Here is a 57,671-nt window from a genome sequence, read left to right as displayed (position 1 = left end):
TTTGTAGAAATTCCCCTCACCGATCGCGACTACGTAGCTGAAATTGGCTATATCGCTTATGGCGAACATTGGTTATTTATCGCCCGTTCCGCAATTGTTCGTGTCTTCAGTCCTGTGAATCCAGATCCCATAGTTGATCATGTGGTGGAAAAGGATGAAACACATACTAACTTGGTAGATGCCCAAGAAGAGATTAGTGCAGAAGAGAGCAGTATTGTGCTCACACCCCGCACTGAGCAATGGGCTGATGTCTCTTGGGAGATTTCCGAAACCAAGAAAGCAGAACTCAAACAACAGGGCGGCTCTCAATTGGTAGTGCGGCTCTATGATGTAACTGGCATAGACCTAAGTTATCAAAATCCTCAGTTTGTCCAGCAGTATGAATGTGAAGAGACAGCACACGATCGCTTTGTAGAAATTCCCATCAGCGATCGCGACTACATAGCTGAAATTGGCTATGTCGCTGATGGCGATTGCTGGTTATTCATCGCCCGTTCCGCGATCGTTCGTGTCTTCAGTCCTGTACATACAGATCCCACAACAGATCCCCCAGTTGAAAATGTAGCGTTAATCAGCGAAACACATACTAACTTGGTAGATACCCAAGAAGAGATTGTCCAAGAAGAGAGCAGTATTATGCTCACACCCCGCACTCCCAAATGGGCTTATGTCTCTTGGCACATTTCCAAGGCTCAGGCAGAAGCGCTGCGCCAACAGGGCGGCTCCCAATTAGTAGTGCGGCTTTATGATGTTACTGGCATTGACTTGAGTTATCAAAGTCCCCAGCTTGTACAGCAGTATGAATCGGAAGAGGTAGCACGCGATCGCTTTGTAGCGATTCCCGTGAGCGATCGCGACTATATGGTTGAAATTGGCTATATTGCTGATGGCGATCGCTGGTTACTCATCGCCCGTTCCGCGAATGTTCGAGTTTTCAGTCATCCCCACGGAGATTTTTGGTTTGTGGCAGATGCTGAGTTGATTATTCACGGAGCCACCCAACCAAATACAACCGTAAACATTGGTGGTCATAACATCAAAATCAAACCCGATGGTACTTTCCACTTACGTCTTCCCTTTTCCGATGGTTTAATGGACTATCTGATCACGGTAGCTGCTGATGGAGAATCCACAAGAACTATCCATAAGAAGTTCTTCCAGGAAACTTCCGAAAGCTAATAAGTAGAAGGACTAAATTAAACCTAACTCGATCTGGCCGGGTTTCGACTGCGCGGAAGTTGAGCGTAGTCGAAACTCAACCCTCAAGGAATAACCTTACCGAGCATTGAGCGACTTGCCCCTCGTATGACTAGATTTGCCTTTTCTTAGACATCTGATGAAATTGAATTGAGAAATATTAAGATATATAACTTTTGACAATAATTTCAGGTAATGCATCATTAATTTCTGGAGATGTCTATTGATCGTTCATCTAAACCAAAAAAAGATAGTTATGATGAAAAATGATAAATCCTCTCCAATTCGCCTGTTAATCGTTGACGATCAGAGCCTCATTCGTCAGGGACTCAAAGCGATGCTAGAACAGGAACCTGATTTGCAGGTGGTCGGTGATGCTGAGAATGGTAAAGTTGCTCTAGAACTTGTTGCAGAACTCCAGCCCGATGTGGTGCTAATGGATATTCGGATGCCGGAAATGGATGGACGAACTGCAACAAAACTGATAGTGGAAAACTTTCCCAATATTAAAGTTCTCGTCTTGAGTACATTTGATGATGATTCTTATCTAACAGGAGCAATGCGTGCAGGCGCAAAAGGATATTTGCTCAAAGATATGCCCTCAAGTGAGCTAGCAGATGCGATTCGGTTTGGTCATTATGGCTATACTCAATTTGGGCCGGGGTTATTTGATAAATTATTAGTAATGGAAGCGGCTTCGGCTTCAACTAGCCAAAACTTCGCCTCATCAAAGCCATCAGAAATTACCGCACGAGAACAAGAAGTTTTATGTTTAATAGGTGTTGGTGCAACTAACCGCGAAATTGCCCAAAAACTTTTTATTACAGAAGGAACAGTAAAAACTCATGTGACAAGTCTTTTAAACCGTCTCAATCTCAAAAATAGATCGCAACTTGCAATCTATGCAAATTCTGTTCTTAATCAAGAAAATAAACCATCCGAGAAGCTACGAGAACAAATTGGAAAATCATAGAATAATTTTTTTACAAAACACATTAAAAGCACAAAGTTTTTTCTTTCTTTGTATGAAACCACCCTGCAACCCTTGTAGCGTTGGGGGACAAAAATCAAAGCCTCTCTCCTTTTAGGAGCTACGGTGTACACACAAGTTATCGAATTACTATCAGTCCTTGAATTACCCCACCCTAGCCCTCTCTGTATGTATTGGCTACCGTGTACACACAAGTCGAATTTCTTCTTAAATCCCAAAGATTACCTACTTAATCGCAGTGATGGTTAGGGTGGGGTAAAACTAAAGCTAAAACCTTAGTAAATCAGGTTTGGGGTGAGGTTTTGAGAATTTAGGCAATAAATACATCGATTTCGGGCGGTCGTTTATTGAATTCGGGCGGTCGTTTCTTGAATTCGGGCGATCGTTTCTTGAATTCGGGCGAGCGTTTCTTGAATTCGGGCAAATCTCAGTAAATTAACGCAATACAACAATATTTGCTGTATTAAATTATTAAAACATACTGAATATTGCGGGTGTTAATCACCCCGATTTTGTTTATCCTAATGGTGTAAAGACAAGGATATAAGTCAGTTTTTATCCTAGTGCATAATTAAAAAAAGGAAGGTTATTTATGTCACGTCCAAAACGTGGGTCTAAAGTACTTGATAGGGCACAGCGTCGGATTGCGGGTTTGAAATCGATTAGTCCCACCTTAGATTTAGGTAATGGAGTCACTATTGACGCCTTTGCCGCCGCCATCAAAAAAACACAGGACAAGTTGGAAGCTCATAACTCCACCCTCTCGACGGTGGATCTAACTCAGGGGGCCTTTGAATTAGCCGAAAAATCGCTGATGGAATTAACAGAACATGTGTTAGTCAGCGTAGCTGCAAAGTATGGCAAGAATAGCGATGAATACAAAATGGCAGGGGGCGTTCGTCGCAGCGAACGCAAGCGTCCAGTACGGAAGCCTAAGCAAGAGGTTGTTATTTAATAAAGACAATACATTTAGGTTTTTTGACACTCTCCCGAATTCAAATCGGGAGATTCTTGGTTATGTGGTGAACCAATAGAAAAAAGATAACAGAGAGAAGCGTCACTTTTATTGTTTACGAAACTCAAAGAATCTATATTAAATATGTCCTGACTCACGCTGAATATGATAAGGATAAATGGAAAAATGACCCGTACTTTTAATCCAGAATCTTATGGGAAATTGCTAGCCGAGTATCAGCCAAAAATAATTACTACGGATGCAGAAAACAAACAAGCGATGTCAAAGACAAGCCGCTTTGCGTCTACGCACTTGCGTTAACCTTAGAACATCGTCCCAATCGTACACCAGAAGAAGAAATGCTGTTGCAACTGTTGGTGACATTAATTGAGCAGTTTGAAGAAACCCATTACCCAATTCCCCAAGGTACGCCCAATTCGATGTTAGTGCATCTGATGGACGCACGCGATACTACAACAGAAGCATTAGCTGAGGTAATTGGTTCATTGGAAATTGCCTTGCAAATTGTTAATGGCGATCGCACCATTAGTAAAACTCAAGCAGAAGCGTTGGCGAACTATTTTAATGTAGATATCAGTTTATTTACCTAGCTTATTTTCTATAACAACACTCTTAAAACCAGCGCTTGGTGTTGAGCCGGAAATTTAATATTTTGGTATGAGGTTAAAGGTGCGTAGATGCGTAGCGGCTTGTTGTTAGACATCGCTTTTCTACTCGATACAACAGCTACAAAATCTTTTGTCATTTAGCTTAAGATTATAAAGCTGTGAGCTAAAATCTTATGTCCTAACCATCCCAGACCCAAGCCAAAATCCCAGACCCAAGCCAAAAATGCAAGTACTAACTAATATTAAAAAAGTATGAAACTTGCTAAAAGATTTTCTTAATTCATATCCACATTTATAAACCATAAATACTCCACTATACATACTAACAACCATAGCTATAATCACAGGCAAACCCAATATCACAACTACAGCGACAACTAGGACTACAGGCACAGACCAAAAAACCACACTCATAATCGCAAGCAAAATTACACTCATAAGCTGTTGTACAGCCTTATTTATAGCATTAGCTATAGCTTTACCTTGATACACAGTTATAGCTACTGCCACTGCCACAATCACAGCCACAGCAATAATCAAAACCCAGGATGAAGCATAACGCACAGATAAGTAGAAGCTTATCAATAGATAACTCAGTAATACACCCACCAACCAGCCCCAGGGAATAATTTTAGGTGATTTAGTAGCTCGTTTTGGTTGAATTGGAATTGCCTTTGAGTTTAGCTTGGCTTTGGAAAGAACAACTTCTGTTCTATAGACTGGTTCAACGAGTGATGAAGGCATTGCTTTTGGTGTTTCTAACATTGCCAACCATAGCTGCATGGACTGAGGACGATCTTTTGCCTCCAGTGCCATACCCTTAAGGATTGCTTGATTTAATCCATTGCTGATGCTTGGAATAATTTGTTTAGGTGAAATTATGGGAGCATTATCGAGTTTTCGAGCCAAAGAAGTTGTTGGGCGTTGACCTGTTACTGCATAATAGAGTGTGGCAGCTAGACAGTAGACATCGACGGTTGGCTCTCGACTGCCTCTACTCATCTGCTCATAGGGTGCAAAACCTTCATTACCTGCAATACCTTTTGAACTCAAGGTTTTAGGCAAAATTTCTTTAGCAATTCCAAAGTCAATTAAAACCGCTTTGCCATTTCTTTGCATCATAATGTTTCCAGGATGGGCATCTCTATGTACTAACCCTGCCTGATGCACTACGCTCAAAGCTTCCCCAATCTGGCGGATGCAAGGTACAATCTCTGCTTCCGGTAAAGCCCCCTTACACTTCACTGCCTCAAATAAATTTTCTCCCTCAACAAAGTCCATCACTAAACAGTGAGTAGCATTTTCCCGAAACAAATCAATCACTCCCACAATGTGAGGATGAGGGTCTTCTGATAAGCGTGCGAGTATCCGCCCTTCTTGAATAAATCTCTCTATGTACTTTTCATATTCCGGATCGTGGCTGAGATATTCATTAGGTGTCTTAATTACAACTGTCTGGTTTAGATCAACATGCAAAGCTTTATAAGTAATCCCAAATCCCCCCTGTCCCAGGACTGTCTTAATTTCATATTTGTCACTTTGCAATTTCTGTCCTACTATCCAAGGCATGAATACCTCTAAGTAAAAAATTACTTTAATGCCAGCGTTTTCATGAGAGTTTAGCTAATTCTACTGTGTTTTGCTAGATGACGGACTAGGAGATACTGATGGTGGACTATTATGTGCAGGGGGTTTTGATTTATCCATCACAGCACCCACCCCTGCAAGTAAGCCTCCTAAAGCTGCGATCGCAGCTATCACCACTCCCCAAAACTGGATGTTTCGTTCCCAATTTGACTTAGTTTTAGATGGTTCAATTACTGAAGCCTGCAAGTTTTCTCTAGTCAAACCCAAAGAATCGAGCCATTCCCGCATCGATTGCGATCGCTGTTTCGGGTCTAGCTTCATACCTGCTAAAATTGCTCGGTTTGTGCGATCGCTAATTTGAGGATTATGTTTTTTCGGTTCCACTAAAGGAGCGTTATCCACCTTACGTTTGAGCGCACTGACTGGTGTTTTTCCAGTCAAAAGCACATAAAGAGTTGCCGCCAGAGAATAAATATCGCTATATGCTCCAGTTGGTTTAGTATGTTGAGCATAAAGTTCAGGCGGTGTAAATCCCTCAGAAGTTTCCTTAGTTCTACTTGTAGTTAAAATATGATCGAAATCGAGAGCTAAACCAAAATCAATTAGCACCGCTTCCGGCTGTCCTTCTCGCACTCGCAAAAAGATATTTCCTGGATGTACATCTCGATGAATCAACCGATTTTCATGTACTTTAATCAGTGCTTCCCCAATTTGTTGAATATAGCGTAAAGCCTCTGATTCAGAAAGTATTTGTTGGCGACGGTCAGCTAAACTCACACCATCCACATATTCCATTACTAAACACCAGTGTTCTCCTTCTTTAAACGGTTCTGCAACCTGCACAATATGTTTGTGTTTACATTGAGTAAGTTTTACCGCCTCTTGCCAAAACATTGTTTCCAGTCGTCCGCGTTCTAACTGGTTCAGGGAATTTAGCAAGTCATCATTTAAGGTTTTAATGACTTGGCGATCGCCATTCTGATTTTTAACCAAATAAGTAATGCCAAAGCGTCCTCTTCCTAACTCTTTCTCAACGGTGTATTTTCCACCTTGCAAGCGATCGCCAGCTACCCAAGCCATCTTTGCAACTCCCAAAATGCTTTGATTAATTCTCACACAAGAGAGCCTTAATAACTTGAGCCTAGCTTTGACAGAACAGGTGCGATGTCTACGATGGTCACTGACTTGTACTGAGCGTAGCCGAAGTAGCTTGTCGAAGTGCGGGCTACGCCTACGCTTTTTTCTCTCTCTATTGCTAAACTAAAAACAACCTTTAGCTAGTGCAAAGGTAATCTTATGACCTCTGCAACCAATCCAACCACCGACGAACTCACTCCTTTCCCTGACCATACGCAGCTACCAGACTCTGACGGCACCTTTGTAAAAAATTGGCAAGAGCATCCCCAAAGTATCTTACTTACGGATTCAATTACACCCATTCTCCAGCAATTACATCCAGAAGGTCAATATTGTATAGGTCAGGACTTAGGTATTTACTGGCGGTTGACAGATCCTCCAGAGAAAGGAGCAGCAGCACCGGATTGGTTTTATGTAGGAAATGTCCCGCCCTTACTAGATGGATTGACGCGCCGTTCTTATGTATTTTGGCGAGAACACATCGCTCCATTAATTGTCTTAGAATTCGTCTCTGGTGATGGGAGTGAAGAACGAGATACAACCCCTTGGAAGGGCAAATTTTGGATTTATGAGCAAGTAATTCGTCCTCCGTTTTATGGCATTTATGAAGTGAATAAAGCCAGTATAGAAGTGTATGAATTGATTGGTGGACAATACCAGTTATTAGCAGCAAATGAACGAGGACATTATCCTATACCTCCTTTAGGAGTGGAGTTAGGCATAAGGCTTGGAGTTTATCAAAACGTGGAATTGCCCTGGTTACGTTGGTGGGATTTGCAAGGTAATTTATTGTTGACTGGCGATGAAAGAGCAGAACTTGAACGCCAACGCGCTGAACAAGAAAGCCAACGCGCAGAACTTGAACGCCAACGTGCTGAACAGGAAAGCCAACGCGCAGAACTTGAACGCCAACGAAATGAGATTCTGATTGCTCAATTGCGATCGCTTGGCATTGAACCAGAAGCATAATATCGATCAAAAATCAACTACTTATTTACATCCATTCTCTTATGGATGCAAGAAACAAGTCAAATCCTCTTCCCTTCTGCCTTCTGCCTTGTTTCTTAGAAGAGGGATTATTTGTAATTAATTACTTTCTTTATGAAATTAAGAATATACGAAATAGCTGATACTGAAGAAATTATGAAATTGTTCTACGACACTATTCATGAAGTGAATATTCACGATTACACACAAGAACAAGTAGATGCTTGGGCACCAGCAAACATGGATATTGAAGTTTGGATTAAAAGTTTAGGAAGTAAGTTTACCTATGTAGCAGAAGAAGACAAAATTATTGGCTTTGGAGAATTAGAAGCTAATGGTCATATTGACCGTTTCTATTGTCATAAAGATTTTCAAAGAAAAGGTGTTGGCAAGAAAATCTTAGAACAGATTGAATTAAAAGCAAAGTCTTTAGGGGTGGAAAAGTTATTTACAGAAGCCAGTATTACAGCTAAACCTTTTTTTGAGAGTCAAGGATTTATTGTTATCAAAAAGCAAGAAGTAGAGCGTAGAGGGCAAAAGCTGATAAATTTTGTCATGGAAAAACACTTCAAAAATTACTAAATTCATTGAATTCAAGCAATTTCAAAAAAGTTGTTCTAGCTTATGCCTTATAACCTACAGCCAGCATCACAGAAGCGGGAATTTCCACACCATTTTCTGTGATATATTTTGAGGCTCCCTCAATAATTGCGTTTTCAATATTACGCCGTTGCTCATCGCTTTGCATTGCCAATATCGACCCCAGACGCGCCGAACTTACAACAATCTTTGGCATCACATCTTCAGGTGTAGAGAAAGTCCACTTGATTGGTAGTTCCCTGACAGACACCTGAGTGAATCCCTCGGCGCTTAAAACCATTTCGCATTCAGTGCGATCGCCAAAGCGAAACAAGGGTGGCCCAGAAGGTAGATCCACATCCATGCTCCCATAAGTTTGCACCGAACCCAGTATCAGAGCCATAAATGGATTGCGCGTTGGTGGTGTCCAGCAGGTGAAAGCGTAGCGTCCTCCCGATTTGAGTACGCGAAAGGACTCAGCGATCGCTTTTTCTGGGTTTGGAAAATGGAGAATACCCAAGTTACAAACCACCGCTTCAAACTGGCCCGACTCGAAAGTTAGGTTTTCAGCGTCCCCTTGATAGAATGACCCTTGAGGACATCGCACTCTGGCAATGGCCACCATCTTCTCTGCAAAGTCTAATCCTGTGACTATAGCCTGCCGCTTTAGTGCTGCGGCACTAAGCCACCCAGTTCCGCAAGCCACATCCAGCAATCGAGTACCAGATTTAGCCCCAACGGCATCCAATATGGCTTCATCTACTTGAGAAGTCACAACAGCGATCGCGCGATCGTATTCTTGAGCTACAAGAGAAAATTTGTCACGCTCAAATTGCTTGAATGCCTCGTGAGTAATGATCGGATCGTCTGTCATTTATTGCCAAGGTGAGGTATGGCTAGAATAATATTTACAGAGAAGCTAGATTTTAGTTCTCTAAGGCTAAATGAATTTGTCAAAGCGGACATTAATCTGCTAACAGTGACAAATAATTAGTTAATGTACAAAAATACTTTAAAAGTGGGTGACGAGGGATTTGAACCCGCAACCAATAGATTAAGAGTCTACTGCTCTACCGTTGAGCTAGTCACCCACACGAATAACAATCATAGCACAATTTCTGAAAATTTAGCTAGTGCCTTGTCCAAAAAACGAATTAAAAGGGGAATTTGACGGTGAAGGTGGTTTGACCTGCTGCACTCTCTACATAAATTGAGCCGCCTAAATGTCTGACCATTTTCTGCACTAATGCCAATTCCAGCCCCGTATCTCTCAAATATCTCTCAATCAGATTAGTATACATCTTAAGCAGCAGCCTCAGCATAGGGATAAGTTAAGTCAAGACAACTATATTAAAAAATGTAAAGTCATGCTTGTCTAAGACTGGTAAATATTGACACTAAAGTTTTCACTGAGTAGACTTGATACGGCTTATAAGTAATAAATAGCTGTTAGTCCGATTGTGAGTAAGCTCAAGCCCCTGCCAATAGAAGAGGGGTGTTGTGGTATCTCAGGAAACCTCAGCAATAGGTTTGCTTGGGCAGATTACTAAATTAAGCATCAATAGATTCTTATCTCCTAAGAGTCTAGTTAAATGTTCTTCACCCACAACTTATATATGGAAAGTAACAACAATAGTTAGTCAGTTTTGGGGGCATTGGTTTTATTTGTACTAGTGGTTGGATTACTTAAGGGTTGCGGTGAGGATGCTAGGTTTCAGTACAGATATGATGCTTGCATGGAAGGCTCCATTAAACCCACTAAAGTATTTAAAGCTATATTTGTCTGTTTATGGGTTTAATAATTTAGCATTACCTCACATAACTAAAATATGAATGAACTAAATGACAATGACAAAAAAAAGGTAGGCAAGGCAATTGGAAGTATAGCTTTATTAATTGTTATTATCTTTGTATCGAAGAATTATCAAGACTACCAAAACAGAGAGGAAATACGTAAGGGCTGTGATCAAATGAAAGTAGCTAGCCAAGAGTGGGAAAGAATAAGACGACATAATGTGGGTTCGCTAGAAGCAATGAAATCTGGTAAGCCAAGATTAATATATAATGGCTTGGACTGCGACCAGATAAAATAGATTAGTAAATTTTAGTAAAAAAATAATTGAATCTATTTATAACATTAAGTATTTCAAGCTTCTGTTTTATTAAACTAACTTTTAAAATAAAAGAGGTTATAAAAGTGAATTCCGATGATAAAACTGTGAATTTAGTTTCATTTTCTTTATATTATTTGATTGCTTTATCCCTTATTACCTCATTCAAGTATTCTTTTTATGTATGTGGGTTTTCATTGCTGATATGTTATGTGTTAATTTCAATTTTCTATAACTCTATTATGGGATTTTTAGCAGGTACTACACCTATAATAAAAAATGATATAAATCTTATTGTTAGGGCTTGCTTTTTGTGGATAGTCTTAAATATTTTATATGTATTAGGGTTACAATTACATTTTAGTATTATGTTTTATTTTGGGAATGTTTTGGGATCATTTTTGATTCTTATTATATTTTTATCACCTATATATTTACTTCCAAGGTACGGCAAATATATAAAGTAAAAAGCTTATTAACTAGCCCTCAACATTGAAGATTCAGGTACTCTCTGTTCACCCCATAAGTCATCACCATAAATATTACTGTTGTCTCCTATCTTCCAAGCAGAAGTAGCCTTCAACTACAAATATAAATTATTGCTTGTCAACTTTATATAAGATTTCTTTAGTGATTTCTCTTACTTCTCTGACTTCCTCAATAATTTTAGTGTGGTCAGCTATATAAGTACTGTGGTTTGCCTTAGTGTCACCAGACATATTTTGCACAGAGTTAGCTAATACTCTAAAGCTTTCACTATCGCTTTCTAACTTCTCTACCCATTTACTAATCAGGTTATTTACGCCCATCCATCTGGCTAAGAGTAATAGACCTAAGATAGTCAATATCATCCCTAACCCAACGCCACTTGCGTTGGTCAATACTTGGTCAACTATTTTAGATTGAGTATCAGGATTCAGATTAATATAATTAATTTCTTTAGAAACTTGAGATTTTTCTACTCGTTGTGTCATTTTAATATAATTAATTTCTTTAATAATTTGAGGTTTGTCTGTTTGCTGAGTCATTTTGTTGGGGTAATTTTACAAATTTACAAAAAAAATAAAGCCTCCAACTAAGGAGGCTAGCTATGTTAAATTCCTAATTCTATAAACCTGATAAAGTCTACAAAAGCTTGAATATCAGTAGGTTGATTATCTAGTACATATTGAGCTTGTTCAACAGCGCTTTCTTGAGAACCAGGGTCTTTTTCTGGATACAATGAATAATATTCATTGTCATTTATGTTCAAAGCTTCCCAGGCTGCTTGATTAGCATTAAGTCTAAGAAATATCCAATACTCACTTAAAGCATAATCAATCCATTCTTGAGGAGGTAAAGTAGCAACTCTAAGGGGAGGATAAACTACTAGAGCGCAATCTATGGGGTAAACTGCATAATTATCAAATTCATCAATTTCATAGCAGTAAGTATTGTCTTGACCTTGTAGAATACTCATAATATAGTCCTTATTATTTAAGCAGCTTTAAAGAATAAAAATGGTAAACCAGCAGTAATTTCAGTTAAAGTATCAAGTGGTGCAGTAGTAGGTAAACTACCAGAAGAATAACTCAAAGGATTTCTATAACCATACACCAAGTTAGAAACACCAAAGGTGACTCTACCTATGTAATACATAATTGAAGCCAACGCACTCTCTCCACTAATAGATAGAGACACATTAGAAGTAATAGCAAACCAATACCAACCAGGGTTAAAAGTATAAGATACATTATCACCTCTTTCTATTGTACCTGCCGCGTTTAATTCTATTGTTTTAAGTAATAATGTCTCAGGTAAAAAGGTTGTAGAATTATTAGAATAGACTCCAAATCTAAACAAACCAGTAGTACTAGTAGCTTGGTTTATTGACATCTTGCTAATAGTTATTGGCTTAGTAATACTAAAAGGATGATAACTAATAGTATTTGCTGTAGAAGCTGTGGTAATAGCGGTTAACCCATCAGTTTGTGACATTGCGCTATACCATAATCCACTCCTGTAACCTGGGTGGTCTCCAATACGATTACTTGGTTCATAGCTACTAGTAGTGGAGTTATAAACCAAAGTTTGAGTATTGGTTGGAGCAGTAGAAGATATTGCTATACCTTGCAGTTTATTAGCATTCCACTGAGCAGTTGCAGAACCAACTTGAGCAGCAGTAGTTCCATGAGGATTACTGGTATCACTGGTATGGGTAGTTAATGATGTGCTGGTAGCGCCACCAAGGGCAGTGAGGGCAGCAGAAGCAGTAGTAGACCCAGTTCCACCTTTTGCGATCGCAAGTGTACCTGCTAGGTTTCCTAGAGTTAAATTAGCTTCATTTACATCTATATCTATTTCAGAATTAGCAGTATCATTTGTAATAGATATTTTAGATGAACCAGCATTTATATTCTTGAATTCTAAGTTAGCTCCAGTCTTTTGCTTAAATACGCCAACTCCACTCACACCCACATTTGATGCGGTATTAGTCTCACCAGTACCACCAGCAGAAAGAGTTTGGTTAGTCCACTTAGAAGTTGTGGAGTTGTAAGCTAAAACTTGAGTATTTGAAGGTGAAGAAATAACTACATCAGTTAACTCAACTAAAGTGTCTTTAGTGGCAACTAAGTTATCAACTTCAGTTTTAGTATAAGTAGTAGATTGATTAGCTTTAGGGCTTACTAATCCATCAACTTCAGTTTTTGTGTAGGTAGTAGACTGATTAGCTTTAGTAGCTAAGGATGTATTGACATCACTAGTGTTAGCCTTCAGAGATAAAGCCGTTGCAACATCGCTAGAATTAGCTTTAGGAGCTACTAAACCATCAGTTTGAGGCTTAGTATAATAACCACTAAGATCAACCGTAACGCCTCCCACAAGGGCATCTGTCTGTGCTTTAGTGTAAGTGGTAGATTTATCAGCTTTAGTATTTAAGAGGGTGTCACTTTGAGGTTTAGTGTAGTAGTTAGTTAAATCAAAACCAGCGACATTATTTAATAGTGTATCTACTTCAGATTTGAGGTAAACAACTGGATTCGTTGAAGTAGAGTTAGTTTTAACAATACCAGCTACAGTACTTGTAGCAGGGGTTAATGTACCACCAATTTCATTTAATATATAAGTTATTAAAGACTGATGTTGAGGAGCAGAGGAATCTCCTCCACCTTCACGCAGTACAGATAATTCTAAGTCAGAGGTTCCTACAGGTACAATAGCATCAAAAGTTTCTCCACCTGGTAATACAAACCTATAGAAAGATGAGCGTTCACCTTCTTCATTACACCAGAGAATAAAGTTTATTTTACCTTCTCTATTGGTGATAAAGTTTTTAGTAACTTGAGGGTATTCTATATTGTCAATAGTATTACCCTGCATGTGAATTACTTGAACAACAGCATTTCTTAGGGGTTCATTATTTAGCCCAATAAATGTAGATTTAATAATTCTTTGAGTTGGCATATTTATTTTATGAATAAAAAAGTTCACTTCTTTTTTAATAAAGTGAACCTTAAATTTTTAATATTTAATAATCTTATTTTTTGCTAACCAAGGTTGCATATTCTCATGTGAACCGCCACCACCTTGAGCATTAATACTAATACCAGTACCGGAAGCATTTAGACTAATATTAGTCTTATTAGAATTAATACTAACTCCAGTACCTGAACCATAAAGGGCTATACCAGTACCAGACGTACCCATTAAAGGAGTACCAACACTATTAATTGTCCTGTAGGTTTTAGTTCCTTCCTTATTACCTGCGATCGCTGAGGGTTCATACTGGAAAGCATCACTATTAGTTTCACCCCCATCACTAGCCCACACATACAAAGGATGGCTATGTCCTGGATCATAAACACCATGATTATGTCCAGTGTCATTTACTACATGAGAGTGAGCAGATTCATTAACTGAGTGATTATGCCCAGAGTCATTAACCCCATGAATGTGGCTAGGGGTTTGAGCTAGATTTAAAGTAACACTCTCTAATCCTCCTATTTGTCCCAAGGCACGATTAGTTAAACCTGAACCTGCGCCAGCTCCTACAGATACCCTACCTCTGCAATCTGGTACAGCAAAGTTAACTCCAGACTGACCATAAGTGTAGCCAATAGAAGCAAATAGGGCTGGGTAAGCAGAAGGAGCATAGAAACTACCATCTTCCCATAACCAACCTGAAGGTAATACTGAACCAGAGAACTCCATTGATGCCCCAGGAGGGATTAATTGAGTAACAGGAATATCAGATGGCCCTACTCTGTCAACCGATTTGTCTCTTAAATCAATAATGCTTCCAGAGATAGTTCCAGAGGCAGTAGTTACTCTAGCCAGAGGAAGGCTAATATTAGGCAAAGTGGATGAAGTTTGAACAGTTCCATCTGACCCAACATATATGTATCTGGTAACATTATTTGGTAAGTTAATTGAACCAGGACTAATACTAACTAAAGTACCATCAGGTAATAATACTGCCCCACCTAAATAGGCAAAAGTCAAACCAGTTTGATGGGTAACTTTTAGTCTATTATAGAAACTATAAAAATTTGATTTAATTTGACCTGGGGTATCATCTAAATAAGCATCTAGAACTTTAGGGCCATGACCAAGGAAATCATCACCATCTACTATGGGGTTGGCAATAGCATTGGCAATTTCAGCCGTGAAAATATCTCCATTTTGCAGGATAATCCGCGTCATATATTTTAATTAATAGTAATTTGTAATATTTAGAGAGAAGCTACTTTTTGACCCCACCAATTTGTTACTGATGGATCACCAACTATTTTATAAAGGTTTGTTCCACCAAAATTAGTAGTTCTAATACGTATCTGCTGCCCTGCTAATAGTCTCATTTGTATGGGATTCATTGGTACACAGCCTCCCACAGCCGCCGCAAAATTGGCCTCACAAATTCTTAAAGTATCCGAACCATTGAGCTGTAAAAATGCCCCAAATGTGCGAGTCCCTGTATCGATGTTTGTAAAATATATACTACCCCCAAAAAGATAGATACCACTTTCAGGTACCTCGAAATAAGTTGATACAAAGTTACAGTTAGCTGAATAATCTAAGGCAGACCACGCTATTACATAATCACTACTATTGGTTATGTCAATTGTTCGGATAACTTTAAAATATCTATCAGTTTGTGAGCTAACAAAACTAGTTGTAGCAACCTTAGTACTTTTATCATTAACCACAGTAGTAGGGGCAATTACATCTCCTGAAAAGATGGGAGAAATAAGATTTGCTTTTAAAGCAACATTAGACTTCACATCTTCAACTTGGTCATAAACTGCATCTTGAGAAGCAGATTTACCTGAGCCATTCCATGCTGAACTATATGGGGTGTCATCAGCTAATATGAGTGAACCATTAGGCTCAACAGGGATAACCATCCAGCTAGTTGTATTAGTTGGCGCTACCCCTTTGATAGGATTTAAATCTTTTGAGATGTAAGTTCTGTTTAAGTAAGTTACTAAATCTCTAAACTTGTAGGTAGTGGTGGGGCTATAAGCACCTTGGGGAAAAGGCCCACCAATTGATTGAGCAAGAGCAGGGGTACTTGAGATTAATCTAGCAACTCTTAAGGCACCTGTATCCAGTACATCATTTACTAGGCCAGTCGGTACTAGTGATGCAAATTGAACTGGGCTAACATTAGGAACTAGGGCATTAAAGTTAATTAACGCTGGTTCAATTAATGATCCATCTGTAGCAGTTTTAAAGAATTGAAAGTTATAAGTAATTCTTGAAGTTTCAGATTGGGGCAGGGTTATATCAACGGCACCTGCTGTTATGGAAAATGTGTATGATTGAGGTAGATAGATTGTATCTGGGGAAGTAGCCTCATCAATTAGAGTACCAGCTAGCACCACAATAAGTTTACCTGTAATACCATTCCCAGCAGAATCTTTTAGTGTTCCTACTATTTGAGTCATTTATTTATATTATTTAAAATTAAGGAATATAAGCGTCATTAAATATAATTTCAGTACTGCACCAACAAGGCCCATATAATGAATTAAGCTTTTGAGTTAACTTAAATTTATCCCCATATTTATAGGCATTGGGTAAATAGATAATATATTCCCAAGCACTAGTGCCTAATGGGTCTCCAGTAGTGGAAGTACCTATAATAAAGTTCCCTCTGGAAGTTATAAAGTGTCGTATATCAAAGCAATCTAATACTAGGCTTAACACCTCTTTAGACCCCTTATTGGGCCAGATATTAGTGTATGAATTAGATATCAATAATCTTTTAGTTTGGGTTGCCCAGGTTTTATCCCAATAATCTCCTGTAAACCCAGTTAAAGGTGCTAAAAAATCTAACCATTCTGGGTCACATAATAGAGGATTTAGCTGCCTGGGTAAGTCATCAACTTTTAATTTAGTTCCTATTAGTAATTCATCAAAATAACCTGTGAGCCATTCAGTAATTTCATTAGTCTGATAACACTCAGGTAATCTACTGTGTATAGGTTTATTAGTAGCCCAAGATTCAGAAGTTTGCATTATACAAATCCCCCAGACTCAGTGAACGATTCACCTTCCCCACGCAGGGCTTCATACACTACGCCATTCTTATCTACTAATTGCATGAATAGGGAATAAGGGTAAGGCAGCGTATAATCATTTGGTATGGGGATATTTGAAGGAGTTCCATTTATACTTAGGGTACCTCCATCTACAATTACACCTGTGTTCCTTAGAGCATAACCAACTTCAAAAAATAATATGTCTTTACTTAATGAGTAATAACTAGGGTTTAAATAATCTTGGTACGCTTCCCATAAAATATCAAAGGCTTCTTCTGGGTCTACCCCAGGAGATAAATTATATTGTAATTCTGCAACAATAGGTAATAGTTCAATAGGACTAGCATAGAGGGATGTACCTAACTGAATTCTCTTTGCTAATTCAGATTTAACATAAGTAATTTGGGCATCATTTGCAGGTTCACCATTTGAGTTTAGGAGAAATAAATGAACTGCCCCTAATTCTCTGTTAGTCTTATTACTAGCAAGTAAACCTATAGCTTTACAGACTGAACCTTCACCTAATAAAGCTTCAGCAGCCTGTTCATAATCAGTGACGCTTACTAAGTTTCTAAGTCTAATTTGAGTAAGTGCTCTGTTGATGGCAGAAGCCTCACTTTCTAAATCTGAGCCACCTGAAGCAGCTTCGATATTAGTGACACCAGCAAGGTAAGTTAAGGGTTGAGTTATTCCAGTAATAGAGTATGCTGAAATGTTGTACTCAGAACCTACTTCCTCAGCAGTAGCAGTTACACTACCTGAAACTAATCCAGCAGGAATTATCAAAGGGGCATCAGTAAAGAATGAAAGTTTACCATTACTATCAACTACTTCAAACCCTTCAGGAATTGTGAATATAACACTTTGAGGAGAGCTAATACTAAAGGTTAGTGTAGTTTTAGCTTTGGTTCCAGAGCTACGAGTAACCCCAGTAATCTTAAGAAAGTCAATTACTAAAGCTAAAGGTAATTGATTTATATAGTAAAGTAATTCAGCCCCAGCAAAGGCTTGACCTTGTATTAAAGCTGCAATAGGGGAATTCTCTGTAAAATCATTTAATAAGCCACCAGAGGCATTGTAGACCTTTAATTTAGCTTGTTCTACAATTTCTACCTCATTGCGTGGGTCTAAAGTTATCGAAGTTAACGTAATATCAGCCATATTTAAATAGTTATTTTTATAGGATTTTGTTCAAGTTCTCCATACGACCAATACACTAAGATTACAGCTTCACCTTGGTCATTTATTGATCCATCAACTTCAAATTCAGCATCACGAATATATTTATCTAACCCTGTCTTAAATTCAGAAGTGATTAGGTTAATATTTGAAATACTAGTAAATAGGGAATCAGTTCTGCCATAATTAGGAACCATCACCCTTTCATTAGTTTCAGTTTGAAGCCAACTAAGGATGTGCCCCTTAATTAAATCAGCTTCACTAGCCACAACAAGATTTCCTCTTACTGGGTCAATAGTAAGAGGAAAGTTAATACCTTGAGTTATCATAAATTTCTGTTATCTAATATATATGGGTGTCCCATTACTTAGCTCCACCCAGAAGTTACTATGTGGTCACCCCTACTATCTGTAGCCCCAACAACTGCCACAGGCTGGTTATTGATAGTCATAGTGCCTACATTAGTTAGCCTGAACCCGTACCCGCCGCAGTCAATTGTAAGTACGCCCCCAGTTACTTCGCTTGTTCCATTACTATATAACTTAAATGCCCAGGTACCTGCTTGCAGTAAGACATATTGGGCGGCGCTTAAAGTAATAGCCTGTAGAGCTTGCATAAAGATGTTTCTTTTAGAGTACGCTTTAACATCTTGAGTAGCTGTAGAAATTATACTTTTTTCAGAGTTAATAGCTACTTCACCACTTACATTTAAAGTATCAGCTCCACTTATTGAAACATTTTTATCTCCAGGGATTGCTGAGTGGTAATCATTGACTACATCTTCTTTGTCTTTAGGTGGGTTAGTATCATTAACTATAGGAAGGTAACAAGCATTGGATTCTAAGCCATCTACAAAAAAGACTAATACTGTTGAGTTAATGGGAGGTAAGTTAGCATCTACTCCAGGGGCGATATCAAGTCTTCTAATCCAATCACTTTCTATAGAAGGGGATGAGGGAAAGGAAACTTTAATTCTACGCCTACCTAATTCATCCTGGTTATTCACTACTATCCCTAAAGTTGGATAAGGTATTCTACCTTGTTGATCAAGCGCAATTTGGTTAGCTTTTACAGACTGATTTAGTATTTCAAATATATTATTCATAATTAGATTGGATCTCCTTTTTTTGGTAGTTTTACTCTCAAACCTGGATTAATTGGGGTACCTGCTACTCTAATTTCAAAATGCAAATGGTTCCCAAAGGAATGACCTGTATTTCCCATTAATGCAATTACTTGACCTTGTTTAACTTGCTGACCATTACTGACTAGAATCTTACTAGCATGAGCATAAGCAGTTTGTTCATTATTTACATGGTCAATGATTACTTTGTTGCCGTAACCATCGTTTGCATTTCCCGCAGAAGATACAGTTCCATCAGCAGCAGCTTGAATTGGAGTTCCCTCATTATTGGCAATATCAATCCCTTTATGGAGTTTAGTAACCCCATTAAGGGTTCTCATACCATAAGGGGAAGTAAAGGTACCATGTGCAGGAATAATATAATTATTAGACCCTGAATTTGCATTATTACTAATAACCGGATTTTCTATTGACTTAACTGAAGGGATATCACTACTAGCAGACTTGTTTTTCAGAGGAGAATAGCATGTAGCTCTGCTAACAAAACTTCCTCCAGAGTATGTATGGGTAATAGTATCAATTACCCACATTCTGTCAAGGAACTTGCTAACCCCTTTAGTTAGAAATAAAGTATCAGGGTCAAGTGTTAAAACTTCAGGGGTAGTAGGGAATTCAGTTTGGGCTATGATACCTTTGATTCTGTTTTCATCACTTACTCTCTGACTATCAGTAGTATCAGTAGCCCCTGTAGTTGTAGGGGCGGGAATAGGGCTTATAGCTCCTGTGGTGGATGGTAAGCTATCTCCACCTGTGCCAACAACATTTTCCTTTTTCTTCTGAACCATTACCCCAGTGTCAGGGTCAACCTCAAACTTACGCTCACCAACTGAAGTGGTCTCACCTGGTTTAGACGACCTTGCACCTCCTGAACTGGAAGTTTGAGCTTGGTGAGAGACAGTAAATGTGCCACCCATGTCTGTGCCATACTTACATACAAAAACATTCTGGTCAGCTTTTGAATCCTTACGCGGCCCTATATATAATGTTGGGCCAACACAGTGAACTCTATAACCAATTCTTCTAGCTTCAATTAATAGTGCCTCATAATCTGTGATTCCTCTTTGAGGGAACCTAGTATACAGAGGGCCATCTTGAGGCATATCCAGTTTCATTCCATAATTGGAAGTAATCTTTTTAGCTATCTTTTTAAAAGTCAGATTGGTGTAAACAGTATTCCTAACTATTTGGGTTAAAACAACAGTGGCGGCAGTTCCAGAAAACTCAAGGGCATCAGGTTCAAATAGAGAAAACTTGAGTCCAGTATGAATGAAAGAATAAGCTGCGATCGCTTTACCCCCATAACCCATCTCAACTGTAATTTGGGCACCTGCTAGCGTCTTAGCAATTGGGGTAACTTGAGTGGTAGGTGATTGAGAAGCTGCTACTGAGGATGCAACATTAGCAGAGGGAATACCACCTTCTTTATAGAACTTAATTCTACTCAGATAGTAGGTTTTTAGAGCGCTCATGGTCTTTGTGGGTTGACCATAAGGAGAACCAGGAAGGGACGCCCAAACACTATTTACCTTAGTGATAGAAGACTCAAAGTTACCCTGCTCTACATCATTAACAGCCCCTTTTTGTCTAATTAATTCTACTGCCCCTTTATCTTGGGATACAGGGGAAAAATCAGGTAAACCTAAACTACTTTGTAATCCAGCCCAAGTAGTATTTAAAAATTGATATCTACCGGATGCACTAGAGGAATAACCACTTAATTTAATTACTTTATTTGGATGTTTAGCGTAACTGCTGAAAGTACTACCCCCAAAAATCATGTTGTACTTAGCACCTTCAGCAAAGGCTATAGTATCTAAAGTGGCTCTCATATTAACAGAGAGAGTAGAATCTACTGTATAGTCTGGGACTGAAGAGTTAGACAGTTGAGAAGTTTTGGACTGAGCACTTTGTTGAGTTGCAGTCTGTTCCTTAGTCTGATTACTAGTGGATGAAGCAGAAGTAGTCGTAGAATTTTCTACTAATTCAACTTTAATATTGGTTAATACTCCAATATTGTAAGCAGCTTGATAACCTTTCGTGTTACTAAGTTCGTTAAATGCTCTAGTAAAAAGGTCAATGCCTTTATCAGATAATCTGGGATTTGGCCCCCAATCTTGGATATCACAAATAACAGATTTACCATTATCAAGATTAGTGACTTTTACTTTGTCTCCAAACTTGAGATCAGTAAACATCCCCTCTTGACCAAACTGTTTAGCGGCAGCAGGATTGTTATATCTCATTGCACAACCAAAGTCTCTGTCAGGATATAGACTATTACCTTTAGACCCTGTAGAGTCATTAAATACAGTAGCTTTAGTTTTCTCAAATAAGACTTTACCAGTGACACCTACTCCTGAATTAGCATCAGGAATTGCTGAGTTAGTAATTGAGGTTACAGAAGGAGTGGCGGCTACTGATTTAGGGGCTTCTACTGGATCTAGACCGCCTACACTTTCAACGTATGTAAAGAACTTATCTACAAGGGTTTTCTTAGGGTCATAGACAGTGAAGTTACAGCTTGACTGAGCTTTACCCTCTGCCAATGTTACAGATGCCTTAATGAGCTTTCCATCCCCAATTGTGAATGTTTCTGCTTCAGTGCTACCTTTAGAGCCTATAGTAATCTTTAGAAAGGGGTCACACAAATATTGACCTGGGTTAGGATTTTGATTATTAATATAAGACATAATTTAAGGCAGCACCCATGAGATTAATTGCCAAGCAGGTTGAGTTTCTTCATACCCTTCTTTAGAGCTTTTTAGTTTATAAATAAGTTCATCTTGTGAGGTAGGAGCAATACCCTTAGCTAATCCAGAAAGGGATAGATTTACATCTCTGAGAATATTCTCTTGGCTAGTGCCCAATAAATTTAATATGGTTTGGGCTTCTCTAGACTGAGTAATTTCAGTAATAGTGGCTTGAACTTGGTCGCTGACATTTGATATCTGGGCAGAGGCAGCTAATCTAAATTTACGTTCAGCTACTTCTGGGTTAGGAATGGTTAAGGTTTGACCTACTTTAATTACTTTGAAAATGTCAAGGTCATTCATAGTGGCTAACTCCCGCCAAGCTGTAGAGTCTCCTAATACTTCATTAGCAATCTTAGTTAGAGAATCCCCAACATTGAATGATACGTTTTTGGGGGTATTTAAAGGTAAAGTACTCATATTATTTTTTAATTAAATTCCCTGTAGATACATCCAGCTTGTCATTTTTATATAATCCGATAGTCCCTAAAGATTTACCTTTGCTATCAAATATTGAAACTGTCCCATTCTTGGCCACTGATAGTTTATATTTACTAGATTTAACTAAAGTAGATAAATATTCAGGAAGCTTTTTAGCGTTAGCTTTAAGCCACGCTACAGCCTTTGTATTACCTTCTTGGATTTGTCTATCAGTTAACAATGAGGTAGTGCTTAAAGCGCTTTGCAGACGGTCTCCAGTGGATTCTGATTTAGCTTTATCTGGTAGTTGATTTGAAGGGATTTCTAATAATGTAAAATCTAATCTGGCTTCTGCAACTTCACCACCTAACCAAGCTGTCTCAGTCCATTTGATGTCAGTGATAACTGCTGGGCCAAAGCTATCCTTACCCCATTTAAAAGTTACAGGGGAAGGAGCATATTTACCTTTAGCTGGCTCTGCTACCATTAAGGCTTGAAGTCTCTGTAGGAGCAGTTTACAACTCTTAGTTTCACTATGACTTTCTAGTAGTAAGTTATTAAGTTGTAAAGTTAGCCCAGAAGTGTAGCCGTATTGCTGAGAGGGAGTAGAAGTTAATGCAGTCATACCTTGGTTATACTTGGCACTTCTGCTGAATGATTTCTCCTCTGGGTTATACAAAAATGCGAAAACTTCTTTACCTAATTCATCTACAAGATAAGCATAGATATCCGTTATATACTCAGCATTAGGTAGACCATTAAGTACTTTAGTATTGATTGACATATATTTAAAAAAATAAACCCTCCCTTTGTTAAAGGAGGGAATAATTGTATAGTAATTGAAGCTTATATAGCGGTAGCTAAATTGTTTTGACTATAGCTATTCCATCTATCTGCAATATGCTGCATCACTGTATCAGCTATCTCTTGTCCATTAGTAGCGGCTGTATGGATTACTATTGAACCAATACTTAACCCACCACCTCTACCTACAGAAGAAACTAATTGAGCCTGTTGCTGCCTATTAAGAATAGCTTCAGTTGAGTTAGCTATCACAATACCAGCACCAGCAGGGGCAGCTTTTTGCTCTCTACTAATAGCTGACATTAGGGAGCCAACATTAAACCCATTAGCATAATTATTAAGCTTTGAAGTAACAGTAGGGTGATCTATCTCCCTGATTTTTCTTGCTTTTTGTAAGTTATCTAATGTGGGGTCAGACTGGATAGCCGCCACCCTTTGATTCTTAGCAGATTGGTCGTCTCTTCCAGTTAATTTATTAATAAAATTATCTAGGAAATATGTTATCTCCTCAATAACGTTACCTATCTTTTTACCTAAAATATCTATAGGCGCAGTGAATGCTTTCTTGAATACTTCTATAACAGAAGTCCAATTTATGTTGGCTAAGAAGACCCCTAGACCTGTGAACATTCCTCCAATGATACTAATTACGGTATCAAAGATGGCTCCTGTATCTAACTTCTCTAGGAACTTGAGTACAGTGTTTAATACATTAGCCAGGACTACACCTAAGCCGCTAAAAATATTACCCCAGTCTAAACTACCTAATGCTTTGAAAGCTTTATTAACTATTTCAGATAATCTGCTTCCCCAATCAGTAGAGATAAGAAAACTACCTATACCCTTAAATAATCCACTTAGAGAATCCCCAAGTAACTTAGCAATATTTCTGAAGTCTACAGTTTCAAAAAAGATTACCAGTTCATTAAATTTAGAAGTTATCTGATTACTAATTCCACTAAATATTGATGCCCAATCTAAACCTCTGAGATTACTTATACCATTATTAAGTATACTACCTAAGCTTTTACCTAATCCTCTGAACTCAAATAAGTTAGAGATGAATGAGCTAAATTTTGATTTTAATTGCTCTGCATTGCTGCTAGAAGAATTAGTAAAACTTAAAGTGGTATTTAAACTTTCAACCCACTTGGTAACATTATCAATCCCACCTTTGAGGTATTTTAATGTTGCATTAGGGTCAATTCCTAATTGAGTTAATACACTACCTATAGTGTTAAATAACCCATTATCCCTTATTAAGGCTTTTAGGGTATCATTGAACGCATTTAGAACAGATTGGTTGCCTTCTGTCTTGTCATCTAAATCCTTAAGTAAACCAAAAATACCTTGAGAGGGATTAAATAATTTATCCTTAAGTGATTCTAATAATCCACTGACTGAATTACCAGCAGCTTTTATAGTGTCTTCTGTAACAAGTTGACCCTGAACTGCTTCAAGTATTTGCTTCCTTTCCTTAACAGTTAATTGCTCTAACTTCTTACCAGACTCAGATAATTTCTTTTGTACTAAACTTAAGAAAGCTGGGTTAGCTTCAGCAAATAGTAACTTCTCTAATTCAGATATTGAACTACCACCAAGGAATTTTGCTGTAAACTTAGAAACATCCTTAGAAGCAAGATTTGATGCCGCTCCTAAGAAGCCCATACCTCTAGTAATACTTGTAAGACCATCAAGGAATGCACCTTCATTAAATACCCCATTAGCATCCACAAAGGCGGGAATCAGATTATCCTGAATACCTAATGCTAATTGTTTATATTCTTCTGTGCTTCCAGGCAGGGAGGAGGCTATTTGATTAATACGTTTATCTAAGTTACTAAATACCTTTTCAGCATCTGCAAAGTTACGACCTGTTAAGGCAGCATAAGTAGAGGCTGCTGTGATATTATTTAACTGAATGTCAGCCGCTTCTTTAAACTTACTTGTTAAGGCTGATACCCCTTTTGATAGCCCTGCTGATAATGCTTCAGATAAAAGATTTGCTCTAAGTGTAGCACCCTCTATTAGCCCTGTTAGCCCTTTAAATACCCCAGATGCGTTATCTTTGGCATTGAGGGTTATAGTTACTTGATTTCCATTTGTTGCCATTTATTATTAAACCATTTCCATTTGGTCTTCAGAGAAACCCCACTCAGCTAACTTACTCTCCTGTTGCTTATAAGCCTTCTCATTTTGCTGGTCAATATAAAGATAAAGATGAAAGAGACAGTCTGATATTTCCATCTCTTCCATCTGTAAGTAGGAGGGACTAATATTTCCCCCACAGGCTATCATTAGTAATTTATATAATTCTGTAACTGTAAAGTAAGGTTGCCCTTGAATACTAATCCTTAGCTTTGCTTCCCAGATAAGCAAGTTTATCTCGAAAGTAACCAATAGCAGCAGCTACCCTCTCAATATCTTCTAACTCCAGGATGTCTAATAATTCCTCAAAAGATACTTTAGACTTCTTACCAAACTTGGTTACACAAAGCGAGGCTAACTTGAGAATAGCAAAGCTGTCAGTTTTATACTCTTCAGGAGAGTTTTTAAGGAATCCTTCAAGTAGTAAAAACTGTTTAGCTTTAGGGGATTTAACTTGTACTGGGGTACCATCGGTTAACTCAAAATCAACTGTCTGTTCATCTTGATTATAGATAGCTTCAAATTCATTAAAATTCTCTACTTCAGGTAAATCAGCCTCAACTTTATCTAATTCTTTTAATTCTTCAATTACTACTTTTTTAGCCATTATCTTTAATTATTTATTATGCAAATGTAGCGGATTCATAAGAGAACTCAAGAGTAGTTACAATAGTCTTAGAGCCATCTCCTGTGTCCACAGAAGCCATCATTTCTGAGCTAGCAAGCCTACAACCAGTCAGCTTCCAAGATTTAGTTCCACGGCCTTGTACTTCACCAGTTGCAGAACGTTTAATAGGTGTAATGCTCATATCAAATACATCGCCTTCTGCATGGTCTGCAAGGAAGCTATTGATAGCGTCATCAGACTCAGGATCATAAGGTTTTGAGATGGTGATATTAGCATTAGACTTTGTGCCACCACTAGCAGTCCTTTCAACTTGACTTAAGCCATCATTGTAGGTGGCCCGTTTGTAAGTTGTCTTTATACCACTGAACGTTGTCCAATAAACATTAGGAAGCAAGGTTAAGGTGATAGTAAAATCAGAGTTAACAACAGGATTAATCGTTGATAAAATTGCCATACTTTTATTTATTTTATTAATAGTTGAAGTAGGCTAAAGTTTATCTTTAGCCTACAGGATATTAGATTAGGCAGCAGGTAATTGAGTAGCAACAGTCTGAGCCTGATTTAATGGCAATGTGCCAATGCTGACTTTGATTGTGTTAACAAGTAGCTTTTCTAGAGCAGGTGCAGGAACTGCGTATACTTCTAAAACTACATTTCCTCTTTCCAATTCTTCTTGAGTGTTGTTAGTGAAGTTACAGATAACTTCAAAAGCAGCAGCTTCAGTAGCACCAAAAAGTAATCTACCTCTCCACAGTCTGTTACATACTGAGAAAGCTGTTTGAGAGATTGCATTTAGCAACAAACCAAACCCATCAATGGAAGTGAAAAGGTCATTATCAAAACCTGAACGGAGTGTTGAATTAAGGACGTTCATAATGACTCTAGTAGGTAGGAAAGTATAGAATTCACTAGTAGAGCGAGTTCTCATACCCCAAACTACAATCCCTTTGTTTCTCAGGTTTCTGATAACATTAACCCCAATTGGGTTGAGGATTTCTTGCTGTTGAGTATTAACTTTGGTTACTACATCAAGCACTCCCAGAACTGGGAACTTGGCACCTGCACCAGGTTGTTGTAAACCTTCCTCTCTGAAGCGTCTTGTGTGTAAACCAGCTACAGCAGAAGAAGGAGGAACTACAGTACTCTCAAGGTCTGTTAGGTAGGGATAGAAGAACGCAGAGTGGCCTTGAGGGCTGTTGTACAGTAATGCTTCAGTTTGAGCTTGGGCTGGTGTTAAACCTACACCTGGATCAATCAAAGCAATCCAATCAAAAGCAGGATCAGATGCTTGTGCTTCTAAAGCTAAACCAACTGCTTGACGGTCAGATTGCAGACTTAATAGTTGGAATGCTTCAGGAGCATAGATAAACCCTTGCGTATAAGCATCCTCAGCATCAAAGCTGTTCTCAACTGCGTAGACATAATCAATTGCAGCAGGGGTTGTAGGAGTTGTAACTGTTAAAGCTAAATTGGTACCTACTGACAGAGTTGGACTAGCAGCGATAGGGTCATCGCAGCGTACTATCAGAGCATCAGTAGTCAAACCAGCTTGTGCGGTTACTGAGCTAGCTACTACTGAGGAGTTGACAGCAGCAATCAAACCAGAAGCAATATCTGCTTTTGTAGGAGTACCTGTAGCTACGTAATTTACTGCTGTACCTGCAACAGTTACTGTATATGTACCAGCTACTGCTGTGGATACTGTTACTGTACGTCTGACAGCAATTGGGGTGCGAACAAAGAATATAAGGGCTCTTTTATCATTTCTGAACAAAAGGCGGATTGAAGCTTCACTAGGACTAGCACCAAACTGATTTGTGAAGTCAGCTAGGCTGCTTACTTGAGTTGGGTAAAGATAAGCTCCAGTTGCTGAGGAACCAACAATATAATGCGTCTCAAATGAAGCAATCTCAAGCGCTCTATATCCTTGGGTTGTCTCCACCAACTTTACTCCGGGAGACTTAAAATTTGTAAAAAGTGAGGTCATATTTTTATATTTAATCTATTAATTAATACTGTCCTAAGTACTCTTCAACCTGATTAGGGTTATATAAAGCAATATTATTTAGTAATATTAATTGTTGAATCTTCTATATAAGTAGAAGTATTGCTCTTTTTGAATTCAGGTTTAGCTCTATTAGTCCTAATAGTTATTTCAGATAAAGGAGGTGGATTTTCAATATTGTAATAATCAGCAGGTTGAATACTTGAGATATCTGGAAAGTCAGTTGTGTTGAAAACTACATCAAAAGCAAAGTTAAGGTTTACTAACCAATCCCCATCCTTTTGAGCTATTCTCTCCACTGTTATTGAATCTTCTACTTCAGCAGGTTGAAATGACTTAATATTTTCATCTGGCAATTGAAGTAGTGATAGTAAATGCACAGTACTGAGTACCCCCTCTAAGCCATTAAAGAGTAATGCGTCATAAGCTAAATCGTATGCGAATCTGTAGGTAATTCTATAAGGCAACCTTACTGAGGTTTCTATTAAGTTCAGCCCTACTTTTTTATGAACTAAGTTTTGTATTGGGAGAGCTATAGCACTACTACCTGGTTGATAATTATTTGAAGTAGGGCTGTATAAACCTTCTGGTACATCTAAATCCCAAGCGTCAATCTTTACCCTAACAGCTAAAAATTCTTTAACTTTCTGATGCGCTAACTGTATATTCATTTCTTATCCCTCTGCTCAGTTAAAATTAATTTATATACAGTAGAGTAAGTATCATTCGCATAAACTAAACTATAAATATTAGGCTTGTTAAAAGATTTAGTAGTAGGGTTAGAATAAACAACAGTCCCATAAGTTACTGGTGGGTCTAAAATAAATATCGCTCTAGTCTTAACCTCTGGTTTAAATAATGTAATAGGGTAGACTTTAGGAATCTCTACTTCAAGGTCATTAACTGTTACATAAATTGAGTCAGCCCCTGGAATTGCTATCTGCATATTCACAAATCTAGGGGAGACTGAAGTTATATAAGCTTTGGGATTTATTAAAGTATCTTCTATATTGGGAGCGCGGGTAATAGGGTCTGTTATTGTATGCCTTACTAATAGATATCTACGCTGAGGAACCCCTAGCTTGTCCTCTACTAAACTGAGCTTATTTTCAATTTTAGCCAGCTTTTCATATAGGTTCATTTGAGTTTATTGATTCCTTTAGCTATATTCTGTTGTAAGTTCTCATTAATAACAGGTAGCGACCTATTTACCATCTGCACTTTCTTTTCAACAAAAGGTGCGTAAATTACAGAGTTTGATAATGCTACTGATTTCCTGTTTACAGTTGTAAGCCAACCTGATTTTAGTGCCCCTGTTTTTGCAGGAGTAACATTCTTAACTGTATTCTTTGCAAAGTCTGCTGTCTCTTCTAAAGCAGCCTCTAGTATCTTTTTAGTGGTGACTCTACCCTCAAATAGTGGGCCAGATGCCTTAATAGTATAATGAAACATTTATCTTACCAATAAGCTGCGGTTGAATTACGTTTCCTATTAGGTAAGTATTTGTTGTAATTAACTCCTACCCTTAGTAGTTGCCCTAACTCAGCTAGCAACCTTGTACCTTCTGATTTCAGGTGAGCTACATGACTACTGTATGACAGTTTAGAACCCCTAGATTCCTTTACAAAACTGGTCTCAAGGGATTCTTTTAACAAACCATCAATACTCACCAACTCATCAAGAATAGTTAAAGCTCTATCAACTATAGTGACAGTGTAATCATCAGAAATTAGCTGACTTCTAACAGTAACATTGTAGATAGAATAACCTAAGATTCTCTCAAACTCTTCAACTTGAGGTATGGTGAATTGTGTCATTTACTTATGCACCAACGTTGCTTAGGAGAGCAGCCGCCTTAGGACGGTTCTTTAATTGCAATTGGGGCTTAACCAAGATGGCATAGTTTTCTGCATCTGGGTTGCTAGAAGGTAATTGCTCAATAGCAAATTGCATACCTTGGTTGCCGCTTGTGTTGTTCTGAGCAAACGTATATAAGGATACTTCAGATTCATTCAAGAAGTACATTGCGTTGGGGGTGCAATATGGGTCTTGGATTATAGGACGACCAGCATAACTAACACCTGTATAACCTAAATCTGCTTTACCAGCTTCTAGGATATTTGTGATGCCAGTATTAGCGTTAAACAACGTTTTATACTTAACAACCATTGCAGGTGTGGTATAAATTGCACTGAAGGTAGCGCCTTTGGTGGCAAGACCAGCTTCAATGTCTAGCAGCAAAGCTAGCGATAATGCACGAGCAGTTGCGTTATGGTTTACATAAGGGTTCCACAATGCGGAAGCAGCGATACCAGCGTAAGCACCAGCAGTTGTGGGTACAGCCGTTGTTAAGCCAATTAATCCACCATCAGAAGCTGCGCCTGCGCCAGTGTATAGCAAACCAGATAGTGATTCCATAAGTACGCGGATACCACTTTGGATTTCATAACCAAAAAGGTCACGTAAAGCACCCTTACCAGCAGCTTTTGCTTCAGCGATGTCTTCTTTTTGAATTTGGAAACTATGACGCAAGCGATTTGCACCAATAGCCAATTGAGCTGAAACAACTGAATCTTCAGAGTAGGTAGTAACGTTGGCAGTCGTAGCTTCACCTGTTACGGCAGCTCCAGAAACGTTAACGTTCCATTTGATAGCCTTTTGGCTAATTGTTTTCTTTTGAATACGATTCAACATTGGGAATTGATTCAGTTGCAAAGCAGCAACTTCTTCATCAACTACCAACTGTAGTGAGTTTAATGCACTAGCAATAACTGCCATAATATTTTATAAATTAATTAATGTTTTTGAGTGAATTAGAATGATTCAAATAAGGCATCTTCTGCCTTAAGTTTTTGATTAGGGTCAATTGGAGTTACCTTTGTTTCTTGAGCATCTGAACCTCTAACTCCTGAAGCAGGTAGAAATGCTTTTCCATCTTCTGTTAACAGATAAGAATTTAGTGCGTCTTCTAAAGTTGAAACACTATCACCTTTAGCCACATACCATTTGCCATTTTCTTCTTTGATTTTGTCTGCATTATCAAGTAAGAAAACTTTCTGTAGGGTTGAAGGACTGAGGGCTTTACTATTAGCAATTACCTGAGAAACTGCACTGCTACGTTTAGCTGCAATGGTCTCCAAATCTTTATTAGCTAATTGAGTCTTAAGTTCTGTTAGCTGCTGCTCTAAAGCCTTAAGGGTTAGCCTCTCTTGGACAGATTCAGTGGGGGTTTCTGCTACAGTGGGTTGTGGTGTTTGAAGTTTCTTAATTTCTTTAGTGAGACTTGCTGCAAGTCCTTGATTAGCCTTAGTAACCTCTGAACTGATTTCAGTTCTAAAAGAGTTTAGGGAAGCATCAATCAAAGTTTGAATTTCTTGTTCTGTCATTTTAAATAATCCTGTATTTATAGGTATCTGTCTTTTAAGTTGTCAGTAAAACTTGTCTGGTTTTAACCTTAGCCAGTTGGTTAGTGTTCCTATACTTTAGAAGTGTCCAAAGTCTTAATAGTGGTCAGCAGTACCTCTATCTCTTTGTTAACTTGCTCTTTTTGAGAGGCTGATAAATTACCTGCTAGTAGCGCTACCATCTGTTCATAAATTACCTTTAATGCGGAAGGTGGTAGGTTAGCTTTCAGGCTTTCTATGTTTAGTTTGCTGACAGAATCCAGCTTGACTAATGCAGAATCTAACGAGTCATTCTCAAAACTATTTAGACCTGTGACAGAGATTTTACTTCCATCTATACCTGCTGCGATCGCTACTAATTGCAAAAGGTCTTGGTAGGTGTCAATGATGGTTTCCCCATAGGACTTCAACATTGCTTCCTGCTTAACAAAATCCATTTGCTTAGAGACACCAGATTGACTTAGAGCGCCAGTAGAAGATGACACACCACCTGAGCTAACTAAATCTCTTACCTGACCTTCTATGGCCGTTAGAGACTCAGCCATGTGTTTAATAATGTCTCCCTTTGGTTCTGCCCACTCAAATTTCTCTAGCTCAATTACATGCTGTAAACCAGTTGGTAGAGGCTCATCATTTGTATAACTTTGCTCAAGGTCTGAGTCAGGTGTTTGAACTCTTTTGAAGGTGCGCTGAAAATAAGCCAACGTCAGTAAATCATACTTACTACAATCTGTTCTTAGATGCTCAACTGCTTTACTAACTGCTTGGTCAGCAACCCAAAGTTGGTCAGGTAACTCTATTTTGAGAACTGGTACTTGGTTAAAACCATGAGGGATAAGAGATACCAAGCTAATGGTAGTGTCAGCATTAGTCATCTCACTATTAACTTTAGTGATATTACCTTTACCATCAAGCTCCACAATTGCAGAATATTTAGCAATGTAATTAGAGTCAATAATTGTCCACGTGCAGACCTTTCTAGACGCAGCTATAGGGTTAGAATTATCTTCTGATATCTGTCTAATCTTTAGCCAATTTAACTTACCTTTAGACTCACTCCAGTTAATAACTTGAAGTGGGTTATAGGTTACAACATAGGGGCGTAGACCTAACGCTTCCTCTTGTAGTTTGTTAACTGGGGCGACTTCTGATTTAGGTTTATCCACATGGATGAATACCTTTTTGAACTTTAAAAGTTCTCTAAAGATTAAGGTGATTAGATTCTTTTCTGAGCGTCCAGCTAGGTCTGTATCTTCCCTAAAGGCTGACCAAAACTTAGGATTGGCATCTAACCCGTCAATGGTCATAGGGGCATTAGCAAGCTTACTAACCTGCTCATTTATATTTGCGCTAAGAATATTTAAATAGGTAAACTTCTTAAGTCTGGTTTCATAAATTTCATTTTCCTCACCTGGTCTTTGAGGAAGAAAATACCTAATAGCATTCTTGAGTCGGTAGCCGCCTGAAACTAGTAAGTCAATTTCATTTAGCGCGGGTTGAAGCTGAACATACTCAGCATTCTTTGACTCTAGAGTTTCTAGAAGTAATTGATTGGGATACATATATTGTTTAATTTATAAGTTGTTTATTTTGAAGGGTGTTATATAGCCGACCTATGGCGTATCTAGCAGCATCTATGGTGTGGTCTTCTTGGTGGTCTGCTGGTTTATTTACTAACTCCCCTTCTGAGTTAGTAGCCCTATGATAGTCTTCAAATTGAGTTATCAATTCAGTTAAATTAGCTTTGATAAAAAGATTATCTTGATAAAATAAGTTATTAACAATATCATTACTTGCCATCAGTCCTAACTTAGTCCTACTAACCTCTACAGCCTTAGTCATGCCAGGTATATTCTCACGTTTACCTAGTATTCTTGCTGACTTAACTGAACCACCACGGTCATCTGGGAGATAGCACCTATGTACCCTATACTTAATACAAAGTTTGGCCATCTCCTTTAAGAAGACTTCTTCTGGTATAGTCTCCCCAGATTTATTAAGCCAGTAGTCAATTATGTAAAATTGACCTTTACGTTCATTTAATCCAATAACAACTAAACTTGGGTTGCGATCGCCCCAATCTCCCCCAATGTAGTAAGAGAGATTATTAGGTATCTCTGTTATGTAGTGTCTAGAAGAATCTATTTGGTCAAATATTTGTCCATCAAAATCCTCAAAGCTAGCTTGGAACTCTTGCCTATATACTTTAGGCGGCAGTTGAGCTTTAGCTAACCTAAGTCTTGCTATTGGAAAGAAAGGATTATCCTTAGTTCTAAAATGATAGTAAGCCCACTCTGGTAAATCTTTAATCTTCTGATAGAACTTATATAAGGGGTGGCTCTTACCTTTTGGTGTCCCTACTAATGTTGCGGTAGACCCTTCTGTATCTGATAGCGCTGGAAGAATTACCTCCTCCCAAACTATAGGCTTTACATCTTGAAATTCATCTACTGCCGCATAGAAAAACTTAAGTCCACGTAATCCATTACCCTCATCATCGTTTGCCCCTCTTAGAATAATATCAGGCTTATTACCCTTTAATACTATTCTGTATTCAGAGTTATTAATAGACTCTACAAACGGGGCATCCTTTAATAGGGAAACTAGACTTTTCCAATGTACTGCTTTAGCTTGCTTTAATGTTGGCATTATTAGGGCAGCAACAGTAGGAAAATTTGGGTCATAGGGGAGATTACAACTTAAGGCTGCCACTATAAGCCCAGTTCTAAGTAAATGCGACTTACCGAATCTCCTTCCACAGACTAATAACTTAAACCTGCGTTTGTCTAAAAATATCTCCTTTTGTTTAGCATGTAGGTTAATGTTGAAGCTCACAACTCATCGTCTCCCTCAAGTTCCTCTACTTGTGGAGCCTGGGTATCGCCTATGAGGATTGTGTAATTAGCTTGCTGTTGAACCCCATCAGCCCACTCAGCCCTAATAGCTTTAAGAGCCTCAACTGCTGTCTTTAAGTCATGCTTGAGGTAAGAAACAACCTCACCTCGCGCAGATTGGGTTTCATGCAGATAACCATTCTTACCCATAGATACAATCTGTTGTAGCTCTAAGGTGCGGCTTATTTTAGAGTGCAAGTTAACTAGCCCAACTTTGATAGCCAATTCCAAAGTCAAAGCTTCACTCTTCTGAAGCTCCTCAACTTTCTTTTTGAATTTAGCTATTAATGTTTTTAGCTGCTGCTCTGTTAACTCAACCTGAAACTTATTCAGGAAGATGGCTCTAATTTGGGGCTTAGATAAGTGAGGTGAAATTGATAAAAGTAATATTAAAAATTCTCGCTGAACTTGTGTCAGCATAAATGCTTTGTTATTTGTTCCCATAAAAAAAGGTGCCACCTGAAGCACCTAGTAATATTTAGATATCTAACTAATAAATCTGTCCTAAATTAGCTTCATAACCTCACTGGAGAGCAGTTCTAATGCCTCAAGGTATGTTACAGTCATCCAGCTTTCTAAAGTCCCTTGCTGGTTACTGTGGAGGTAGTTGTGGCGTAATATTAACCAAGATGTCTCATTACCTATAAAGTGAAATTCAATAGCTGCCCTGTGTAATGTACCCAGCGTCCATAGAGCTAGCTCAAGGTCAGCAGAATCAAGCTTACCAAATAGAGAATTACCTGGCTTCAGTTCACTTAAATCTTTGTAGAGGTGGGGAATATATTGGTCAACATTATCAAACTCTCCTGAGAAAAATAGCTCTAAACATTCTTCTAAATTTGTAGAATCAATGTAGCTAGTAATAGTAGTCATAATATGTAATCCTTTTGTTTATTTATTAGTAAAATTAATAGTTAATAGTTTGAGATTAAGGTGTCTTCAAATAACCGCTTCCAGTCTCCTTTGCGGTAGGAGTATTCAAGTTCAGTTAGCTGTTGGAGTTTGCGGTTTGTGTACAGAGGTTTATCTAAGTTTGCTCTCTCACTTTCAATAATCTGATTGAAGTTACTATTCATCCAATCCCTTATTTGTTGTCTATCTCTGACTGATAAATCTTTATCATTTATATACTCTTGGATTACTGGTAATATACCCCAGTGATTCCTTTGCTCTGCGTAATCTGAACCATAAAGCTTTCTGAATTTGTAAGATAAAGTTGACTTGGGAATCTTGAATATTTTGGCTATTTTACGAAGGGAATAACCCTTTAAAAATAACTTGTAAGCTCTACTAATTGCAGTACTCATTTAAGTGCCCTATAATTCTCTTTCTATGCTTTAAATAATAGGTGAAGGGTGATAGTAAAAGGTGGGATTAAATTAAAAAATCCCCCTGGTTAGAGGAGGATGAAGTGGTTCTATATAGAGAGAATCAGTTGAGTTTAGTTAAGCTGCCTTAGCGCTCTTTAGAATTGGGAATTGAATAACGTTATCTATCTTGGATTTTCTGATTAACCGCCCAGTTTGATAAGCCTCAACAATAGAAGTGTTTAATCTGTCTACCGTTCTACTACTTACTACACAATTAAACCCTTCTGTTTCTAACTTCCTCTTAAACCAGAAGTGAGATTCAATTGGTGAGTCATTTAGAATGTTATTAATAAGCCTCTCTGTAATCTCCTGAGTATCAATGAAACTTACTTTAACCTTTACCCCAGGATACAAAGTAGAAGCCTTCTCATTGACCTCCTGAATAAGATTCTTAGCTTCCCAACTAATTCCTTTGGGAGATGTGAAGATGAACTCAATTGGTTTACCAGGGAAACGTTCAGAAGCTAACTCAACATACTTTTTAGCAAATAAGGTAGAACGCACATTATCTTCAGAGAGGGTGCGAGATTTTAGCTCATACAATTTGGTAACTTTAGGTAGTCTCTCTACAAAGTCCCATCTTCTATGACTACCTGCGTTAAAACTATCAACTACCGCTACTTCAAACTTTAGGTTGATATTAGAGTAGCCAGCTAATTCCATAATCTTTAATTGTAAGTTTGGTTCAACAATGTGTTGTAATTCACTAGTTGAAGCTACCTCTATTGATTTAGCACCTAATGTTTGGAAGTCTTTAGCGGTCTGTGTTTGTCCTTGGACTAAGTAGCTGTAAGCATGAATCCAATCTCCTACAAATAATGAGTTAATACGTCCTAAAGACTCACCTGGGTAAGCTTCTTGGTATAGTTTCTTGAAGGCAGCTAGCTTTTCACCCTCTAACTTCAAAGCCTCTCCAGGTAAGGATTCTGACGGGGTGCCTTTGGCGCACCTTGTCACCCAATGGGATTTGTAATCATCTGAATCTAAACCTTTAGCTATTGATAACTGAGACATGATAAAGAAGGCTCCATGCTTGCTACCTCTACCAACCCATTTGAGGTTGTGTTTTCTAACTAAGCCGCATAACTCCTCTAAGATGGAAAGGTCAGCTTGAGGTTCAGAAGCGAGAATGGAATCTTTGAGTGGTTGTGTTGTAATAATCATAATGATTTATATATTATGTAAATTTAATTAGGTCTCTTGCAACCTTCTATACATAATATTAACTGACACCCGTATGCAGAATCTGTGCAGGTTGTCACAACAAAATAGCCCCCCCCTATTTTCAGTAGGAAGCTATTAGTTTAATTAAACTTAGCTGGGGTTAGTTGCGGTCAGAGAAATCAGCAAAGTCACGTTGGAAGTCAGTATATGCAGCCAAGTTATCTTCTGTTAACTGAGGCTGTAGCAGTAGCTTTCCTACAAGTAAACCCAAAACAAAGCTGAATAGAATCAAAGTGAAAATAATAAGGGTAATAATAGTAATCATATTAGTAATTAATCTAGGATTTCTGATATTGAATAATTTAGGTTGTTAACAACTTCTAAGTAAAGTTCATCAGCCCAGGTGTCAAACTTGGAAGAGGTGCCATCTTGCAGGTAAAGATTGGTGAGTATAATCTCAGCACTCCTATTTTTATTAAGCTGATACATGATGGCTGCCTTCTCAAGTTTGGTTAGTTTAGATAGACACTGAGAAAGCAGGTCTTGACTTAGCTTAGGTTGAGATTCCTGCAACTCTTTTAGTAGAAGAGGTAAGTAATGACTCATTAGATTTCTTAGCAGCTAGCTGGTCTTCCAAGTGTTCTGTGTGTAAATCTTGAAGGGCTACAGTTGTCTTCAGAGAGCTTAGTAGAGCTTCATCCAATACTTTGTCCACACAGAAACCTAAGAAAGCTAGTGCTAACAAAATAGGAGACGCTGTGAGGATACCTAAAGCAGTAACGGTGAGAATTGCGTGGGAAGTGGTAATCAGTGATGTGGTCTTCATAGTAATGTAAGTTCCTTAATGTTCATGAATTAATAATACTAAAATAACCTTGCATTAACTGGGAGACTGTTAAAAACTAAACTGCTTCTTCTTTGGGAGAAGTTGTCTTAATCTAACCAAGGTAGGGAAGGTAGGGAATGAAGAAACCTGCACATTTTATGTTTACCTATTAAGCAATCTGAAGCTAAACAATATTGTAGAGTGAGCTTACAGTAAGGTTTCTAATTCTGGTACTGTAATTTTATAACTAGACTGATCTGTACATTTTAGATACTCACAATGATTCAGCTAATGAAACCCATGAAAAAGGAGGGGAAAGTCCCTCCTTCAAAATAAATGTTATTATTCTCTTGCTATCACTTAAAAAACTCAATAATACCTGCGATCGCATCCATCTGTCTGGTAGCTTCAGTTAACTATTGAGAATGAGGAAGCAGTTAAAAAATGCTGAATACTTGGTTGGCTTATAGCCTGCGGCGCATGAAGTGCCAAGCAAGACTGCATAAATAATCTAAATCAGAGAGGGCTGTAATAAGTCCTCTTTTTTTAATGTCTACTAAACTGGTTCTCCTTTTGGAGAAGCTGTCTAATCCTCACTCCTCAGAAGTGAGGAGTGCTCTTATAGTAAGGCTTCTGGATATAGTAAAGACCTAAAAGTATTAAGTTAACTTTCTAATTAATGCAGCTATTAATGCTTCTACTTTACTCTCAGATATAGCAATTTCAGTGTCAACTTTTACAGAATAATCATAGCGGTTGTAGGTTAAAGCCCCTACTTGATCTGTTTCAAACCAAGTAGCTTTAATTTCATAGCCCCATTTTTGACTTTCTATCTCTTTAATTAAAAGAGGTAACAACTCATCTTCATCAGAAAAGCTTTCATCTACTACTAACTGTGATCCCTCATTACATATTATTTTTTACCCCTAATGAGTCAGACAAAGGGACAATTTTTAACTCTTTTGTTTTACCTGATAATTTAATGAGCTTTTGAATTAGTGTTATAGCTTCCATAAATTTAATAAAAAACAATCAGTTTAGCATTTTATAGTATACACCCTATAAGTCGTCTCTTTAATGTTCACTGATTGTAGTAATCCTAATGCCTGCGGTGCAATAGAGGATAGATGAGCACCAGACCTCAATATATAAGTTTAAGAGCAGTCCCATTCCTTTTGTATAATAAATACATTCTTATTTACAAGCCCTCCTCTTGGTGAATATAAATTACCCTTAATATAAATACCTGTATTATTTTTAATTATTTTTTTACCTAGTAAAGTCCAAGAGTAACCAATACCATTCTTCCAATTAGGATGAATCTTCTTTGGATTAGGAGCAGAAAGAATATGCGATTGATTACTTTTGGGAGCACAATTTAGCTTTGGTGGAGAACTTAAATTGGATTGGGTCTGTGTTAAACCAGGGCTGGAAATAGTAGTAGAAACTATAACGATGCCTAAACCGATATTTTTTAGTAAATGTCTAAACATAAAATCCCCCAGTAATCAATTGAATTTGTACACAACTTTAACCTCTAATAAAAGAAATTCATTCAGTATAAGCACCAATATTTAACGGCGACAGAGTTAAGTTTTTTTGCTTTTTTTCTACAGCAAATTTATCTTTTAATAGGAAACAACAGAAGACAACTATTCACAAGAAAACAAAATAATAATCATCTAATAGTTAGCTATTAGAATTAGTGCATTATTACCCTATAGATAAGCGTTGTAAACTTTTTAACCTATAAATTCCCTTACAACTTTTTTCTACATTATTAATTTAGGGAAATTCAGGCATCAATTTAAAATAGTTTGGACAATTTTTATATATAGAGAGAAAGAAAAGAAATAAACTAAAGGAAATTATTATGATACCAACTGATTTAATTACTACTAAAAAAGCTGCCAAGTTATTAGGATTATCTGGTTCAGATGGAGTTAGATACTATATTCGTACTGGTAAACTCAAAGGATATAAGAACAGAAGGGGCTATATGTATGTCTCTTTAACTGAGGTTCAGAACTTAACTAAACCTGAGTTTACCGAAGTAGAAATAAATGAAGACCCTGTGGATTTAGACTGGGAACGTCAAGTAATGGAGTGGGTCAACATTGCTATGGAAAATAGTACCTATGATTAATTATTAATCTGCTTATAAAATGCCCCTTTTACTATGGCCATTTATAACAAACTTTGTTACAATATTACGTATAGAGGATAAGCTTTGCAAGGCTGAAAAGAGAGCTAGTTACTCTCCTTCCTCTCTTCCTAAATAACTAAACTTTATATTTTTAAAACTAAATAGACAACTAAATATGGAAGACCACATTAAGAAAATTGATAATTACCAACTTAAGATTACCCAGAAGATGAAGGGTAAATTGGTAGCTAAAGCTTTAGAGAATTTAATAGGTAAAGCTCCTACTAACCAGCAAGTAGCTTATGTATATTCCTTGTTAAGGGTTAGAAACCAGAAGGCACAAGATAATGAACCTAATGATTATTTGCAAATACCAGTTGAATACCTATTTGTTTTAATGACTCCCTTTTCAGTAGAAGATTATAATACTAAACTTAAATTTAAAAAATATATGGCAACTGTTACAAAAGAAACTATAGACCCCTTACTTGAGTTTATTAGTGTTACGGGGCATGGGGAAGGTTATTGTCGCAGGTTTATGCTTGGAGAGGGGCTAATGGAGGAAATTAAAGAAGAGTTGGCTAAGTTGATAAGTGGGGAATATGATGAGTTAGCATTTGCTAAACCTGACCTTAATGTTGGGTTAAAACCTGCTGCTTGGGGTGGTAGATGTCTAAGGTCTAATCAACTTCCTGAAGTAACTAAAAAAGCTTGGGAGAAGTTAAGGGATTCTAAATTTGTATTTGACTTGAATTTATTTAATTCAAGAGAAGGTAGAAAATTCAACAGAAGCCTTGAATTAAGCCAAGACCAACAAGAGGCTTTATTAAGTGCTTTAGATGATATCAGAGAAACTAATGATCCTCAGTATCATGGTTCCTTTTATATCCAGGGGCCTGGAAGACTACATACATCAGGTGGCCCTATGGCTCTAACAAGTAAAATTAGAAAGCACTATGTTAAGCCAACCAACAAAGCCAACAAGGTTATGGAAATGGACTTAAAGTGTGCTCAGTTAATTATTCTTTGTGATATCCTACAAGCCACAGAAACTAAGAAACAGATTCTAAGTATTATTAAAACTGATAGTATTTGGAAGCACATAGGGCCTATCACACTACCCAAAGAAGTTAAGAAAGTAATCATTTATGGTTTCTGTTTTGGAGCCAAAATGAGTGAGCTTCCTTTTCTAGCCACTCAGAAAGCTGAAAAGAAACTAGGGTATAGATTCACTGTAACCAAGGAAATGGTTAATAGTTGCTTTGAGGGTATACTAAAGCCCCTTGTAGAGCTTCGAGATGAATGGTTAGCTGACTTCACCATTGACAAGATTGAAGCTGGTGAAATTGAGAATGTCATCCATACAAATGCCTTGGGTTTAAAGTTTAACCTCAAGAAGGAAACCAGTGAGTACAGAAGTGAAGTCAAGAAAGGTAAAGTTAACAATTCCAAGATTGGTGCCAAGTTGCTATCTCACTTAGCTCAGGGGGCTGAACAATTAATTATTCAGAGAATGATTGGTGAGCAGATAAATGAAAACATCCTTACCTACTCTTATGATGGTTTGAGCTTAGAAGTTGAGCCAGCTAAGGTAACTGAAGTACAGGAAAGATTAACTAGCTGGTTAGCTCAAGAGTTTCCAGATTCTCTATTAGAATTTGAAGTTTACTAAAACTAAATCTAACAAAACTTATAAGAGGTAGCTGAATTAGCTACCCTTTTTTTTTAATTAAAAGGATAGAGTCAAGAAATCACTTCAGTTAACTTTCCACCAAGCAAACTGAAACTACACCTAACTGAAAGGATTGAATATAGAGGAATAGAATTAGTTAACTTTAATAGGGGCCACCATAGAGCAGGTTAGCTTTTTTTACCCCTTAAATTACCAAACTACTACAAGAAAACAGGGAACAGCAACAAAGAACACTAAGTTTATCAAATATCCTAGAGCAATAAAGAAAAGAGTAATAAGATAACTAATAAAATTTTCATGCATTATTAGTATAGTAGATAGCTTACAAGCCTCACACAGTAAAGATTACAGGCTATAAAAATCCTTACAACTTTTTTCTAAGCTACCAGATTTCACTAAAGCACAGCCCTCCTCTCACATCAAGACAACTAAATGAGTTAGTTAATATTGTAACTAACTCATTAAATTAATCATTTAGTATTAAGGTTTCTCAACTGGGGCAGATTCATATTTTATAGTCACCTCTTTTACCCCTGTCTTGCTAGTTCTGGTTACTTCCTCAATAGCCTCTACAGTTCTCTCAAATTTCTCACCAGGGGCAAGTTCTTTTTCAACTGTTTCATCAGTTGTGTAAGTTTTAATGATCTTTGATGGTGGTACTGACATAATTTTCAGATAGGGCTTCTATTTCAAAATAACCTTTTATTATTCCATTTCTTGCAGGGAATACACTGCTGTATGTATATAATATTATACTAAATACTGAGGAGTATCTGGATGTTACCCTAGGTTAGTAGTCACCACTTCAGTTAACTTTTCACCAAGGTTAACAAATGTAGCTGCCGTCACTACCGCCACCTAATCATTGAGACTGCATCTTCTATAAGAGAATCACTTAGTGATCGCACTGGGGGTGATTTCTATCACATACATAGGCTAAATGATGCTTTAGAGTAGGTCAGTACTTAACCAGGTGTGTAGTTATGCAGGAGTCTACATTTGATAGATTAAATGAAAGGATGAAGGGTTTACTTGAGCTTTCTAGTCCTGCCATAGAAGAAACCTATAGTAAGTGGAAAAGCATGAATTCCTACTTACCTCTAGGTACAAATTGGCTTGACCATTATAGTAAGGTAATTCCTGTGTTACAAAATGAAGTAGTAACTTTATGTACTGAAGAAAAGGTGGGTGTAAAATGGATACCAAATTGGATTAATGCTATAAGAGTTAAAGCTTTAAATGAGGTGAATTATGATGAGATTAAAGCGATTATTAAAAATTGGAAGGCTTACTACTTTTAATCAGATAAACTTTAGACTTCTTAGGTAAAGTTTATAGATTTCATAACTCCTAATAATTAGATAAAAATGTGACTGCTTTCAGTATCTTTAATAAAGAGTCCAGCTCATCTTTTACTTCCTGTTTAGATTCTAAAGGCCCGCCTCCATATAAACTAATATCAGTATTACCATTATCAAAAATAAACCTTAAGGCCATGCTCTTATAGTCTTTAGTAGCAACTATGTAAGTTGAGGGTCTATTTGGTAACTGCTCATTGATGGGGTAACTCTCAGTTCCCTTGCTGATTAATAGCCCAAAAATATCTCTACCAAAAACGCGACCATTTGTTTCCAAACACTTTAGGTACTTATAGGTTCCTCTATCAACTATTAGTATGCTGCCTTCAGTCATTTGGATAGCGTTAGTATTCTCAGCAATTTCCAGTTGAATATTAAATGTAGGAAACTTCCTAATTATAGTTTTCTTAGATAAAGTCTCCTCTTTAATACCAAGGCATTTACTAGCCAGAGGTTGAGCCTGAGCAACCATACTATTACTCAATAGAGCTAGTGTTAAGAATACGGGTATTAGCTTGCTCATGTGTAACCCTAGAACAACAATCAAAGCATCCAGTCTACTCTTTAGCTCTTGTCCTTGGTAAACTGGGTGTATAAAAAATTAATATGACAACTGAATATGAGAAGCCATTTATTCAACGCTGCATCTAAATACATGGAGGAGTTGTGCTGCTTCTCTTTTAGAAGAATCACTATAGCGATCGCATCTCAGCAGCCACCACTTTAGCCTACCAATACATCAATCTACATTCCAATACTTCTGTGGTCATCTACACCCGCAGTGCCTCTCTACAGAGTCAAGTTTACCTGAATGACCTAATGCCTATGTTTACAATTACCCCACCTTCAGGGGCCTTGTGGGGTGGGGTAACTAGTTCTCTGCGGATAGAAGCAGTCTACTTTAACAGTAAGCGATCGCTCCTTTCAGCCTACTAATAGAGGAGTATAATTTAACTCAACTTTATTGAGGTAAAAGTTTTGAAGAAACAAATAAGAAAAGAGACACTTGCACAGCTCATAGCCCGTACTGTTATAGATCATCAGCGTTGGGTACAATCAGAGAAAGATAAAGAAGCAGATAACCTTTTCAAAATATACCCAGATAATATTGAGGATGAGGATTCTAATAGTTAGAGTTATTTAATGGAAAGTAGCTTTAAAAGCCAACTAATCTGGACTCCCTCCATATCAACAAATACCCTGATGAGTCAACTACAAGATTAGTTGACTCATCAGGTCATTATTTCTCTAATTTAGCCTTATTTATCCTCTTCAAATTTTCCCCTCATTACATTCCATTGGAGCCTAGTCAATTTTTCAATGAGGAAACTTGTATCCTCATATTTCAATACTGCCCGCGCTAACAGTAATGCAATGTCAGGTTTGTCTGGAAAGTAGGCATCTATCTCATGAAGAGTCTTTATAAATGAATCTATCCGTTCTCTACATTGAAGCAACTCTTCTTCTATTATTTTAAAAATTGGAGTCTCCATTGGTTATCCCTCTTTATTACAAAAAACAAAATTAGTAAGTGGAGTGAGTAGTAGGGTTAATCCCTCCAGAATGCCCTAGAAGGCTCCTTAAATCCTGAAGGATACTAATGCTAACCTAACTAAATTAAAGGCTTCTGAGACTATTCTAATTGTGAGAATTAGAGGGAGCTACATACAACTAAACCCTCAGATTGCTCTGAAGGTATAGGAGGATTAATCTATCGCTGGTCATCCTCTGGAAAGTCTGCGGATTATTCTAGGTGGCTGTGAATTCTAAATCTGCCAACAGTATATGGTTGCACTGTCAAAACCCCTTTTCAATCTTATCGACACATCGCCATGCAGGACTGTAGCTGTTCAAGTTTTTAAGGCTGTCTTACCTATGAAAGTTAGCTATTAACTGTGATGCGTTCACTATTGTTCAAACCTTGGGGTGTAACAGCCTTAGTGTCGTATTGCTGTCCTTTTCCTGTTGGCTGGAAGTATTCCCTTCCCCTCAACTTTCATACCTCAATTATATATTTTTTAGGGTATTTGTCAATAGTTTTATAGGTAAAAAATGTGCAGATATAAATTATTTTTTACTGGTCATTATGCTCATTCAATAATACTTTTACTACTGACGTTAATTAAACAAAATGTTAAAATATAGGTGTATTAAAGCAAATATATATTAATTACTATTATGTCTAACTTAACTATTTCCAATCAGAACGGTATCCAATACTTCACCATCAATGCTACTGGTGAAAGTGGTATGTCACAGTCAGGTTTAGCTAGAGCCTGCGGTGTAGATGAGAAATCAATCAGAAGAATCATTGAGACTGTTCGGACTAAAGCACCCTCTCCAATTCTAGAATCCTTTACTGGTAAGGGTTTAGAGGATTTAGCCCTTCGGACTAACTCAGAATATCAGCAAGCTACTATACTAAAAGACACCTTCTGTGCAGCAGTCTTAACCCACTATGCTCAACAGGGTAGAACTGAAGCTGCTATGTCTCTAGGAGCCTTTGCTGCTATAGGTATTAGAGTTTACATTCAGCAGATTACAGGCTGGGTGGCCCCAGTTGAATCTAACCAACCTAAGTTACCTTCTAACTACCGGGAAGCTCTGTTGGCGCTAGTAGAGGCAGAAGATGAGAAGGAGAGATTGGCTCTCAAGGCTGCTGAAGCTGAAGCTAAGGTAGTTCAGATGGCTCCTAAAGTGGAAGTATACGATGTGATTGCTGAGTCAGGTAAACTCCTTAGCTTTTCTGAAGCAGCAAAGATTATTAATAGCCCTTCACTGGGTAGAAACAACCTAATGCAATTGTTGAGAGATAAGCGGGTACTTCAGATTGGTAATCTACCCTACCAGCAGTATGTGTCACAAGGCTACTTTGAGGTGGTAGAAACAATTACTAATGTAGGGGTTAAACCTACCTGTAAAGTAACTCAAAAGGGCTTAAGTTTCCTAATTAGATTCCTGCAAAAAGAAGGCTACAGAGTCCCCAGCAAGGCAGCATAACTCAAACTAATAACTAACTAAGAAGACCTCGCCGCTAACAACGCTGAGGTCTTTTTGCTGTATATAGATAACTGCTTCTGCTAACAGAGAATCAGTTTACCTGAACTAGCGATCGCTCCTAGTCGCCTAATTTGAAGTTAACCGCAATCTGGGCCGCTACTTGTACCACTTATAGTAATAATAGATAGATAACCTATAAGGAGATAACATAACATCTCAATTAACTCCACTCTACTAAGGGAAGGGGAAAGTAAATCAATCAGTCACCTGGAGTTAGTAAACTAATTCAGTTAGCGATCGCACCTAGTCAACTGAATTAGTTTGCTGTACAGAGTCAACTAGGTTAGTCAGCTATATAATCTGTTGACTTATAAAGAAAAGTGATTGAATCCCCCCTTTATAATAAGGTGAATTTTTAGATGACTTGGAAACTCTAGCAGCCTTATGCCAAGTAGACTCCCTATTTTACTATCCAATCAGCCCTCTCCCCACAGGCTGCTAGAAGGGTCAACACAGCACTGGTACTACATTTCAGGTATCTTTGTAAGGTAGAGAAATGCAGGTTGTTATAGAGCAACATAACTTCAGTTGACTAGTTAGTTATCTCCTCTTCTCTCTACTTTTATTATCTTTAGTAGGGATATTTTATATTTTGATAGTAGATATTATCTATATATGATTTTACTAGGGGCGCTTGAAATAATTTATTGTACTAATTTTGGTTACCTATTAGTAGGGAAGATATTTCACCTTCAGTTAAACCATATATAGCGGCTAATAATTTCACTGACTTTGTCTCAGTGCATCCAAACTGTTTAGCTATAGTTATTGCGGAGGCTAGGGGAATAGTTTGGTGGGTGGAGTTTGTTAATAGGTCTAGTGTAGTTTGAGTGGTGCGCCGCCTTTTATAGGTGGAATCATTCATAGCGGGGGAATGTCCTAAACTCATTGCTCGTTTTTCTAAACTCACACCTGACATTAGACCATGTAAGTTGGATAAGTGCCTGAGAGCATGAGTTTGTGTGAACTTACCCTTTAACCAGGTAATTAGATTATTTCTAGCAGTTTTAGTGTACTTATGTCTTGCTGAAACAGGGTTATTACTATTTAAGGTAAGTTTAGGTAACTGACCTGATTTAATTTCCAGCTTATTAATTAGGTCATTATGTTTAGGTGGTACTAATGGGATAGATAGTCTGTAGCCTGTTTTGGTGGTCGTCCCTAGTAAAGTTTCATTACCAACTACGACCACCATATCTAGATTAGTAGGGTCATTTAAGGCAGGTATAGTTACGCCATCTTTAGTTGTAAAAGGTTGGTCAATATTTTTAACAGCAAATACTTCACTAATTCTCAATCCGTAGACTACCTGCATTGAGAAAACAAATAGCCAAGACTTACGTGACTCAATCCTAAACCGTTTATCATTTGCAGGGACATCTAGTATTTGCTCCCTCATCTGCAAGAAATCATCAAGAGATACACTTTGTAAATCCTGCCTAAACTTAACTTGGGTTGAGTTAATTTTCTCAAGCTCTTTATAGGCATTCTCTTGATTATTAAGCTGGGCTAATTTCTTCATTGCTCTCACACACATTTTGAAGTTCTTAGTTCCCTTCTCCTTTGAGTTAACGACTTGCAGTAGGTCTGTAGTGTTAAAGACTTTATCTAAGGGAAGGCTTTTATAGAACCTCCCATAAGCATCATACCAGCATGATTGGTGAGAAGGATTACTTTTATCCCTTACTCCCTTTTTCCTCACATTATTCCAAAAATAATCCTCTGCTATCTCAATAGCCTGCTTAAAGGTAATTAGGTTATTTTGGATTGTATTTTTAGCGAGAATGGTTTGGTCATACCAACCCCAGAACTCTGTTTCAGTGGAAAAGCTATTTAGAGCCTCAGCCACCTTAGTAGCTTTTTGGAGGGCTTCAACCATCCCTACTTGAGTAAATGTGCACCCACAAGCTTTAGCTACCCGCTTACTTCCTAATTTAAACTGGAGTAGTATGTAGGTACCATAAGGTTTGGTTTCTCTTTTCAGCCCAACTCCTGAAGGGGTCTGTTTTTGAACATGCTTAAATAAAGCTAGTAAGCGTTCAAAGCCAATTAAATTGCCTGAAGACTCGTCTCTCATTTATCTCTCAATAATGGGTGGAACCATTGAGAGATATGAGGGAGAACCCTTATTTTAGGGATTTTTGGCGTAATGGAGGCTACCGTTGAGCTAGTCACCCACACGAATAACAATCATAGCACAATTTCTGAAAATTTAGCTAGTGCCGTGTCCAAAAAACGAATTAAAAGGGGAATTTGACGGTGAAGGTGGTTTGACCTGCTGCACTCTCTACATAAATTGAGCCGCCTAAATGTCTGACCATTTTCTGCACTAATGCCAATTCCAGCCCCGTGCCGCTATGTTTCCAAGGATCGTGTTTGGAAAGGTGATAGAAAGGTTCAAAAACCCGTGAGAGTTCATTGCTGGTAAGCTCTATTCCCGTATTGGTAATATTAAGCTCGATCGCATCCTCGATCAAGTGAGCAGAAACTGCGATCGCTTCCCCGGCTGGGGTGTATTTGCAGGCATGGTTGAGCAGTTCGGTGACAATCCGCTCTAAATCAGTGATATCTGTCTCCAAAGGTGGCAGCGCCCGATCGACAGTCAGGTTTAACTGCTGTCGCTGACAGTTGGTGAGGTCTCGAAAAGACTCGATAATCGGGTGAAGCCAGCTTTGAAAGTCAATGGCAATCAAGGTTGGGGGATCGGGTTCGGCTTCGAGATATGTGAGTGTGAGTAAGTCGTTAATTAACTTGCTTTCTCGTCCACACTCGTTATGCAAAATCTGCAAGAGTTGCGGCACTATTTCTATTTCTGATATTTCTGCTGGTGTGAGGACACTTTCAAGAGTTTGGACTGCAAGGCTGATGCTGGTTATTGGTGTCCGCAGTTCTTGGGATAAAGTTCTGAGAAATTGGTTTTTGAGCCGATCGCCTTTTTCTAGTTCTTTTACCTGTGCCTGGTTTTGTTTGTAAAGTTGGGCTTGACGAATAGCGATCGCACATTCATTTGCAACCTGTTGCATTAGCTCAATTTCAAATTCGTCAAAAGCCTCTTGCGATGCTCTTGTCAACCAAATATTTCCCAAAATCCCTTGAGGATCGAAAATTGGACAAGCCATCTGGGACATAACTAACAAATTTGGTTGCCATTCCGGGGCCATTTCCAAAAATTGCAATGGTTGTTTTTGCAACAGGGGCTGATAAACCTCAAGATAATCTGCAATCTGTTTAGTTAATCCTTGACATTGAGGTAAGTTAATGGTGTATTCGTAAGTAATAGTAACTAGGGTTTGGTCAGCGCTGTAGAGTTCGATTTGGCAACGGTCAAGGTTTAGTAACTGTGCTAATTCCTGGGTGAGTGTCTGCAAAACCTGAGTTTCATCCACACTGTCGCGGATTTGTTCTGTCATCCGCCGCACCAAGGCTTCAAAGTTTCGCACCTGCTGCAACTGATTGAGATGCTTCTGTTTTTGCAACTCCATCCTGGCTTTGAGATCCTGGAGTTGCTGATGAAGTTCTGTCTGTTGGACAGCAATGCCGATTTGAGTTGCCAACTGCTTGAGCAAGTCAGTTTCTGTTTGCTGCCATTGATGCGATTCACGGCAAGGCTGGGCAATCAACAGCCCCCACATATCTTGCTCTTTAAAAATCGGTACGACGAGATTGGCTCTTATCTGCAAAGATGCGAGTAAATCTATATGGCAAGGATGCAACCCGGCTGCATAAATATCTTCGACAATTTGAATGCAACCTTGTTCGTACTGTTCTGGATGTTTGCCACCCAAGCAGGGATCGGTGAGGTTTTTGCCTAATAGGGGATCGCTAGTAGCTACAGTTGATTCGGCAATGATTATTCCACTGCCATCAGCCTCGAAACGATAAATCAACACGCGATCGCAATTCAAAAACTGCCGCAGTTCAATTGCTGTTTGATGCAGAATTGTCTCTAATTCTACAGATTGGTGAATTCGCCCAGCGATCGCTTCTAGCAGTTGCTCTCGTTCAACCTGGAGTCCAACTACTTGTTCTGCTTGCTTGGCAGGAGTGATATTAGTACTAGTACCAATCAATCGATAAACCTTGGAGTTAGCATCCTTGAGTGGGGTGAGAGTCGTACTCCACCAAGTAGGAACTCCCTGGAATTGCAAACATTGTTCATAAGAAATAGTTGTGCCGAAGCTTACGCAGTCAGCATAATGTTGACGCACCTTGGCAGCATCGATCGGGGAGAGAATATCCTCTGGTTTTTTGCCCCGGAGATCGTCTGAGCGAATCCCTATCCACCGCTCATGAGTGGGATTAAGGGCTACATATCGAAAATCTCCATCCTCCAGAACATCAACTACAAATATTGATGCTTGCACAGAATCGTACATACTTAGTAGAAATTGCTCGCTACTAGTTTTTTCATCTACTTCTGTGCCAAAGAGAATTTGAGGTGGTGATAATTTTGTCAACTCCATAGTTGATTCCACTGGATTTATATTCATGCGAGAGTCCCACTCTTGTATTACTGACTCTTCTAGGCGCTCTCTTATGGTTATGCTTGTAGTAGATGCACTTTAGCGCCTATAGCAAAGCATTGTCAGCCGTTGCTCATCGAAATTTTGATCTTTCTCTACTTCTTATCAGAAATCTAGGAAAGCTAATAGGAGTCAGCTTAACAAAATCCTGCTTTTTGAAGGTGGAAATACATTTGCAGGTGAGGGCAAACTTTCTGGAATTTATTTTTAACAGTTTTTTAAGATTGTTGCATATATCTAGGTGCAAACCTGAGTATATATCAATTAAGTTTATAATTCTTCATAAAGTGAGTAAGAAGTTACGTAGGTGTAGCCCTTCGGCTGCGCTCAGGAACCACCCGCCCCAGGCATCGCAATTTGTGAGCATTGATTCCTGTGAGGATACCAACCAGTAACCAAGTGGTGGCTAATCCCATAACTTCGCCTAAAAATAACCGAGTTAACTGATGCAAGATCATCCCCACAGCAGAACCTACGGGGACAGCAATAGTCCAACTTGCTCCAGAGACAAATATCCATCGCCACGCTAGAGGCTGGGGAATTGCTAACCATTGTGCTAATCCAATCCCCAAGCCGCCAAATGCTCCATAAACCGCGCCTGACAAAATTCTCAGAGGAAAAATCTGAGTGCTAGGTACAATCCAACCCACAGCACCAATACCGATCGCAGTAATGATACTCCAACCCAAAAGACTTGACAAAATCCACCTGATACAAAATATAGGTTGTTTAAGGAGACAACCTTGAGGAAATGCGATCGCAAATCCGCCAATAGCCGCCTCTACCACGCCAATATCTGGCTTTTCGCCGACTTCAATTAAGAGTAAACTCAATAAAAATCCGCCAAAAGTAGCTAAAGTCCACAGCAACGTAAAGCCAAATCTAGTATTTTTAGGCGCGAATGGCATCAAAGTTTCTTTGGTTTGAATAGTCTGACAGTTGTAGCATTAAACATCTCAAAAAAACCTTTGCGTCGCTGTTGTGGTGATTCCGGTACAATGTAACCCCACAGACTCTCCCAATAGAAAAAGGAGATACCATCAAAATTGCGATCGCGCACTACCTGAACCTGTTCTCTAACTTGCGCCATTTTCACCGGATTACCTACCGTTCCTGTTGATATCCCAATACTTACAGGAATTAGACTTTGAGCCAATTTTATCGATGATTGTTCCAGTTGAGCGATAAAAGAGTTTTTGTCATTTCGATATACCTGTAAAATCAACTCATTAACTAAACCTTTTTTTATCCAATTTTCCCAATCTTGCAAATAGTATTTGTAGGCAAAAGCTTGATAGTTAGGAGACAAAGATATTCTAACTTTGGGTTTAACCGCCTTCACAGCTTGATAGATTTCTGCCATGAAATCAGTAATTTTATCTGCTCGCCAACGCATCCATTCTGAGTTAAAAGGGTCGGTAGGGGGACTTTTGCCTTGATGTTCTTGCTGGTAGAGTTCAATAGTGAAGCGATCGTAGCCGAACTGTACAGGCATCCCAAAATGGTCATCAAGTTGAATACCATCCACATCATAATCCCTAACTACTTCTAAAATTAACCCTTGAATAAACTCTTGTACTTGTGGATGTAAGGGATTCAACCAAGCTTGTTTAGTGATTAAAAGATTGTCGATTTCTTCTGGTGGGACATCTTGAATAGAATTTATACCTTCTTGCCCAATTGTCAACCAGTCAGGATAACGCCTTGCTAATTGTGAATAATGCGGTGTCATGAACCCGTATTCAAACCAGGGAACGACTCTCAAACCTTTATTTTTGGCAAGTGTTACTATCTTTGCTAAAACATCCTGTCCACCGTGCATGAAGTTGAGCAAAGGTTGAGTTTCTGAACCTGTAGTCATTAGGGCTACAGCACTTTTATAAAAAGTATGTCCTCGGTTCCAAACTACAGGATAAATTGTATTAAAGTTGAGAGCCGATAATTGATTTATAGCACGGTTAATACCCCAAGGGACAAATAGTACACCACTAGCAACATTAGTGATCCAAACGCCGCGAATTTCTGTAGTTAAAGGACTTGTTTTTTGGGAATAAACTGGCACTGAAGAGACTAAAGAGAGTGAAAAAACTGTTAAAGTGACTACTAATCCCAAACACAGCAAGTAAGAAACACAACGGCGAGCAAACCGATTCATTTGTAAGCGTGACCTAGTGCGATCGGAATATATATAACTACAAAATAAAGTTGTAATCCTCCGGATGATGTAAAGAAATAATGATTCAGAATTCAGGAGTCAGAACTCAGAACTCAGGAGTTAGAGGTCAGAATAGTTGAAGCAATACGGAGCTATTTTGGTCATGAATATACTTAACGATACCAAAACCTAATAAATTGGGAATTCAAATTCCTTAACCCCTAACTCAATACGGTTCAGTACAAAATTGTGGTTTTTTGAGACGCGATAAATCGCCGTCTCTACAAGTGTTTTGATTTTATCTTAACTGTATTGACTCCTGACTCCTGATTCCTGACTCCTGACTCCTGAATTCTTTCTTCTTAAAATCTTTCCACACCTTCAAATTGTTTGAGTGCCGATGCATTTGCTGCTTCACCACAAGTGCGTGGTGTGGGGAATATCTTTTCTGGATTTGCTAAACCTTTAGGATTAAAAACTTGTCGCACCCATTGCATAGTTTCTAAATCAACTTGGCTAAACATCTGTGGCATATAGCACCTTTTCTCTGCACCGATGCCATGTTCACCAGAAATACTACCACCGACTTGAACACAAAGTTTAAGAATTTTTCCACCCATTTCTTCCACTTGCTCTAATGCACCAGACACAGAATTATCATAAAGAATTAGCGGATGAAGATTGCCATCGCCAGCATGAAAAACATTAGCAACACGATAACCGTATTGTTTACTTAATTCCTCAATTTCATGTAAAACATGAGGCAACTGAGTCCGGGGAATTACACCATCTTGTACATAATAATCTGGGCTTAAATGTCCAGCCGCAGCAAAAGCCGCTTTGCGTCCTTTCCATAATTTTAAACGAGTTTCTGGGTCAGTAGCAGAAGTGACATTCCGCGCCCCATTCTTTTTACAAATTTCGGTAACTCGCTGCTTATTCCCTGCGACTTCAACTTCTAAACCGTCAATTTCTATTAGCAAAATAGCAGTAGCATCGCGGGGATAACAATTAGTTGCTACAACATCTTCAACTGCATTGATACTGAAGTTATCCATCATTTCCATACCACCAGGAATAATCCCAGCGCTGATAATGTCAGAAACAGTTGCCCCAGCAGCTTCAATGCTAGTAAAATCTGCCAATAATACACAAATTGATTCTGCACTTTTGAGAATTCGCAAAGTAATTTCTGTGGCAATTCCTAAAGTACCTTCTGAACCAACAAAAACACCTGTTAAATCATAACCAGGCATTTCTGGGATTTCTCCACCTATATCGATAATTTCCCCTTCTGGCGTGACAATTTTTAATCCTAAAACGTGGTTAGTGGTGACTCCATATTTGAGACAATGTACGCCACCAGAATTTTCGGCAATATTGCCCCCAATAGAGCAGATAATTTGACTGGAAGGATCAGGAGCGTAGTAAAAACCAGCACCACTTACAGCTTGTGTTACCCAACTATTAATCACCCCTGGTTGTACAACTGTCCGTTGATTTTCCAAATCAATGCTGAGGATTTGCCGCATTAAGGAAGTTACAATTAAAACGGAGTCTTCTAATGGTAAAGCCCCGCCAGATAAACCAGTACCAGAACCGCGTGCGATGAAAGGGATAGAATATTGGTTGCATATTTTCACAATTTGGGCAACTTGTTCTGTAGTTCTGGGTAACACCACCACAGCCGGACGTTGGCGATAACCAGTTAAACCATCACATTCATAGGTAATGAGTTCTTCGCGGCGTTGCACCACACCATTTTTGCCAAGGACAGCCTCGAATGCTTTGATAATGGGTTTCCAGTTGCGTTGTTTTTTATCTTGAGTAAGCATAAAGTTCAAAGTAGATAACTATAGGTTTCTCAGAGTGAAAATTATTTATTTAAATAAATTTCAAACCAGATTGAGAGATTGCAATTTGGATTGGAGGTATTTTGCTAAACTAATTACATGATATAAAAGCAAGACTGCATTCATGCTCCACTATCATATAAAAGTTCAGAAATAAACCTTCCCATTTTGTCAATAATGTATCCTTGTCTTTCCCCAGTTTCAACCAATGCCTTTCCTTCTCGAAAAGGATAAGCGTTATTAAACTGAGGAGCAATGACTAATTGACCAGTGGTATTGATAAAGCCCCACTTGCCTCGTTTTTTGACTGGTGCCAGCCCCTCTGAAAACCAAGAAACATCATCAAACTGAGGATAAATGATGAATTGACCACTGGTATCTATAAAGCCCCACTTGGTACTAAAGCTCCAAAAAACACGTTTTGCAACCCCTGCTAACCCTTCGGAAAAATTCCAAGCTTCATCAAACTGGCAAGGAATGACAAATTTGCCATCGGTGTCTATCCAGCCATGCTTGCTACCAATTTTTACTTTAGCTAGCCCTTCGGAAAAATCCCAAGCTTCATCAAACTTTAGAGAAATGATAATTTCGCCATTGGTGTTGATGTAGCCACACTTATCACTAATTCTTATTCGCTTTGGTGGTACTACAGTAGATGGCGAAGGTGTGATAATTACTGTGGGGTATACCGAAGACTGCATAAGCCGAGGTTGTGTCTTGCCCAAAGCTTGATTCAATGCTTGTAAAACTTCACTAGCATCTGCATAGCGCTGGCGGAAGTCATACCGCACCATTTTATTTAAAATCTCTGCCAGTGTCTCACTTACTTGAGCGTGATTTTGCCAAATCACTTCTTCATTGTTGTCTGTGGGAAGTAAATGTGGTTGTATACCAGTCAGCGCTTGAATTGCTGTCATTCCCAAGGCATAAACGTCACTTTGGAGTTTAGGCTTGCCTTGTGCCTGCTCGCTTGGCATATAGCCTAGAGTACCAATAGCAACTGTATGGCTAGTTTGACCTGATATAGTGGCAACCTCCTTTACAGCCCCAAAGTCAATCAACATAAGTTTGCCACTGTACCTGCATCGCATAATATTTGGAGGCTTGACATCCCGATGTATGACGTTGTTCTGATGGACAAACACTAGTATTTCTAGTACTTCGCATAGCATTTCCATGACATAAGCTTCACTTAGCTGCTTGCCAAAAATGATTTCTTTACCTAAGTCTTGTCCGTCGATAAATTCTTGGATGAGATAAAATGCACTATTTTGCTCAAAATAGGCAAACAGTTTAGGAATTTGGTTGTAGCTTTGTCCAAGTCTATATAGTATTTCCCCTTCTTTCTCAAATAGGCGGACAATTTCTGATTGTATTGCTTGGAGTTTCAGTTGCTTAACAACACATTTCGGCTTGGGGATGATGGGTATATCTAAATCTTCAGCTAGATAGGTTTTGCAAAATCCCCCTACTCCCAATTGTTGAATAATTTTGTAACGCTGCCGCAATATTTGTCCAATCATCGTGCTGATGCTACATACCTTCTTCTTTAAATTTTGACACGACTTACGCAATTATTGTGAGTAAACGAGTACGCATCCTTCGGTCTCTATCAATTAATCTAGAAATAACGCTCTTAGATACTGGATAAAATCATGGTTCAGCAAGTTCTAATCAATGATGATGATTACTATGTGCCAGATGCCAACCAGCTAGTCACTGAAGATGATACACCTGTGGACAATTTTGCTTCTGCTAAACAACAACGCCTTTTAGTGAGTTCTCTTTACAGTTCTCTACAAAGCCAGACTTTTTTAGCTGAAGCTAATGTGGGCATTTATTACACAGACCTTCAGCCCCCCATTGTACCTGATGTTTTTCTCAGTTTAGATGTTCAAGTACCTGAAAAATGGTGGGAAAAACAAAATCGTTGTTATATGGTTTGGCGTTTTGGCAAACCTCCAGAAGTCGTAATTGAAATTGTCTCTAATAAAGAAGGTGATGAACTGGGAAAAAAACTTAAAATTTATGAACAAATGCGGGCTAGTTACTATATCGTATATGACCAGAATCAGCAATTAGGAGAAAAAATACTACGCGTTTATGAACTTAGAGGAAGGCGCTACTTTGAAACTTCAGAAAATTGGTTAGAACAAGTTGGTTTAGGTGTAACTTTGTGGGAAGGGAAATTTGAAGATAGACAAAATACTTGGTTACGCTGGTGCTACCAAGATGGTAATGTTTTACTGACTGGAGATGAACGTGCCGAACAGGAGCGAGAACGTACCGAACAGGAACGAGAACGTGCCGAACAGGCAGAACAACGTAGCCAATTGCTAGCAGAAAGGCTACGTGCTATGGGCGTAGATCCCGATAGTCTTTAGGACACGCACTGCAAAGACGCAAAAAATCTTTGCGTCTTTGCATGAGTAAAAAAAATCTCACGAACTTGTGCAAATTATAAACTTATTTATACGATGCCAAACCTTCTCTAATAAATCAGGATCATCTGCATCAAACCATTCAATTTGTGGATAGGCTCGAAACCAAGTACGTTGTCGCTTGGCAAATTGTCGCGTATGCAAAATTGTTAATTCTTTGGCTTGAACTAAGGAAATATCCCCAGCCAAATATTGTTTAATTTCTTGATAGCCCAAAGTATTCAACAAAGACAAATCAGCGCCATATTTTTGACAAAGATACTCCACTTCAGCAACCAAACCATTTGCTATCATTTGCTCAGTACGCTGTTGAATCCGAGCAAGCAACTTTTCAACATCGCAATCTAAACCAATTTGCAAAATCGGATAATTGGGCGGATTCTCCCCTTGCTGTTCTGAAATGGGATAACCAGTGACATAATATACCTCTAAGGCTCTTAAAGTTCGCACTAAATCATTGCCATGAATCTTTTGTGCTGCAACGGGGTCAACTTGTTGTAACATGGCGTAGAGTTGTGGTTGACCGAGAGATTCAAGCTGCGATCGCAATTCCATTTGTGGTGCAACTCTCGGAATTTTCATCCCTTGGACAATGGAACGTATATATAAACCAGTGCCACCAACTAAAAACAGTGGGGTAACACCAACAGAAGCAATTAAAGCTTGTGTTTGCTGCTGATAGTCTGCTACTGTCATCATATCTGCTGGCTCGCAGATATCTATTAAATAGTGTGGCACCAATTTTTGTTCAGCTATAGTTGGTTTTGCCGTCCCAATATCAAACTCACGATAAACTTGACGAGAATCAGCACTGAGAATTACAGAACCGAACCGCATTGCCAAAGCCAAAGCTAAACCCGATTTACCCGTTGCCGTCGCCCCACAAATCACAATTAATTTAGTCATTTGTCATTAGTCATTTGTCATTTGTTATGGGGCATTGGGTATGGGGAAAGGGAAAGGGGTAAGGGGAAAAGGGGAAAGATTAAATTTATTCCTTTTCCCTTTA

At 38.4% G+C, this 57,671-nt stretch carries 59 protein-coding genes, 1 tRNA gene and 1 pseudogene (1 of these 61 running past the window's edge); 15 read left to right on the top strand and 46 right to left on the bottom strand.

Going from position 1 to position 57,671, the window contains the following annotated elements:
- The 6 genes and pseudogenes from RMX98_RS25665 to RMX98_RS25640 form a co-directional block, all read left to right on the top strand.
- Nucleotides 1–1,179, top strand: the end of a protein-coding gene (locus RMX98_RS25665) for a DUF4912 domain-containing protein (protein WP_322680714.1). 2,394 nt of this gene lie to the left of the window's left edge; the window shows 1,179 of its 3,573 coding nt (coding positions 2,395–3,573); the start codon falls outside the window, past its left edge; it ends in the stop codon at nt 1,177–1,179.
- A 277-nt stretch (nt 1,180–1,456) separates the two neighbouring features.
- Nucleotides 1,457–2,170 carry a response regulator transcription factor gene (locus tag RMX98_RS25660; protein ID WP_322680726.1) on the top strand — a complete coding sequence of 238 codons (714 nt, stop codon included), beginning with the start codon at nt 1,457–1,459 and terminating at the stop codon, nt 2,168–2,170.
- 610 nt (nt 2,171–2,780) lie between these two features.
- Nucleotides 2,781–3,143, top strand: a complete 363-nt coding sequence (locus tag RMX98_RS25655) for a hypothetical protein (RefSeq protein WP_322680135.1) — start codon at nt 2,781–2,783, stop codon at nt 3,141–3,143.
- A gap of 104 nt (nt 3,144–3,247) precedes the next feature.
- Nucleotides 3,248–3,346: pseudogene (locus tag RMX98_RS25650) on the top strand (type II toxin-antitoxin system HigB family toxin); the annotation flags it as partial.
- A complete protein-coding gene (locus RMX98_RS25645; RefSeq protein WP_322680134.1) occupies nt 3,330–3,464 on the top strand; it encodes a hypothetical protein in 135 nt (44 codons plus the stop codon). The pseudogene RMX98_RS25650 and the gene RMX98_RS25645, both read left to right, overlap by 17 nt.
- 38 nt (nt 3,465–3,502) lie before the next feature.
- Complete coding sequence (locus RMX98_RS25640) at nt 3,503–3,754, top strand: hypothetical protein (protein WP_322680133.1); 252 nt, start codon at nt 3,503–3,505, stop codon at nt 3,752–3,754.
- 189 nt (nt 3,755–3,943) lie between these two features.
- Here RMX98_RS25640 and RMX98_RS25635 read toward each other — a convergent pair whose 3' ends face one another.
- Nucleotides 3,944–5,341: a serine/threonine-protein kinase gene (locus RMX98_RS25635; protein ID WP_322680132.1), complete on the bottom strand. Its 1,398-nt coding sequence runs from the start codon at nt 5,339–5,341 to the stop codon at nt 3,944–3,946.
- Nucleotides 5,342–5,401: 60 nt separating this feature from the next.
- Nucleotides 5,402–6,439 carry a serine/threonine-protein kinase gene (locus RMX98_RS25630; RefSeq protein ID WP_322680141.1) on the bottom strand — a complete coding sequence of 346 codons (1,038 nt, stop codon included), beginning with the start codon at nt 6,437–6,439 and terminating at the stop codon, nt 5,402–5,404.
- 216 nt (nt 6,440–6,655) lie between these two features.
- On the opposite strand from RMX98_RS25630, the gene RMX98_RS25625 reads away from it, so the two are divergent.
- Together RMX98_RS25625 and RMX98_RS25620 are read left to right on the top strand one after the other, a co-directional pair.
- Nucleotides 6,656–7,465 (top strand): Uma2 family endonuclease, encoded by an 810-nt coding sequence (locus RMX98_RS25625; RefSeq protein ID WP_322680131.1) that lies wholly within the window; start codon nt 6,656–6,658, stop codon nt 7,463–7,465.
- 132 nt (nt 7,466–7,597) lie between these two features.
- Nucleotides 7,598–8,065 (top strand): GNAT family N-acetyltransferase, encoded by a 468-nt coding sequence (locus tag RMX98_RS25620; protein WP_322680130.1) that lies wholly within the window; start codon nt 7,598–7,600, stop codon nt 8,063–8,065.
- Between the two features lie 40 nt (nt 8,066–8,105).
- Here the strand turns inward: RMX98_RS25620 and RMX98_RS25615 are convergent, their stop codons facing one another.
- The 3 genes from RMX98_RS25615 to RMX98_RS25605 all read right to left on the bottom strand — a co-directional run bounded on the left by RMX98_RS25615 (nt 8,106) and on the right by RMX98_RS25605 (nt 9,348).
- Nucleotides 8,106–8,936 carry a class I SAM-dependent methyltransferase gene (locus RMX98_RS25615; RefSeq protein WP_322680129.1) on the bottom strand — a complete coding sequence of 277 codons (831 nt, stop codon included), beginning with the start codon at nt 8,934–8,936 and terminating at the stop codon, nt 8,106–8,108.
- Nucleotides 8,937–9,081: 145 nt separating this feature from the next.
- Nucleotides 9,082–9,153 (bottom strand) — tRNA-Lys (locus RMX98_RS25610).
- A gap of 63 nt (nt 9,154–9,216) precedes the next feature.
- On the bottom strand, nt 9,217–9,348 hold the full coding sequence (locus RMX98_RS25605; RefSeq protein WP_409881842.1) for an ATP-binding protein: 132 nt from the start codon (nt 9,346–9,348) through the stop codon (nt 9,217–9,219).
- A 543-nt stretch (nt 9,349–9,891) separates the two neighbouring features.
- Here RMX98_RS25605 and RMX98_RS25600 point away from each other — a divergent pair.
- Nucleotides 9,892–10,155 (top strand): hypothetical protein, encoded by a 264-nt coding sequence (locus RMX98_RS25600; RefSeq protein ID WP_322680127.1) that lies wholly within the window; start codon nt 9,892–9,894, stop codon nt 10,153–10,155.
- Between the two features lie 614 nt (nt 10,156–10,769).
- Here the strand turns inward: RMX98_RS25600 and RMX98_RS25595 are convergent.
- From RMX98_RS25595 to RMX98_RS25445, 31 genes are all read right to left on the bottom strand, one after another.
- The gene (locus RMX98_RS25595) at nt 10,770–11,201 is read right to left on the bottom strand and encodes a hypothetical protein (protein ID WP_322680126.1); all 432 of its coding nucleotides are present in this window, start codon (nt 11,199–11,201) and stop codon (nt 10,770–10,772) included.
- 65 nt (nt 11,202–11,266) lie between these two features.
- Nucleotides 11,267–11,632, bottom strand: a complete 366-nt coding sequence (locus tag RMX98_RS25590; protein ID WP_322680125.1) for a hypothetical protein — start codon at nt 11,630–11,632, stop codon at nt 11,267–11,269.
- 17 nt (nt 11,633–11,649) lie between these two features.
- Nucleotides 11,650–13,617, bottom strand: coding sequence for a hypothetical protein (locus tag RMX98_RS25585; RefSeq protein WP_322680124.1), 1,968 nt, complete (start codon nt 13,615–13,617; stop codon nt 11,650–11,652).
- Nucleotides 13,618–13,674: 57 nt separating this feature from the next.
- Nucleotides 13,675–14,856 (bottom strand): tail fiber protein, encoded by a 1,182-nt coding sequence (locus RMX98_RS25580; protein WP_322680123.1) that lies wholly within the window; start codon nt 14,854–14,856, stop codon nt 13,675–13,677.
- A gap of 29 nt (nt 14,857–14,885) precedes the next feature.
- On the bottom strand, nt 14,886–16,100 hold the full coding sequence (locus RMX98_RS25575; protein WP_322680122.1) for a hypothetical protein: 1,215 nt from the start codon (nt 16,098–16,100) through the stop codon (nt 14,886–14,888).
- A 19-nt stretch (nt 16,101–16,119) separates the two neighbouring features.
- Nucleotides 16,120–16,674 carry a phage tail protein gene (locus tag RMX98_RS25570; RefSeq protein ID WP_322680121.1) on the bottom strand — a complete coding sequence of 185 codons (555 nt, stop codon included), beginning with the start codon at nt 16,672–16,674 and terminating at the stop codon, nt 16,120–16,122.
- A complete protein-coding gene (locus tag RMX98_RS25565; protein ID WP_322680120.1) occupies nt 16,674–17,858 on the bottom strand; it encodes a baseplate J/gp47 family protein in 1,185 nt (394 codons plus the stop codon). Before RMX98_RS25565 ends, RMX98_RS25570 begins: the two co-directional genes overlap by 1 nt.
- 2 nt (nt 17,859–17,860) lie before the next feature.
- Complete coding sequence (locus RMX98_RS25560; protein WP_322680119.1) at nt 17,861–18,205, bottom strand: hypothetical protein; 345 nt, start codon at nt 18,203–18,205, stop codon at nt 17,861–17,863.
- A gap of 38 nt (nt 18,206–18,243) precedes the next feature.
- Nucleotides 18,244–18,981 carry a phage baseplate assembly protein V gene (locus RMX98_RS25555; protein WP_322680118.1) on the bottom strand — a complete coding sequence of 246 codons (738 nt, stop codon included), beginning with the start codon at nt 18,979–18,981 and terminating at the stop codon, nt 18,244–18,246.
- A gap of 2 nt (nt 18,982–18,983) precedes the next feature.
- Nucleotides 18,984–21,710 carry a peptidoglycan DD-metalloendopeptidase family protein gene (locus tag RMX98_RS25550; RefSeq protein WP_322680117.1) on the bottom strand — a complete coding sequence of 909 codons (2,727 nt, stop codon included), beginning with the start codon at nt 21,708–21,710 and terminating at the stop codon, nt 18,984–18,986.
- Between the two features lie 3 nt (nt 21,711–21,713).
- A complete protein-coding gene (locus RMX98_RS25545; RefSeq protein ID WP_322680116.1) occupies nt 21,714–22,190 on the bottom strand; it encodes a LysM peptidoglycan-binding domain-containing protein in 477 nt (158 codons plus the stop codon).
- Between the two features lies 1 nt (nt 22,191).
- Nucleotides 22,192–22,974, bottom strand: a complete 783-nt coding sequence (locus RMX98_RS25540; RefSeq protein WP_322680115.1) for a hypothetical protein — start codon at nt 22,972–22,974, stop codon at nt 22,192–22,194.
- 62 nt (nt 22,975–23,036) lie between these two features.
- Nucleotides 23,037–25,106 carry a hypothetical protein gene (locus tag RMX98_RS25535; RefSeq protein ID WP_322680114.1) on the bottom strand — a complete coding sequence of 690 codons (2,070 nt, stop codon included), beginning with the start codon at nt 25,104–25,106 and terminating at the stop codon, nt 23,037–23,039.
- Nucleotides 25,107–25,341: 235 nt separating this feature from the next.
- Complete coding sequence (locus RMX98_RS25530) at nt 25,342–25,749, bottom strand: hypothetical protein (RefSeq protein ID WP_322680113.1); 408 nt, start codon at nt 25,747–25,749, stop codon at nt 25,342–25,344.
- Between the two features lie 16 nt (nt 25,750–25,765).
- On the bottom strand, nt 25,766–26,224 hold the full coding sequence (locus RMX98_RS25525) for a hypothetical protein (RefSeq protein WP_322680112.1): 459 nt from the start codon (nt 26,222–26,224) through the stop codon (nt 25,766–25,768).
- A gap of 66 nt (nt 26,225–26,290) precedes the next feature.
- Entirely contained in the window at nt 26,291–27,757 is a 1,467-nt protein-coding gene (locus RMX98_RS25520; protein WP_322680111.1) for a phage tail sheath subtilisin-like domain-containing protein, read from the bottom strand.
- 74 nt (nt 27,758–27,831) lie between these two features.
- A complete protein-coding gene (locus RMX98_RS25515) occupies nt 27,832–28,446 on the bottom strand; it encodes a hypothetical protein (protein ID WP_322680110.1) in 615 nt (204 codons plus the stop codon).
- Nucleotides 28,443–28,916 (bottom strand): hypothetical protein, encoded by a 474-nt coding sequence (locus RMX98_RS25510; protein ID WP_322680109.1) that lies wholly within the window; start codon nt 28,914–28,916, stop codon nt 28,443–28,445. Before RMX98_RS25510 ends, RMX98_RS25515 begins: the two co-directional genes overlap by 4 nt.
- Nucleotides 28,913–29,227 carry an HK97 gp10 family phage protein gene (locus tag RMX98_RS25505; RefSeq protein ID WP_322680108.1) on the bottom strand — a complete coding sequence of 105 codons (315 nt, stop codon included), beginning with the start codon at nt 29,225–29,227 and terminating at the stop codon, nt 28,913–28,915. The genes RMX98_RS25510 and RMX98_RS25505 overlap by 4 nt, the downstream gene beginning before the upstream one ends.
- 5 nt (nt 29,228–29,232) lie before the next feature.
- On the bottom strand, nt 29,233–29,592 hold the full coding sequence (locus RMX98_RS25500; RefSeq protein ID WP_322680107.1) for a hypothetical protein: 360 nt from the start codon (nt 29,590–29,592) through the stop codon (nt 29,233–29,235).
- Nucleotides 29,593–29,596: 4 nt separating this feature from the next.
- Nucleotides 29,597–30,553, bottom strand: a complete 957-nt coding sequence (locus tag RMX98_RS25495) for a phage major capsid protein (RefSeq protein ID WP_322680106.1) — start codon at nt 30,551–30,553, stop codon at nt 29,597–29,599.
- A gap of 35 nt (nt 30,554–30,588) precedes the next feature.
- Nucleotides 30,589–31,161: a hypothetical protein gene (locus RMX98_RS25490; protein ID WP_322680105.1), complete on the bottom strand. Its 573-nt coding sequence runs from the start codon at nt 31,159–31,161 to the stop codon at nt 30,589–30,591.
- An 89-nt stretch (nt 31,162–31,250) separates the two neighbouring features.
- Nucleotides 31,251–32,741, bottom strand: a complete 1,491-nt coding sequence (locus tag RMX98_RS25485) for a hypothetical protein (RefSeq protein ID WP_322680104.1) — start codon at nt 32,739–32,741, stop codon at nt 31,251–31,253.
- 7 nt (nt 32,742–32,748) lie between these two features.
- Nucleotides 32,749–33,828, bottom strand: coding sequence for a hypothetical protein (locus RMX98_RS25480; RefSeq protein ID WP_322680103.1), 1,080 nt, complete (start codon nt 33,826–33,828; stop codon nt 32,749–32,751).
- Between the two features lie 182 nt (nt 33,829–34,010).
- A complete protein-coding gene (locus tag RMX98_RS25475; RefSeq protein WP_322680102.1) occupies nt 34,011–34,532 on the bottom strand; it encodes a hypothetical protein in 522 nt (173 codons plus the stop codon).
- Nucleotides 34,533–34,577: 45 nt separating this feature from the next.
- Nucleotides 34,578–34,946: a hypothetical protein gene (locus RMX98_RS25470; RefSeq protein ID WP_322680101.1), complete on the bottom strand. Its 369-nt coding sequence runs from the start codon at nt 34,944–34,946 to the stop codon at nt 34,578–34,580.
- A 41-nt stretch (nt 34,947–34,987) separates the two neighbouring features.
- Nucleotides 34,988–35,380, bottom strand: coding sequence for a hypothetical protein (locus RMX98_RS25465; RefSeq protein WP_409881605.1), 393 nt, complete (start codon nt 35,378–35,380; stop codon nt 34,988–34,990).
- 138 nt (nt 35,381–35,518) lie between these two features.
- Nucleotides 35,519–36,607 (bottom strand): hypothetical protein, encoded by a 1,089-nt coding sequence (locus tag RMX98_RS25460; RefSeq protein WP_322680099.1) that lies wholly within the window; start codon nt 36,605–36,607, stop codon nt 35,519–35,521.
- Between the two features lie 553 nt (nt 36,608–37,160).
- The gene (locus tag RMX98_RS25455) at nt 37,161–37,433 is read right to left on the bottom strand and encodes a hypothetical protein (protein ID WP_322680098.1); all 273 of its coding nucleotides are present in this window, start codon (nt 37,431–37,433) and stop codon (nt 37,161–37,163) included.
- 659 nt (nt 37,434–38,092) lie between these two features.
- On the bottom strand, nt 38,093–38,290 hold the full coding sequence (locus tag RMX98_RS25450; RefSeq protein WP_322680097.1) for a hypothetical protein: 198 nt from the start codon (nt 38,288–38,290) through the stop codon (nt 38,093–38,095).
- Nucleotides 38,291–38,587: 297 nt separating this feature from the next.
- Nucleotides 38,588–38,926 carry a hypothetical protein gene (locus tag RMX98_RS25445; protein WP_322680096.1) on the bottom strand — a complete coding sequence of 113 codons (339 nt, stop codon included), beginning with the start codon at nt 38,924–38,926 and terminating at the stop codon, nt 38,588–38,590.
- Nucleotides 38,927–39,306: 380 nt separating this feature from the next.
- Here RMX98_RS25445 and RMX98_RS25440 point away from each other — a divergent pair, with 380 nt between their 5' ends.
- Together RMX98_RS25440 and RMX98_RS25435 are read left to right on the top strand one after the other, a co-directional pair.
- Nucleotides 39,307–39,579: a hypothetical protein gene (locus tag RMX98_RS25440; protein WP_322680095.1), complete on the top strand. Its 273-nt coding sequence runs from the start codon at nt 39,307–39,309 to the stop codon at nt 39,577–39,579.
- Between the two features lie 175 nt (nt 39,580–39,754).
- Nucleotides 39,755–41,251: a hypothetical protein gene (locus tag RMX98_RS25435; protein WP_322680094.1), complete on the top strand. Its 1,497-nt coding sequence runs from the start codon at nt 39,755–39,757 to the stop codon at nt 41,249–41,251.
- Between the two features lie 501 nt (nt 41,252–41,752).
- Here RMX98_RS25435 and RMX98_RS25430 read toward each other — a convergent pair.
- A complete protein-coding gene (locus tag RMX98_RS25430) occupies nt 41,753–41,938 on the bottom strand; it encodes a hypothetical protein (RefSeq protein WP_322680093.1) in 186 nt (61 codons plus the stop codon).
- Nucleotides 41,939–42,255: 317 nt separating this feature from the next.
- Here RMX98_RS25430 and RMX98_RS25425 point away from each other — a divergent pair, with 317 nt between their 5' ends.
- Complete coding sequence (locus tag RMX98_RS25425) at nt 42,256–42,573, top strand: hypothetical protein (protein WP_322680092.1); 318 nt, start codon at nt 42,256–42,258, stop codon at nt 42,571–42,573.
- Between the two features lie 49 nt (nt 42,574–42,622).
- On the opposite strand, the gene RMX98_RS25420 is transcribed toward RMX98_RS25425, so the two are convergent.
- Nucleotides 42,623–43,153 carry a hypothetical protein gene (locus RMX98_RS25420; RefSeq protein ID WP_409881823.1) on the bottom strand — a complete coding sequence of 177 codons (531 nt, stop codon included), beginning with the start codon at nt 43,151–43,153 and terminating at the stop codon, nt 42,623–42,625.
- A gap of 455 nt (nt 43,154–43,608) precedes the next feature.
- On the opposite strand from RMX98_RS25420, the gene RMX98_RS25415 reads away from it, so the two are divergent.
- Nucleotides 43,609–43,764 (top strand): hypothetical protein, encoded by a 156-nt coding sequence (locus tag RMX98_RS25415; RefSeq protein WP_322680090.1) that lies wholly within the window; start codon nt 43,609–43,611, stop codon nt 43,762–43,764.
- Between the two features lie 125 nt (nt 43,765–43,889).
- On the opposite strand, the gene RMX98_RS25410 is transcribed toward RMX98_RS25415, so the two are convergent.
- Nucleotides 43,890–44,123, bottom strand: a complete 234-nt coding sequence (locus tag RMX98_RS25410; RefSeq protein ID WP_322680089.1) for a hypothetical protein — start codon at nt 44,121–44,123, stop codon at nt 43,890–43,892.
- Nucleotides 44,124–44,808: 685 nt separating this feature from the next.
- On the opposite strand from RMX98_RS25410, the gene RMX98_RS25405 reads away from it, so the two are divergent.
- Nucleotides 44,809–45,630 (top strand): phage antirepressor KilAC domain-containing protein, encoded by an 822-nt coding sequence (locus tag RMX98_RS25405; RefSeq protein WP_322680088.1) that lies wholly within the window; start codon nt 44,809–44,811, stop codon nt 45,628–45,630.
- A 712-nt stretch (nt 45,631–46,342) separates the two neighbouring features.
- Here the strand turns inward: RMX98_RS25405 and RMX98_RS25400 are convergent.
- The 6 genes from RMX98_RS25400 to RMX98_RS25375 form a co-directional block, all read right to left on the bottom strand.
- On the bottom strand, nt 46,343–47,767 hold the full coding sequence (locus tag RMX98_RS25400; protein WP_322680087.1) for a hypothetical protein: 1,425 nt from the start codon (nt 47,765–47,767) through the stop codon (nt 46,343–46,345).
- Nucleotides 47,768–47,930: 163 nt separating this feature from the next.
- The gene (locus tag RMX98_RS25395; protein WP_322680086.1) at nt 47,931–50,180 is read right to left on the bottom strand and encodes a GAF domain-containing protein; all 2,250 of its coding nucleotides are present in this window, start codon (nt 50,178–50,180) and stop codon (nt 47,931–47,933) included.
- A 332-nt stretch (nt 50,181–50,512) separates the two neighbouring features.
- On the bottom strand, nt 50,513–51,121 hold the full coding sequence (locus RMX98_RS25390; RefSeq protein WP_322680085.1) for a hypothetical protein: 609 nt from the start codon (nt 51,119–51,121) through the stop codon (nt 50,513–50,515).
- Nucleotides 51,121–52,368 carry a glycoside hydrolase family 10 protein gene (locus tag RMX98_RS25385; RefSeq protein ID WP_322680084.1) on the bottom strand — a complete coding sequence of 416 codons (1,248 nt, stop codon included), beginning with the start codon at nt 52,366–52,368 and terminating at the stop codon, nt 51,121–51,123. Before RMX98_RS25385 ends, RMX98_RS25390 begins: the two co-directional genes overlap by 1 nt.
- Nucleotides 52,369–52,730: 362 nt before the next feature.
- Nucleotides 52,731–54,203, bottom strand: a complete 1,473-nt coding sequence (glcD, locus tag RMX98_RS25380) for a glycolate oxidase subunit GlcD (RefSeq protein WP_322680083.1) — start codon at nt 54,201–54,203, stop codon at nt 52,731–52,733.
- A 140-nt stretch (nt 54,204–54,343) separates the two neighbouring features.
- A complete protein-coding gene (locus tag RMX98_RS25375) occupies nt 54,344–55,744 on the bottom strand; it encodes a WG repeat-containing protein (RefSeq protein WP_322680082.1) in 1,401 nt (466 codons plus the stop codon).
- Between the two features lie 132 nt (nt 55,745–55,876).
- On the opposite strand from RMX98_RS25375, the gene RMX98_RS25370 reads away from it, so the two are divergent.
- Nucleotides 55,877–56,605: a Uma2 family endonuclease gene (locus tag RMX98_RS25370; protein WP_322680081.1), complete on the top strand. Its 729-nt coding sequence runs from the start codon at nt 55,877–55,879 to the stop codon at nt 56,603–56,605.
- A gap of 57 nt (nt 56,606–56,662) precedes the next feature.
- Here RMX98_RS25370 and miaA read toward each other — a convergent pair whose 3' ends face one another.
- Nucleotides 56,663–57,568: a tRNA (adenosine(37)-N6)-dimethylallyltransferase MiaA gene (gene miaA / locus RMX98_RS25365; protein WP_322680080.1), complete on the bottom strand. Its 906-nt coding sequence runs from the start codon at nt 57,566–57,568 to the stop codon at nt 56,663–56,665.
- Nucleotides 57,569–57,671 lie beyond the last annotated feature (103 nt).

It is taken from the genome of Nostoc sp. DedQUE02 (genome assembly GCF_034531035.1).
Classification (GTDB): domain Bacteria; phylum Cyanobacteriota; class Cyanobacteriia; order Cyanobacteriales; family Nostocaceae; genus Nostoc.
The sequence above is the reverse complement of the archived record's forward strand: the minus strand, read 5'-3'. Positions and strand labels throughout refer to the sequence as shown.

Coding starts and splice junctions, on each gene's coding strand:
- RMX98_RS25660 (WP_322680726.1), top strand. CDS start 1,457: ATGAAAAATGATAAATCCTCTCCAATTCGCCTGTTAATCGTTGACGAT.
- RMX98_RS25655 (WP_322680135.1), top strand. CDS start 2,781: ATGTCACGTCCAAAACGTGGGTCTAAAGTACTTGATAGGGCACAGCGT.
- RMX98_RS25645 (WP_322680134.1), top strand. CDS start 3,330: ATGACCCGTACTTTTAATCCAGAATCTTATGGGAAATTGCTAGCCGAG.
- RMX98_RS25640 (WP_322680133.1), top strand. CDS start 3,503: ATGCTGTTGCAACTGTTGGTGACATTAATTGAGCAGTTTGAAGAAACC.
- RMX98_RS25635 (WP_322680132.1), bottom strand. CDS start 5,341: ATGCCTTGGATAGTAGGACAGAAATTGCAAAGTGACAAATATGAAATT.
- RMX98_RS25630 (WP_322680141.1), bottom strand. CDS start 6,439: ATGGCTTGGGTAGCTGGCGATCGCTTGCAAGGTGGAAAATACACCGTT.
- RMX98_RS25625 (WP_322680131.1), top strand. CDS start 6,656: ATGACCTCTGCAACCAATCCAACCACCGACGAACTCACTCCTTTCCCT.
- RMX98_RS25620 (WP_322680130.1), top strand. CDS start 7,598: ATGAAATTAAGAATATACGAAATAGCTGATACTGAAGAAATTATGAAA.
- RMX98_RS25615 (WP_322680129.1), bottom strand. CDS start 8,936: ATGACAGACGATCCGATCATTACTCACGAGGCATTCAAGCAATTTGAG.
- RMX98_RS25600 (WP_322680127.1), top strand. CDS start 9,892: ATGAATGAACTAAATGACAATGACAAAAAAAAGGTAGGCAAGGCAATT.
- RMX98_RS25595 (WP_322680126.1), bottom strand. CDS start 11,201: ATGACTCAGCAAACAGACAAACCTCAAATTATTAAAGAAATTAATTAT.
- RMX98_RS25590 (WP_322680125.1), bottom strand. CDS start 11,632: ATGAGTATTCTACAAGGTCAAGACAATACTTACTGCTATGAAATTGAT.
- RMX98_RS25585 (WP_322680124.1), bottom strand. CDS start 13,617: ATGCCAACTCAAAGAATTATTAAATCTACATTTATTGGGCTAAATAAT.
- RMX98_RS25580 (WP_322680123.1), bottom strand. CDS start 14,856: ATGACGCGGATTATCCTGCAAAATGGAGATATTTTCACGGCTGAAATT.
- RMX98_RS25575 (WP_322680122.1), bottom strand. CDS start 16,100: ATGACTCAAATAGTAGGAACACTAAAAGATTCTGCTGGGAATGGTATT.
- RMX98_RS25570 (WP_322680121.1), bottom strand. CDS start 16,674: ATGCAAACTTCTGAATCTTGGGCTACTAATAAACCTATACACAGTAGA.
- RMX98_RS25565 (WP_322680120.1), bottom strand. CDS start 17,858: ATGGCTGATATTACGTTAACTTCGATAACTTTAGACCCACGCAATGAG.
- RMX98_RS25560 (WP_322680119.1), bottom strand. CDS start 18,205: ATGATAACTCAAGGTATTAACTTTCCTCTTACTATTGACCCAGTAAGA.
- RMX98_RS25555 (WP_322680118.1), bottom strand. CDS start 18,981: ATGAATAATATATTTGAAATACTAAATCAGTCTGTAAAAGCTAACCAA.
- RMX98_RS25550 (WP_322680117.1), bottom strand. CDS start 21,710: ATGTCTTATATTAATAATCAAAATCCTAACCCAGGTCAATATTTGTGT.
- RMX98_RS25545 (WP_322680116.1), bottom strand. CDS start 22,190: ATGAGTACTTTACCTTTAAATACCCCCAAAAACGTATCATTCAATGTT.
- RMX98_RS25540 (WP_322680115.1), bottom strand. CDS start 22,974: ATGTCAATCAATACTAAAGTACTTAATGGTCTACCTAATGCTGAGTAT.
- RMX98_RS25535 (WP_322680114.1), bottom strand. CDS start 25,106: ATGGCAACAAATGGAAATCAAGTAACTATAACCCTCAATGCCAAAGAT.
- RMX98_RS25530 (WP_322680113.1), bottom strand. CDS start 25,749: ATGGCTAAAAAAGTAGTAATTGAAGAATTAAAAGAATTAGATAAAGTT.
- RMX98_RS25525 (WP_322680112.1), bottom strand. CDS start 26,224: ATGGCAATTTTATCAACGATTAATCCTGTTGTTAACTCTGATTTTACT.
- RMX98_RS25520 (WP_322680111.1), bottom strand. CDS start 27,757: ATGACCTCACTTTTTACAAATTTTAAGTCTCCCGGAGTAAAGTTGGTG.
- RMX98_RS25515 (WP_322680110.1), bottom strand. CDS start 28,446: ATGAATATACAGTTAGCGCATCAGAAAGTTAAAGAATTTTTAGCTGTT.
- RMX98_RS25510 (WP_322680109.1), bottom strand. CDS start 28,916: ATGAACCTATATGAAAAGCTGGCTAAAATTGAAAATAAGCTCAGTTTA.
- RMX98_RS25505 (WP_322680108.1), bottom strand. CDS start 29,227: ATGTTTCATTATACTATTAAGGCATCTGGCCCACTATTTGAGGGTAGA.
- RMX98_RS25500 (WP_322680107.1), bottom strand. CDS start 29,592: ATGACACAATTCACCATACCTCAAGTTGAAGAGTTTGAGAGAATCTTA.
- RMX98_RS25495 (WP_322680106.1), bottom strand. CDS start 30,553: ATGGCAGTTATTGCTAGTGCATTAAACTCACTACAGTTGGTAGTTGAT.
- RMX98_RS25490 (WP_322680105.1), bottom strand. CDS start 31,161: ATGACAGAACAAGAAATTCAAACTTTGATTGATGCTTCCCTAAACTCT.
- RMX98_RS25485 (WP_322680104.1), bottom strand. CDS start 32,741: ATGTATCCCAATCAATTACTTCTAGAAACTCTAGAGTCAAAGAATGCT.
- RMX98_RS25480 (WP_322680103.1), bottom strand. CDS start 33,828: ATGCCAACATTAAAGCAAGCTAAAGCAGTACATTGGAAAAGTCTAGTT.
- RMX98_RS25470 (WP_322680101.1), bottom strand. CDS start 34,946: ATGACTACTATTACTAGCTACATTGATTCTACAAATTTAGAAGAATGT.
- RMX98_RS25465 (WP_409881605.1), bottom strand. CDS start 35,380: ATGAGTACTGCAATTAGTAGAGCTTACAAGTTATTTTTAAAGGGTTAT.
- RMX98_RS25460 (WP_322680099.1), bottom strand. CDS start 36,607: ATGATTATTACAACACAACCACTCAAAGATTCCATTCTCGCTTCTGAA.
- RMX98_RS25455 (WP_322680098.1), bottom strand. CDS start 37,433: ATGAAGACCACATCACTGATTACCACTTCCCACGCAATTCTCACCGTT.
- RMX98_RS25445 (WP_322680096.1), bottom strand. CDS start 38,926: ATGTTTAGACATTTACTAAAAAATATCGGTTTAGGCATCGTTATAGTT.
- RMX98_RS25440 (WP_322680095.1), top strand. CDS start 39,307: ATGATACCAACTGATTTAATTACTACTAAAAAAGCTGCCAAGTTATTA.
- RMX98_RS25435 (WP_322680094.1), top strand. CDS start 39,755: ATGGAAGACCACATTAAGAAAATTGATAATTACCAACTTAAGATTACC.
- RMX98_RS25430 (WP_322680093.1), bottom strand. CDS start 41,938: ATGTCAGTACCACCATCAAAGATCATTAAAACTTACACAACTGATGAA.
- RMX98_RS25425 (WP_322680092.1), top strand. CDS start 42,256: ATGCAGGAGTCTACATTTGATAGATTAAATGAAAGGATGAAGGGTTTA.
- RMX98_RS25420 (WP_409881823.1), bottom strand. CDS start 43,153: ATGAGCAAGCTAATACCCGTATTCTTAACACTAGCTCTATTGAGTAAT.
- RMX98_RS25410 (WP_322680089.1), bottom strand. CDS start 44,123: ATGGAGACTCCAATTTTTAAAATAATAGAAGAAGAGTTGCTTCAATGT.
- RMX98_RS25405 (WP_322680088.1), top strand. CDS start 44,809: ATGTCTAACTTAACTATTTCCAATCAGAACGGTATCCAATACTTCACC.
- RMX98_RS25400 (WP_322680087.1), bottom strand. CDS start 47,767: ATGAGAGACGAGTCTTCAGGCAATTTAATTGGCTTTGAACGCTTACTA.
- RMX98_RS25395 (WP_322680086.1), bottom strand. CDS start 50,180: ATGAATATAAATCCAGTGGAATCAACTATGGAGTTGACAAAATTATCA.
- RMX98_RS25390 (WP_322680085.1), bottom strand. CDS start 51,121: ATGCCATTCGCGCCTAAAAATACTAGATTTGGCTTTACGTTGCTGTGG.
- RMX98_RS25385 (WP_322680084.1), bottom strand. CDS start 52,368: ATGAATCGGTTTGCTCGCCGTTGTGTTTCTTACTTGCTGTGTTTGGGA.
- glcD (WP_322680083.1), bottom strand. CDS start 54,203: ATGCTTACTCAAGATAAAAAACAACGCAACTGGAAACCCATTATCAAA.
- RMX98_RS25375 (WP_322680082.1), bottom strand. CDS start 55,744: ATGATTGGACAAATATTGCGGCAGCGTTACAAAATTATTCAACAATTG.
- RMX98_RS25370 (WP_322680081.1), top strand. CDS start 55,877: ATGGTTCAGCAAGTTCTAATCAATGATGATGATTACTATGTGCCAGAT.
- miaA (WP_322680080.1), bottom strand. CDS start 57,568: ATGACTAAATTAATTGTGATTTGTGGGGCGACGGCAACGGGTAAATCG.